This window comes from Nocardioides sp. J54, from assembly GCF_000519005.1.
Taxonomy (GTDB): Bacteria; Actinomycetota; Actinomycetes; order Propionibacteriales; family Nocardioidaceae; genus Nocardioides.
On record NZ_JAER01000024.1, the window covers coordinates 1 to 55,227 of the forward strand.

Below are 55,227 nucleotides of genomic sequence, written 5' to 3' on the forward strand. Positions count from 1 at the left end.
GCGCTCGTCGCACCTCAACCACCGGGGTGCGGCTCCTCGCTGGCGCTCGTCGCACCTCAACCACCGGGGTGCGGCTCCTCGCTGGCGCTCGTCGCGCCTCAACCACCGAAACGGGACGAGCCACCGGGCGGGGACCGACCACGCGGTGCGGACGGGGGAGGGCCGATGAGCTTCCGCGTCACCGCCGACAGCGGCCTGTGCCAGGGGCACCAGCTCTGCCAGGGCGAGGCCCCCACCGTCTTCGGCTTCGACGAGGCCGCCGACGTCGTCGTGCTCCTCGACGACCACCCCGACCCGTCGGTGCGCGACGACGTCGCCACCGCCGTGAAGTACTGCCCTGCGTTCGCGCTCGCCATCGAGGAAGAGGACTGACATGACCGACCTGGACGCCCGGCTGAGCCGGGCCGAGATCGAGGAGTTCTGGGACTCCTGGCTCGACGTCAACCGCCGCGCCGAGGAGAGCGGCGACTGGCGGGTGATGGCCGACTGGTACGCCGAGGACGCCACCTACGGCTGGATGTACAGCCACGACGAGCACTTCATGGCGGTCGGGCGCGACCAGATCCGCGACTGGGCCATCGGCATCGAGATGGACGGCTTCGACGGCTGGCACTACGACTACGTCTGCACGATGATCGACGACACCAAGAACATGGTGCTCGGCTTCTGGAAGCAGCGCTCCGGGATCGTCAACGACGAGACCGGCGAGGAGTACGAGATCCTCGGCATCGGCGGCTCGTGGTTCGGCCTCAAGCGCGTCACCGAGGGCGCCGACGCCGGCCAGGTCAGGATCGACTGGCAGCGCGACTGGTTCGACATGCCGTCGACGACCCACACGTTCATGGAGATCCTCAAGGCCGACAAGGCGTCCGACCGCCTGCTGGAGCGGATGAAGGTCTTCGGCCACGAGGTGCCCGGGCACTACCACCTGAAGGACCTGCCCTCGACCGTGTGGCCGCCGCCGGTCGAGGCCGGGAGGTACGTCACCCAGGCGCCCGCGCCGGGGGTGACCGCGTGAGCGCACTGCCGCCGCCGGCCCAGCAGCTCATCGACGGCAAGCTCGTCGGTGCGAGCGACGGGTCGTCGTACCCGATCCTCGACCCGGCCACCGGTGAGGAGATCGGCCACGCCCCCGACGGCACCGCCGACGACGTCAACGCCGCGATCGCCGCGGCCCGGCGGGCGTTCGACGAGTCGGCGTGGTCGACCGACCGCGAGCTGCGGGTGCGCTGCCTGCGCCAGCTGCACGCCGCGCTGCTGGAGAACGCCGACGCGTTCCGCGCGCTGACCACGGCCGAGGTCGGCATGCCGACCTTCATGATGGGCGCAGCCGGCTTCGACGTCCCCGTCGAGGGTCTGCGGTGGGTGACCGACCTGATCGAGGGCTACGAGTTCGAGACCGACCTCGGCGTCGCCTCCCCGATGGGCATCCCGTCGCGACGCACCGTGCGCCGCGAGCCGGTCGGCGTGGTCGCGGCGATCACGCCGTGGAACGTCCCGACCCAGATCAACCTCGCGAAGGTCGGCCCGGCGCTCGCCGCCGGCTGCACCGTCGTGCTCAAGCCGGCGCCGGACACCCCGTGGGTGGCTGCCGAGCTCGGTCGCCTCGTCGCCGAGCACACCGACATGCCCCCCGGCGTGCTCAACGTCGTCACGCCACGGTCGAACGAGGTCGCCTCGGTGCTGTCGACCGACCCGCGCGTCGACATGGTCTCCTTCACCGGCTCCACCGCCGTCGGCAAGGCGATCATGGCCGCCGCCGCACCCACGCTGAAGAAGGTCTTCCTCGAGCTCGGCGGCAAGTCGGCCGCGATCGCCCTCGACGACGCCGACGTGGCCGCGGTCGCCGGGGCGACGGCGTTCACGACCTGCATCCACGCCGGCCAGGGCTGCGCCCTCACCACCCGCCTGCTCGTCCCGCGCGAGAAGTACGACGAGGCGGTGCAGGTCGCGGCCGCGACGATGGAGTCGATCGGCATCAAGGACCCGGGCGACCCCGGCGCGATCTGCGGCCCGGTCATCTCCGAGCGCCAGCGCGACCGGGTGGCGTCGTACTTCGACGTCGCACGGGAGGAGGGCGGCTACTTCGCCACCGGCGGCGAGGTCGTCGACCAGCCCGGCTTCTGGGTCCGCCCCACCGTCGTCGCCGGCCTCGACAACACCTCCCGCCTCGCGCAGGAGGAGATCTTCGGCCCGGTCCTCGTCGTCATCGCGCACGACGGCGACGACGACGCGGTCCGGATCGCCAACGACTCGGCGTACGGCCTCTCGGGGTCGGTCGACTCCGACGACCTGGACCGGGCGAAGGCGGTCGCCGCCCGGATCCGCACCGGCACGCTCGCGGTCAACGGCGGGGTGTGGTTCAGCCCCGACGCACCCTTCGGCGGCTACAAGCAGTCCGGGCTCGGCCGCGAGATGGGGGTGGCCGGGTTCGAGGAGTACCTGGAGATGAAGACGATCGCGGAGCCGGCGTAGGTGGGGTTTCACCACCTAGGTGGTGAAACCCCGACGAGAGTCCCCTGATTTCGTGAGCCCAGCACGGGTTTCACCACCTAGGCGGTGAATCTTGTGACAGATGAGGAAAAAGTGATCATGCGTTTCGAGAACAAGGTCGCCGTCGTCACCGGCGCAGCCCAGGGGATCGGCGAGGCCTACGCCCGGGCCCTGGCGAAGGAGGGCGCGGCCGTCGTCGTGGCCGACCTGAACGAGGAGGCCGGGGCCAAGGTCGCGGCGTCGATCAACGAGGACGGCGGGCAGGCGGTCTTCATCAGCTGCGACGTCTCCTCGCCGGAGTCCGCGCAGGCGCTGGTCGAGCAGGCCGTCGCCGAGCTCGGCGGGATCGACTTCCTCGTCAACAACGCCGCGATCTACGGGGCGATGGAGTTCAACCTGCTCATCTCCGTCGACTGGGACTACTACAAGAAGTTCATGTCGGTGAACCTCGACGGCGCGCTGGTGATGACCCGCGCCGCCTACCCCGAGATCGCCAGGCGCGGCGGGGGAGCGGTGGTCAACCAGTCGAGCACCGCGGCGTACCTCTACTCCGGCTTCTACGGCCTCGCCAAGGCCGGCATCAACAGCCTCACCCAGCAGCTCGCCCACGAGCTCGGCGGGCAGGGCATCCGGGTCAACGCGATCGCCCCCGGCCCCACCGACACCGAGGCCACCCGCACCCAGGCCGGCGACGCCGCGAAGGACATCGTGCGCAACAGCCTCGCGATCAAGCGGATGGGCTCGGTCGACGACATGGTCGGCGCGCTGCTCTTCCTGCTCTCCGACGACGCGTCGTGGGTGACCGGGCAGGTACTCGCCGTCGACGGCGGCCAGACCTTCCGCCTCTGATCGCGTCGAAGGAGGAGAGATGACCACCACCGTCGGCTTCGTGGGCCTGGGCAACATCGGCAGGCCGATGGCGCTCCGGCTCGCGCAGCAGCAGGAGGCCGCCGACCTCGAGGTCTGGGTGTACGACGTCGCGCCGGACCCGCTGGCCGAGGCGGAGCGGGCCGGGGCGCGGGTCGCGGGGAGCGTCGCCGAGCTCGCCGGTCGTGTCGACGTGCTCGGTGTGATGGTGCGCGACGACGACCAGGTCCGCGACGTGCTCGCCGAGGCGCTGCGCGGGGCGGTCGGCCTCGAGGACGACCGGCTGACCGTCGTCATCCACTCCACCGTCGCACCCACCACCCCCGCCGAGCTCGAGGCGACCGCGGCCCGGCACGGCGTCAGGCTGCTCGACGCCCCGGTCTCGGGCGGCGCGATGGGGGCGACCGACGGCAGCCTCGCGCTGATGGTCGGCGGCTCGGACGCGGCGTTCGCCGCCGCGGAGCCGGTGCTGAGGGTGCTCGGCAGCAAGGTCGTGCACGCCGGGCCGATCGGCTCCGGCACGAAGTTCAAGCTGGCGCGCAACATGATGCACTTCGTGGCGTTCACCGCCGCGACCGAGGCGCAGCGCCTCGCCGAGGCGGCCGGGCTCAGCCTCAAGGACCTCGGCGAGGTGGTCCGGCACACCGACGCGATCACCGGCGGGCCGGGCGCGATCATGCACCGCGAGACCACCGCACCCCTCGACCCCGGCGACTTCTGGCACGGCGTCTTCGCCAACGTCACCTCGCTGGGGGAGAAGGACCTCGGGTTCGCGATCCAGCTCGCGCACGAGCTCGGCGTCGACGTACCCCTCGCCGAGCTGGCCGTCGACCGCCTCGGTCCCGGCCTCGGCCTCCCGACCGCCGCACCGACCACCCCGACCACCACCCCGACTGCCGCAGGAGAACACTGATGGGCAAGTTCGACGACCTTCCCGAGGCCCGCCGCCGCGGGCTGGAGAAGATGGAGGAGGTCTACGGCTTCGACATGACCGACGGCACGGGCGACTTCTTCCGCTACACCGCCGAGCACCTCTTCGGCGACATCTGGCAGCGGCCCGGGCTCACCACCCGCGACCGCCGGCTGTTCCTCATCGGCATGCTCGTCGGCCAGCGCGCCAACGACGTGCTCGGCATACAGGTCCCCGCCGCGCACGCCAACGGCGAGCTCAGCGACGAGGAGCTGCGCGAGCTGGTCATCCTCGCCTGCCACTACGACGGCTGGCCGAACGGGTCGCGGATGAACTCCGTCGTCGAGGACACCATCGCCAAGGCGGCCCGCGCCCGGGCGAAGGCGGAGGGCGAGACCGCCGCCGGGAGCTGACCAAGCCCTTGTTAGCCTCGGAGGTGATGAGTCGCGACGTGTCGGAGGCAGAGCCGGATCCCTCGGCGTACCCCGTCGAACCCTCCACCCTCGACTCCCTGCTCGACGCCCCTGAGCCGCGCGCCGACGCCGGCGTCCACCTGGGGCTGTGGCGCATCGAGGTCGCCCGGTTCGGTGACGACGAGCTGGAGCTCGGCTCCGGCTGGCTCGATGACGCCGAGCGCGGCCAGGCGTCGTCGTACGTGCGCGCCGAGCTGCAGCGCGCCTACGTGCTCGCCCACGCCGCCGCCCGCCTGCTGGTCGGCGCGACGACCGACACCCCGCCCGAGAAGGTGGTCTGGGGCCGCCATCCCTGCCCGGCCTGCGGCGAGCCGCACGGCCGCCCGCGCGCCGAGGGTGCGTCGGTGGAGTTCTCGCTCTCGCACACCCCGGGCCAGGTGCTGGTCGCGGTCGCCGACGTCCCCGTCGGTGTCGACGTCGAGCGGCACCCCGACGACCCGCTGGCCCTGTCCCGGCTCCTGCACCCGCGGGAGACCGAGGAGATCGACGCGGCCGCCCACGGCCGGCTCGACGGCGGCAAGGCCACCGTCCGCTTCACCCGCGCCTGGTCGCGCACCGAGGCCTACCTCAAGGGCATCGGCATCGGCCTGGGCCGCGACCCGCACCTCGACTACCTCGGCACCGACGAGGCCCCGGCACGCACCATCGACGGCTGGTCGGTGCGCGACGTGGTCGTCCCGGAGGGCTACGGCGCCGCAGTCGCCGTCCGCGGTTGAGCCGCCTCGTGGTCGAGGCGATCGGGTACGTCGGCAGTGCCGGCGCCGCCACCATGTGGATCCCGCAGGCCGTGCGTGCCGTGCGGCACCGCGCCGACCCACAGGCCCTCGCGGCGCTGAGCCGCACCACCTACCTGGTCGCCGTGGTCTTCAACGTGCTGCTCGCGTCGTACGGCCTGGCCATGGAGGCCCGCCCGGTCGTGCTCGCCGGGGCCGTCAACCTGTGCTGCGCCTCGGTCATCCTCGGCGCGCTCGCCGCCGGTGCCCGCCGGCGCCGCACGTGATCGCCGCCCTGGGCTGGCTCGTCGGCATCATCGACGTCGCCCAGTTCCTGCCCCAGACCCGCCACACCCTCGCCCGCCGCCGCGACGCGGCCGCGCTGCGCGGGCTCAGCGTCTGGACGTGGTCGATCGCCACCGTCCAGGGCGCGGCGTGGGTCGTCTACGGCTTCGCCAACGGCCTGCTGCCGATCGCGATCCCCAACCTGGTGATCACCCCGGCCTGTGCCCTGGTCCTGCTCGCCCGCCTGCGCGCCGGCCGCGGCTGACCCGCTCCGGCGGTCACCGTCGCGCCAGCGCGACCGCTGCCACCAGCAGCACGAGAGCCCACATCACCAACGCAGCCGTCCACATCATCGTCACACCCGTACTGACGCCGCAGGACGCCGATCGGTTGCGTCGGGATCGCGACGTGTTCGCCGGGGTGCAGGAATCCCCGCCTGAGCGGTGATTCCTGCGCTTGTCGACGTTTGCAACGGCCGACAACCGCAAGAAGACGTCACCCAGTGGCGCGTTCCCGGCGGCGTACGTCGCCTACAGCACCAGGCGGCGTACGTCGGCGGTGAGGTGGGCCAGGTGGGCGGTGAAGCGGGCGGCGAGGGCGCCGTCGATGACGCGGTGGTCGTAGGACAGGCACAGCGGCAGCATCAGCCGCGGCACGAAGGCCTCGCCGTCCCAGACCGGGGACATCTTCGAGCGGACCACGCCGAGGATGGCGACCTCGGGGGCGTTGACGATCGGGGTGAAGCTCGTCCCGCCGATCCCGCCGAGGCTGCTGATGGTGAAGGTCGCGCCCTGCAGGTCGGCCGCGGAGAGCTTGCCGTCGCGGGCCCGGGCCGAGAGCTCGCCGAGCTCCTGGCTGAGCTCGGTCACGCCCTTGCGGTCGACGTCGCGCACCACCGGGACGACGAGGCCGTCGGGGGTGTCGACGGCGACGCCGACGTGCACGTAGTCCTTGAGCACGAGCGAGTCGCCGGCCAGGGAGCTGTTGACCTCGGGGAACTTCCGCAGCGACGCGGCGGCCGCCTTGAGCAGGAAGCTGAGCAGGGTGACCCGGTAGCCCTCAGCCCTCGCGGCCTCGTCGAGCTCGCGGCGGTAGGCGTCGAGGTCGGTGATGTCGGCCTCGTCGGAGTGGGTCACGTGCGGGACGTTGAGCCACGAGCGGTGCAGGTGCGGGCCGGAGATCTTCTTGATCCGCGACAGCGGCACGGTGCGGACCGGGCCGAACTTGCTGAAGTCGACCTCGGACACGGGCGGGATGCCGGCGCCGGTGCTGCCGGCGGACTCCGCGACGCTGCCGTCGTAGTGGGCCAGCAGGTCCTGCTTGGTCACCCGGCCCTTCGCGCCGCTGCCGCTGACGGCCGCCAGGTCGACCTCGAGCTCGCGGGCCAGGCGGCGCACCAGCGGGGTGGCGCGCAGGCCGTCCTCGGCCCCGGCCTCGACGGCCGGGGCAGCTGCGGCGGGAGCCGGCGCCGCGGGTGCAGGGGCCGGCGCGGCCTCGACCGGCACGACCTCGGCCGGCGCCTCGACGGCAACCTCGACCGGGGCGGCCGGCGCCTCGGCGGCGGTGCCGTCGGTGTCGTCGGAGCCACCACCGGCGACCTCGGCGACGGCGATGAGCGATCCCTTGCTCACCTTGTCGCCGACCGAGACGGCAACCGAGGTGATGGTGCCGTCGACGGGGGAGGGGACCTCCATCGTCGCCTTGTCGGTCTCGAGGGTGATCAGCGGGTCCTCGGCCCGCACGACGGTGCCGGGGGTGACGAGGACCTCGATCACCGGTACGTCGGCGAAGTCGCCGATGTCGGGTACGTGAATCTCCACGGTGCTCTCCATCGTGTCGGGCCTCAGGCGAGGGCCGGGTCGGGCCGGTCGGGGTCGATGCCGTACTTCTCGATGGCCTCCGCGACGACGTCGGCGGTGACCGTGCCCTCCTCGGCGAGGCGGCGCAGGGCGGTGACGGCGATGAAGTGCCGGTCGACCTCGAAGTGGCGGCGCAGGTTGCGGCGGTAGTCGGAGCGGCCGAAGCCGTCGGTGCCCAGGGCGGTGTAGCTGCCGGGCACGAAGGCGCCGATCTGGTCGGCGTACGCCTTCATGTAGTCGGTGGCGGCGACGACCGGGCCGGACGTGCCGCCCAGGCACACCTCGACGTACGACGTGCGCCGCTCCTCCAGCGGGTGCAGGGTGTTCCACCGCTCGGTCGCCAGGCCGTCGCGGCGCAGCTCGGTGAAGCTCGGGACGCTCCACACGTCGGCCTTGACCTTGAAGTCCTCGGCGAGCAGGTCGGCGGCCGCGAGCACCTCGCGCAGGATGGTGCCGGAGCCGAGCAGCTGCACCTTCGCCTTGCCGCGGCCCTTGCCGGGGCGCAGCAGGTACATCCCCTTGACGATCCCCTCGGCGGCCCCCTCCGGCATCGGCGGGTGCTCGTAGTTCTCGTTCATCAGGGTCAGGTAGTAGAAGACGTCCTCCTGCTCGGCGTACATCCGGCGCAGGCCGTCGGCCACGATGACCGCCAGCTCGTAGGAGTAGGTCGGGTCGTAGGCCACGCAGTTCGGGATCATCGCCGCCTGCAGGTGGCTGTGCCCGTCCTCGTGCTGGAGGCCCTCGCCGTTGAGTGTCGTGCGGCCGGCGGTGCCACCGAGCAGGAAGCCGCGGGCGCGCATGTCGCCGGCGGCCCAGGCCAGGTCGCCGATCCGCTGGAACCCGAACATCGAGTAGTAGATGTAGAACGGGATCATCGGGGTGTCACTGCTGGAGTACGACGTCGCGGCGGCGATCCACGACGACATCGCGCCGGCCTCGTTGATGCCCTCCTGGAGGATCTGCCCGCCGGCGTCCTCCTTGTAGAACATCAGCTGCTCGGCGTCCTCGGGCGTGTAGAGCTGCCCGGCCTGCGAGTAGATGCCGACCTGGCGGAACAGGCCCTCCATGCCGAAGGTGCGGGCCTCGTCGGGGACGATCGGCACGACCCGCTTGCCGACCTCGGGGTCGCGCAGCAGCTTGGTGAGGATCTGGACGAACGCCATCGTCGTGGAGACCTCGCGGCCGTTGGAGCCGGCGAGCTGGGCGGAGAAGGTGTCCGCGCCCGGCACGGCCAGCGCCGCCGACGTACGGCGCCGGCTCGGCAGGTAGCCGCCGAGCTCCTTGCGCCGCGCGTGCAGGTAGGTGTGCTCGGGCGAGCCCTCCGGGAAGGTCACGTAGGGCAGGTCGGTGAGCTGCTCGTCCGGCACCGGGATGCCGAACCGGTCGCGGAACGCCCTGAGCGCGGGCTCGGCGACCTTCTTGGCCTGGTGGCTGATGTTCTGCGCCTCCCCGGCGCTGCCGAGGCCGTAGCCCTTGACGGTCTTGGCGAGGACGACGGTGGGGGAGCCGGTGTGCGCGGACGCGGCTGCGTAGGCGGCGTACACCTTCTGCGGGTCGTGGCCGCCGCGGGTGAGCCGCCAGATCTCGTCGTCGGTCCAGTCCGCGACCATCTCCTTGAGCACCGGGTCGACGTTGAAGAAGTGCTCGCGGACGTAGGCGCCGTCCTTGGACTTGAAGGTCTGGTACTCGCCGTCGACGCACTCCATCATCCGCCGCTTGAGCGCGCCGGTGGTGTCCTGGGCGAGCAGCTGGTCCCAGCCGGAGCCCCAGACGACCTTGACGACGTTCCAGCCGGCGCCGCGGAAGACGCCCTCGAGCTCCTGGATGATCTTGCCGTTGCCGCGCACCGGGCCGTCGAGGCGCTGCAGGTTGCAGTTGACGACGAAGACGAGGTTGTCGAGGCGCTCGCGGGCGGCCATCGAGATCGCGCCGAGCGACTCCGGCTCGTCGGTCTCGCCGTCGCCGAGGAACGCCCAGACCTTGCGGCCGGCGGTGTCGGCGAGGCCGCGGGCGTGGAGGTACTTGAGGAAGCGGGCCTGGTAGATCGCCATCAGCGGGCCGAGGCCCATGGAGACGGTGGGGAACTGCCAGAAGTCCGGCATCAGCCAGGGGTGGGGGTACGACGACAGGCCGTTGCCGCCGGTCTCCTGGCGGAAGCTGTCGAGCTGCTCCTCGGTGAGCCGGCCCTCGAGGAAGGCGCGGGCGTAGATGCCGGGGGAGCAGTGGCCCTGGACGTAGACGAGGTCGCCGCCGTGCTCCTCGGACGCGGCGTGCCAGAAGTGCTGGAAGCCGACGTCGTAGAGGGTCGCCGCGGACTGGAAGCTGGACAGGTGGCCGCCGAGCTCGGTCGAGGTCTTGTTGGCGCGCAGCACCATGGCCAGCGCGTTCCAGCGGATCGCCGAGCGGATCCGGTGCTCCACGTCGCGGTCGCCGGGGTGGGCCGGCTCGTCCGCGGTGGAGATCGTGTTGACGTAGGGCGTCGTGGCGACGAACGGGACCCGCGAGCCGAGTCGCTGCGCCTCCTCCATCACCTGGTCGAGCAGGTACTTCGTGCGCTCCTCGCCCTCGAACTCCAGGACGGCCGCGAGCGCCTCGCGCCACTCCTGCGTCTCGGCAGGGTCGATGTCGGTCATGCCGTGTCCTCCGGTCGGTGATGGGCGTCACCATCGTGGAGGTCGGACAAGGCATGCGTCCAATGCCTAGTTCTGGATCAAATCATGCGCTGGATGCATGGACGCGGCGACTGCTGCTGAGGGCGTGGTCGCGGAATTCGGCGGAGGCCGGTGGCAGCTCGCGGTCCCTGAGCCAGGCCAGGCCGATCTCGCGGGAGGCGGGCACGTCGGTGACCCGCAGGTGCGGCGCGGCGGGCGTCGCGCCGGCGCGCGGCTCCGGCAGCAGCGCGACGCCGAGCCCGGCCGCGACGAGGCCGCGCAGGGTCTCGACCTCCTCGCCCTCGAAGCCGACGAGCGGCGTGAACCCCGCCTCCGCGCAGAGGTCCTCGGTCACCCGGCGGAGGCTGAAGCCGTCCTTGAGCGCGATGAACTGGTCGTCGGCGACCTCGCCCAGCCGCGCCGTACGACGCCGCGCCAGCCGGTGGTCCGGCGGCACCACGAGCCGCAGTGGCTCGAGGAACAGCCGCTCGCTGGTGAACTGCGGGTGGTGCGGCCGGTCGCCGGTGATGGCCAGGTCGACCACGCCGTGCAGCAGGTCGTCGACGAGCCCGGCGTCGCCGTGCTGGCGCAGGTCGAAGCGGACGTTGGGGCGCTGGGTGCGGAACTCCCGGATCAGCTCGGGGACCAGCCAGGTCCCGAGGGTGTGCAGGAAGGCCAGCGGCACGAACCCGGCGTCCGGGGCGGTGATGTCCTGCACCGACCGGACCCCACGCTCGAAGGCGTCGATCGAGTCGCGTGCGTGCCGGGCCAGCTCCCGGCCGGCGGGGGTGAGCACGAGGGTGCGCCCCACCCGCTGGAAGAGCGGGGTCCCGACGTCGCGCTCGAGCCGCGCCAGCGCCCGGGACACCGCCGGCTGCGTGCGGTGCACCTGCTCGGCCGTGCTGGTGACGGTGTGTCCGTCGGCGACCGCGAGGAATGCGCGGATAGTGTCCAGGTCCATGGGAGCCATGCTCCCAGCGCATGGGTCAGGTGGCCAGCAGCTCCGCGACGACGGCGTCGCGCAGGTCGGCGAGCCGGTCGCCCACGCCGACCGCCCGGTCGGCGAGGTCGGCGGCCGCCTCGCGTCGGTCCTCGTCGGTCATCTGCAGCAGGCCCAGCACGTCGGCCGGTTCCCACCGGTCGTAGGCGATGCACTGGAAGCGCGCCCCGGCGCGGGTCCGCCGCTGCGAGATGCCCACCGCCTTGCGCCCGCCGACCAGCACCTCGCCGGGGCCCAGCGCCGCGAAGCACACCAGCCGTCCCCACGGCGTCTGCTCGAGCCCGCCCTCGTAGAGCTCGGCGTCCACGCCCAGCGCCTGCAGCGCCCGTTGCCAGGCCCCGCCGAGCCAGTACGCCGACGCCCGCACGTCGTCGCTCCACCGCGGGTCGCCCGGCGGCACGACCACGTCGACCCAGACGCACCGCGCCGGGTCGACGTACACCGCACCTCCGCCGCTGCGCCGCCGCACCACCTCGACGCCGGCCAGCGCCGTGGCCGCGGGGTCCGCGGTCGTCTCCTGCTGCGCGCTGCCCAGCACCAGCCCGCGCCTGTTTGGCTCGAAGAGCCACACCTCCGCGCCGGTCAGGTCGTCGGGGACCGCCCGGGCGTGGAAGTCGGCCATCGACCCGGTCAGCTGCAGCACGCGCACGCCGGGATCATCCCCCACCGGGTGCGGCCCGGGGAACGCCGGGCGGGCGGCCGGGCGTGGCACCTGGTGGCTGTTTCCCGGCCCGGCCCCGGACCACCCGAGGCATGGGTTCTGGTGCCCCAGGCAAGAGTCGAACTTGCGACCTTTCGCTTAGGAGGCGGCTGCTCTATCCACTGAGCTACTGGGGCGTCGAGTCCATCTTGTCAGGATCCGGTACGACGAGCCGAGTCGGGGGAGGCGTGGCGGATTCGGCGTGCGGCGGGGTCAGCGGCGAGAATGGTCCATACCACGGATCGGCTTGCCCGGTTCCGTACCTTGGGGGCGGCGCCCAGCCGCCGCGCAGCAGCTGACTCGGCAGCGGCACCCAGACACGACCGACAGCTCCGCCCCGAGCGGCCGCACGACCAGGTGATTGATGACGCAGGTAGCTCCTCCCCGGCCACCGTCGGGAGGTCCTCGCGAGCCCGGTAGCCGGGCTCGGCGCGTGTCGACCTCCCGAGCAGATCGACCCCGGCGGAGCACCCGCGTCCGCGGCAGGCGGAAGCGGCCGCAGCCGGGCAAGGTCGTCCTCAAGGTGATCCTGTCGAGCCTCCTGGGGCTCGGGCTGCTGACCGGCGTCGGCGTCGTGGCGGTCTACAACAACCTCAACGGCAACATCCTCCACGAGGAGGTCGCCGACCAGCTGCGCAACCGCCCCGAGAAGGAGGCGGTCGCCGGCCCGCAGGAGCCGCTCAACGTGCTCGTCATGGGCTCGGACTCGCGCGCCGGCAAGGGCAACGGCATCGACGGCGAGTCCGGCGGCGGACTGTCCGACACCACGATCCTGTTCCACCTCTCCGCGGACCGGACGTTCGCCTACGGCATCTCGATCCCGCGCGACACCGCCGTGATGCGGCCGACCTGCTACGAGGACGACGGCACCGAGATCCCGGGTACCAGCGGCTACGTGAAGTGGAACGAGGCGTTCGCGGCCGGCGGGCCCGCCTGCACCCAGCAGCAGGTCGAGCAGCTCACCGGGGTCCGCATCGACAACTACGTCGTCGTCGACTTCAACCAGTTCAAGGACATGGTCAACGCCCTGGACGGCGTCGAGGTCTGCATCCCGCAGGACATCGACGACCCGGCCCACGACGTGCACCTCGAGGCCGGCACCCGCGAGATCAAGGGCAACGAGGCGCTCACCTACGTGCGCGCCCGCTACCGGATCGGTGACGGCACCGACCCCAACCGCACCCGCCGCCAGCAGGCGTTCATCGGGTCGATGATCAACAAGGCGCTCACCGCCGGCATGCTCGCCCGCCCGGACCGCCTCGTCCGGTTCATGAGCGCGGCGACGTCGTCGCTGCAGACCGACTTCAACGGCATCGCCGAGATGGCCGACATCGCCATCACCGCCAAGGGCATCGGCGCCGGCAACATCAAGTTCGTGACCACGCCGTGGGTCTACTCCGACAAGGTCAGCGCCGGCATCGAGTGGACCTCCGAGGTCGACAAGCTGTGGCGCCTGGTCCGCAAGGACCGCCCGCTGACCGCGGAGTTCCTCAAGGACTCGCTCAGCGCGGGCGACAAGCCCGACGGCACTGCCTCGGCGGGCACCGGTGGTCCCTCGGGCGGCACCGACGGCACCACCGACGGCACCAGCCAGTCGCCGAGCAACGACGGCAGCCCGAGCGGCGGCACGACCGGCACGCCGGGCGACACCGCCGGCGACGGTACGACGAACGGCCGGACCGGCCTCTCCGAAGAGGCCCGCGCCGCCGCCGGACTCTGCTGAGGACGCGGGCGCCATGGCGGACGACAAACAGGACGAGCCGGAGTGGAAGCGCCGCAAGCGCCTCGCCGCGATCTTCGGTGACGTCGAGCCGTCGGTGACCTCCGACGAGAAGGACGACGCGCCCGCCAAGGGTCGCGAGTCCGCCACCGACCGGTGGCTGAAGGAACAGGTGCCGCCCCACCACGGTCAGTGACGGAGCGGCACCTGGGTGTCGCTGGTGCTGCCCGTGGGCAGCGGCCGGCCCACGGGCCGGCGGGTGATCAGGTCAGCGGCTTCTGCTGCTGGGCCTGCAGGGTGTCGCGGATCTGGGTCAGGAGCACGATGTCGGGGGCCTCGGCCTCGGGCTGGTCGGGGAAGAAGCGCGCCTTCGCCTTGGTGTAGGGCGTGACGACCAGGAAGTAGACGATCGCGGCCATGATCACGAACGCGATCAGGGCGTTGATGAAGTTGCCGACGTTGACGTCGAGGATCTCCGCGGCACCGAAGTCCGGCTGCTTGAAGATCTTGCCGATGAAGCCCATGAGGGTCTCGCTGAAGGTCGTGACAACCGCGGCGAACGCCGTGCCGATGATGAAGGCGACGGCCAGGTCGACCAAGTTGCCCTGGAGCAGGAACTTCTTGAACCCGGACATGATTTCTCCTCAATCCCGAGAATTGTGGTGGTGGAGGTGCTCGTTAGCACTGAAACCTAACTAGGTCGCCACGTGTAAGTCACGTAGGACGCGACCGCGGCGGACGTGACCCGGTACACGTCGGTGGCGTCCAGCGCGAGCACCACCAGCCGGCCCGGAAGGGCGCCGTCCGCCGCGTGCGCGGCGTCCGGGACCGCCAGCACCTGCGCGTCGTCGGCCACCGGCTCGGCCGTGCCGGCCCGCGGGTCGGTCGCCACCAGGGAGATCCGGTCGCCCACCGTGAGCAGCGCGGCCTGCCCCGCGTCGGAGAGCCGCACGGGCAGGGCCACCGTGCCGACGGGCTGGCCCGCGGCGAGGTCCGCGCCGACCAGCCGCACGTCGGTGACGACCTCGCCGGCGCGCAACGGGGCAGCGAGCACCCGGCCCGCAGGGTCACCCACCACCCCCGCCGGTACGACGTCCGGTGGCACGCGTGCGTCGACCAGGTCGCCCTCCTCCAGCACGTGGCCCGCCGGCAGGTCGCGGGCAGCGACCCGCACGCCGGTGCTCGCCGGTGGTGGCGGGGCCAGGGTGTGCAGGGACGCGGCGACCGCCCCGGCGACGAGCACCACCGCGACCAGGCGGCGTCGGCGCAGCACCCGTCGTCGTACCGCGGCGAGGGTGTCGGCGACCCGGTGGCGCAGCGGGAGGAGCAGGGGAGGGCGCGGCGAGTCCATGCCGCGACGCTAGGTCGCGCCGGGACCGCTCGTGCGGCTCATCCACAGGCGGTCCGGGAGGCCGCCGGGACAAGCGGGATCAGGCAGGTGCGGCGGCGGCGCCGGAGCTCGACGAGCTGCCGGAGGTGGAGCTGCTCGACGAGCTCGAGGAGCTCGAGGAGCTCGAGGAGTCCGAGCTGCTGGAGTTGCTGCCGGAGCTGCTGGAGTCCGAGCTGCTGGAGGAGGACGCGGTCGACGTCGCGGAGCTCGAGGAGCGGCTGTCGGTCTTGTAGAAGCCCGAGCCCTTGAACACGACGCCGACGGAGTTGAAGACCTTGCGCAGCCGGCCCTCGCACTCGGGGCAGACGGTGAGGGCGTCGTCGCTGAAGCTCTGGAACTGCTCGAAGGCGTGGCCACACTCGGTGCAGAGGTACTGATAGGTGGGCATCGGCGGACTCCGTGGTGAAGCGGGTTGGCACTCTCGACTGTCGAGTGCCAAGAATACGGCACACCCCGCCGGGGGCGGGCATTCACGGTCCCACCATGGCCAGCAGGCACAATGGCGCCCACCATGGTGGACGGAAGCAGCAGCACGGACGACTCACCCGCCGCGACCCCGCAGGACGGCACCCGCCGCGGCTTCCGCAGCTGGTCCGGTGCGCTGCGCTGGATGGCCGGCATCGCGATCCTGCTGGTGCTCGCGCTGGTCGCCGGCCTGGTGACCACGGTGGTCCTGGTCCGCCGGCCGTGGCCGCAGACCAGTGGCGAGCTGGAGGTCCCCGGCCTCGAGTCCGAGGTGCGGGTGCTGCGCGACGACGCCGGCATCCCGCAGATCTACGCCGACACCCTGCACGACCTGATGCTGGCGCAGGGGTTCGTGCACGCCCAGGACCGGTTCTTCGAGATGGACGTGCGCCGCCACGCCACCGCCGGGCGATTGTCCGAGCTCTTCGGCGAGGACGGCCTCGAGAGCGACCTCGTCGTGCGCACCCTCGGCTGGCGCCAGGTCGCCGAGCAGGAGCTGACCATGCTCCGCCCGGCCACCCGCAGCGCGCTCGACGCCTACGCGGAGGGCGTCAACGCCTACATCTCCGACCGCTCGCCGTCGGAGATGGCGCTGGAGTACACCCTGCTCGGGCTGACCGGCCTCGACTACACCCCGGAGAAGTGGAGCGCCGTCGACTCCATCGCCTGGCTCAAGGCGATGGCGTGGGACCTGCGCGGCAACCTCGAGGAGGAGATCGGCCGCGCGCTGGCCTCGGCCGCGGTCGGCCCCGAGGCCGTCGACGAGCTCTACCCGGCCTACCCCTTCGACCGGCACCCGCCGATCGTCCAGCAGGGCGGGCTGCTCGGCGACGTCTTCGACCAGGACGTCGCCAGCGCCGGCACCGAGCTCCTGCAGCGTCCGGCACCGGGCGGTCGTCGTACCGTCGCGGCGCTCGCCGGGATCCGCGACGTGCTCGCCGGCGTGCCGGCCCTGCTCGGCAAGGGCGACGGCCTCGGCAGCAACGCGTGGGTCGTCGACGGTGAGCACACCAGCACGGGGTCCCCGATCCTCGCCAACGACCCGCACCTGGGCATCTCGCTGCCCGGCGTGTGGGCGCAGGTCGGGCTGCACTGCCGCCGCATCACCAGTGACTGCCCGATGGACGTCTCGGGGTTCAGCTTCTCCGGCGTTCCCGGGGTGGTCATCGGCCACAACCGCGACATCGCCTGGGGTTTCACGAACCTCGGCCCCGACGTCACCGACCTGTACGTCGAGCGGGTCGCCGGCGACCTCTGGCAGTCCGGCGGCCGCGCGCTGCCGATGACCACCCGTGAGGAGGTCATCGAGGTGCGCGACGGCGAGGACGTCGAGGTCACCGTCCGCTCCACCGACCACGGACCGCTGCTGACCGACCTCGTCGACGTCGACGAGGAGCTCGACGCCCTCGAGGTCGCCGACGACGGACTCGTCGAGCAGGTCGACGACGTCGCCGGGGCCGCCCTGGACGCCGAGGAAGCCGGCTGGGACGTCGGCGTCTCGCTGGCCTGGACCGCGCTGGAGCCGCACCCGACCGCGGACGCGCTGCTCGCCCTCGACCTCGCGACCGACTGGGACTCCTTCCGCGCCGCGCTCGCCGACTTCGCCGTCCCCGGGCAGAACGTCGTGTACGCCGACACCCGCGGCCACATCGGCTACCAGGCCACCGGGCGCGTGCCGGTGCGCCGGGCCGGCCACGTCGGCCGTGCGCCCGCCGCCGGCTGGGTCCGCAGCACCGCCTGGACGGGCCGCTACGTGCCCTACGACGCCATGCCGAACGTGCTCGACCCGGACTCCGGGATCATCGCGACCGCCAACCAGGCCGTGATCGACCCGCGCCGCTACCCGCTGCGGCTCACCGACGACTGGGACCAGGGCTACCGCTCGACGCGGATCAACGAGCTGCTCGCCGCCGACGACGAGCTCAGCGTCGACGAGATGGCAGCCATCCAGCTCGACGACTGGAGCGCGATCGGGCAGGCGCTGACGCCGTACCTGCTCAAGATCGACCTGCCGGCCGGCTACTACTCCGACGGCCAGCGGCTGCTGCGCACGTGGAACTACCGGCAGAGCGCGGACAGCGGGGCTGCGGCGTACTTCAACGTCGTGTGGCGCGAGCTGCTCCAGCGCACCTTCGCCGACGAGCTGCCCGCCGCGCTCGAGCCCGACGGGGGCGACCGCTGGTTCACCGTGGTGTCGCGGATCCTGCGCCGCTCCTCGAACCACTGGTGGGACGACGTCGAGACCGACGAGGTCGAGCGCCGCGACGACATCCTGCGTGACGCGATGATGGCCGCCCGCGACGAGCTGACCGCCCTCCAGTCGCCCAACGCCGACGAGTGGTCGTGGGGCGAGCTGCACGAGCTCGAGCTGCGCTCGGCCACCCTCGGGGAGTCCGGCATCGGCGTCGTCGAGTGGCTCTTCAACCGCGGCGGCTGGGACGTCGCCGGCGGCAGCTCCCTGGTCAACGCGACCGCCTCCGACGCCAGCGAGGGCTACGAGGTCGTCACCGCCCCGTCGATGCGGATGGTCGTGCCGCTCGACGACCTCGACGCCGCCCGCTGGATCAACCTGACCGGTGTCTCCGGCCACGCCTTCCACCCGAACTACACCGACCAGACCGACCTCTGGGCCCGCGGCGAGACCCTCGCCTGGCCGTTCACCGAGGAGGCCGTCGCCGACGCCGCCGAGGACGAGCTCACCCTCACCCCCGACAGCTGACCCGGGTCCGTCGAGACGTCACTTGTGGCCTGGTGAGACGTCACTTGTTGCGCGTTGAGTGGTCAGATGTGGCTCGTCGAGGCGTCAGTTGTGGCGCCGTCGTACGACGTGACCACTCGACCGGCCGCCAGTGACGTCTCGACCCGCCACAGGTGACCACTCGACCGGCCACAAGTGACGTCTCGACCCGCCACAGGTGACGTCTCAACAGGCCACAGGTGACGTCTCGACGAGCCGGACGTGACGCCTCAGCGGGTGGGGAAGCGGGTGATGCCGGCGGGGGTGGCGGCGGCGGTGACCGGGCGGTCGTGCGGCTCGGAGGGCACGACGGGGAGCAGCTCGTCGTCGTAGAGCAGGACGCACGTGAAGGTGCCCACCGGCACCCGGCCGAGGGCTCGGTCGTAGGAGCCGCCGCCCCGGCCCAGGCGCAGGCCGTCGGCACCCACTGCCAAGCCGGGGACGAGCACGGCGTCGGCGGTGGCGACCGCGTCGACGCCGAGGGTGGGGGAGACCGGCTCCAGCAGCCCGCGGCGGGCGGGGGCGAGCGAGGTCGGGCCGTGGTAGGTCGCCCAGTCGAGGTCGTTGTCCGGCAGCAGCACCGGGAGCACGACCCGCTTGCCGGCCTCGACGAGGCGGTCGAGCAGGTCGGTGGTGCCGGGCTCGGTGCCGACCGAGACGTAGCAGGCGACCGTGGCGGCCCATCGGACCTCCGGTGCGGCGAGCAGGGCGTCGGCGATCGCGCGCGCCGCGGTGCCCACCTCGGCGAGCGGCCGGCGGCGCCGCGCGGTCAGCAGCTGGTCGCGGAGTGCGAGCTTTCCGATCGCACCGTGGCCGGTTTGCCCACTCGTCACGCCGCAAGCCTACGATCGGCAACATGGGTATGAGTGGGCGGAGCTCCGGGCTCGAGCTGGCGCGGGCCAAGATGGTCGACGCCGGCGTCGACCCCGTGGCGATCGAGACGTTCGCGCACTACTACCGGCTCCTCGAGCACGGTGAGACCGGGATGATCCCCGAGGCGAGCATCGAGCCGGTCGACATCGAGAGCATCGCCGACGTCGAGGTCCCCGACGACGTCGCCGCGAAGGCGATCGCGGAGACGGTTGCGATCAAGCTCAACGGCGGCCTCGGCACCTCCATGGGCATGGACCGGGCGAAGTCGCTGCTGTGCGTGCGCCGCGGGCTGTCCTTCCTCGACATCATCGCGCGGCAGACCCTCCACCTCCGCCGGGAGTACGGCGTCCGGCTGCCGCTGGTGCTGATGAACTCGTTCCGCACGTCGGCCGACTCGCTGGCCGCGCTGGCGAGGTACGAGGACCTCAAGCTCCCCGACCTGCCGCTGGAGTTCCGCCAGAACATGGAGCCCAAGCTCCTCCTCGACAGCCTCAAGCCGGTCGAGTGGCCCAAGGACCCCGACCTCGAGTGGTGCCCGCCGGGCCACGGCGACATCTACACCGCGCTGCGCGGCACCGGCCTGCTCGACCAGCTCATCGAGCAGGGCTACCGCTACGCGTTCGTGTCGAACTCCGACAACCTCGGTGCCGTGCCCGCCCCGCGGGTCGCCGGCTGGTTCGCGGCGTCGGGTGCGCCCTTCGCGATCGAGGCGGTCCGTCGTACCCCCTCGGACAAGAAGGGTGGCCACTTCGCGCGCCGCAAGGCCGACGGACGGCTGGTGCTGCGCGAGACCGCGCAGACCCTGCCCGAGGACCGCGAGGCGCTGGCCGACCTCAGCCGGCACCAGTACTGCTCGACCAACAACATCTGGTTCGACCTGCACGCCATGAAGGCGACCCTCGACGCGCGCGAGGGCGTGCTCGGGCTGCCGCTGATCCGCAACGAGAAGACCGTCGACCCGGCCGACCCGACCAGCCCGAAGGTGGTGCAGGTCGAGACCGCGATGGGCGCGGCGATCGAGGTGTTCGAGGGCGCCCGGCTGATCGAGGTCGGCCGCGACCGGTTCATCCCGGTCAAGACGACCAACGACTTGCTCGTGCTGCGCTCCGACGTCTACGAGATGGGCCCGGACTTCTCGCTCGACCAGGTCGCGGCGAACGTGCCCTACGTCGAGCTGGACGACAACCACTTCAAGGTCGTCGGCGAGTTCGACAAGCGCTTCCCCGAGGGGGCGCCGTCGCTGGCGAAGGCGTCCTCGCTGAAGGTGCAGGGCGACTGGACGTTCGGCCCGAACGTCCAGGTCGTCGGTGACGTCGAGCTCGACGGCAAGGGCGTGCAGCGCGTGCCGGCCGGCGAGGTGCTCTCCGGCGACCCCAGCGGGTCGGATGCCTGACCCCTCGGTCGCCGATCACCGCACGCGCGTCCGGCAGGCCCTCACACCCCTGCCCGGACCGGTCGAGGTGCCGCTGGCCGGTGCCCGCGGCCGGGTGCTCGCCGCCGACGTGGTGGCGGCCGTCGCCGTCCCGCCGTTCGACCACGCCGCGATGGACGGCTTCGCCGTGCGGGCGGCCGACATCGGGTCGGTGCCCGTCGAGCTGCCGGTCACCGGCGTCGTCGCCGCCGGTGACCCGGTCCCCGCCCTGCAGGCAGGTACGGCGATCCGGATCATGACCGGTGCGGAGCTCCCGCCCGGTGCGGACCTCGTCGTCCCCTTCGAGTGGACCGCCGGCTCCGACCCGGTGCGGGTCCTCGAGACGGCTGCCGCGGGCCGCCACGTCCGCCGACGTGGCGAGGACGTCGACGCCGGTGAGGTCGCCGTACCGGCCGGAACCACGCTCGGTCCCGCCCACGTCGGCCTGCTCGCCTCCGTCGGGCACCGCACCGTCCCCGTGCGCCCCCGCCCGCGCCTCGGGGTGCTGTCCACCGGCGCCGAGCTGGTCAACGGCGACGTCCCCGACAGCAACTCCGCCACCATCGCGGCAGCCGCCGCCGGCCTGGGCGCCGAGGTCACCTGCTTCGGCCCGGTCGGCGACGACCCCGCCGCCTTCCGCGCCCGTCTCCGCGACGCCGCCGCGGCCTCCGACCTGGTCGTCACCACCGGCGGCATCTCCGCCGGCGACCACGACGTCGTCAAGGCCGTGCTGCGCGACGAGCCCGGCTTCTGGTTCGGCAAGGTCGCCCAGCGGCCCGGCCGGCCGCAGGGCTTCGGCGTCCTCGACGTCGACGGTCGCGCGGTGCCGGTGCTGACGCTGCCGGGCACGCCCGTCGCGGCGTACGGCGCCTTCCTGCTCTACGGCCGCGACGCACTCGCGGTCCTCGCCGGTGACCCGGCCGGGGCGCCCGTGCGGCGGGTCCGGCTCGGCGCGCCCGTCCACGCCGGCGACCGCACTGTTCTCCTTCCGGGCGTCTACGACGACAATGGCCACGTCGTCCCCCTCCCCGGCCACGCGGGGCACTCCCAGCGGCTGCTCGCCCGAGCCGAGGTGCTGCTGGTCGTGCCGCCCCTCGGGCGGACCCTGGAGGCGGAGGCGATCGAGGTGCTGGACCTGTGAACCCGAGGGAGATCTGATGGCCGACCGGCTCACCCACGTCGACGAGTCCGGCGCTGCCCGGATGGTCGACGTCTCGGCGAAGGACGTGACCACCCGGGTCGCCCGCGCATCCGGCCGGGTCCTGGTCTCCCCGGAGGTCGTCGCGCTGCTGCGCGGGGACGGCGTGCCGAAGGGCGACGCGCTCGCGGTCGCCCGGATCGCGGGGATCATGGGCGCCAAGCAGACCCCGGCGCTGATCCCGCTGTGCCACCCGCTCGCCGTCTCCGGGGTGAAGGTCGACCTTTCCGTCGCCGACGACGCGGTCGAGATCGTGGCCACCGTCAAGACCACCGACCGCACCGGGGTGGAGATGGAGGCCCTCACCGCGGTCTCCGTCGCTGCCCTCACGGTCGTCGACATGGTCAAGGCCGTGGACAAGGCGGCCGTGATCACCGACGTGCGGGTCGAGTCGAAGTCCGGGGGCAAGTCGGGGGACTGGTCGCGGTGAGCGAGGGCAGCGGCCTGCCGGCCGTCGTGGTCGTCGCGTCCAACCGCGCCGCGGCCGGTGTGTACGACGACACGACCGGTCCGCTGATCGCCGACGCCCTGCGCTCGTGGGGGTTCACGGTGGGGGACCCCGTCGTCTGCCCGGACGGCGAGCCGGTCGGCCTGGCCATCGCCTCCGCCGTCGACGCCGGCGCGCGGGTCGTGCTCACCACCGGCGGCACCGGCCTCACCCCGACCGACCGGACCCCCGAGGTGACCCAGCCGCTGCTCGACCGCGAGGTCCCCGGCCTGGCCGAGGCGATCCGCGCGGCGGGTGTCGCGAAGGGCGTGCCGACCGCCGTGCTGTCCCGCGGGCTGGCCGGGGTCGCCGGCCGGGCGCTCGTGGTGAACCTGCCCGGCTCGCGCGGGGGAGTGAAGGACGCGCTCGAGGTGCTCGCGCCGGTCGTGCAGCACGCCGTCGAGCAGGTCGTCGGGAGCGACCATTGAGCAGCGGCACGGGGCGTGAGGCGCGGCCGGGGCGCGCGCGGATGGTGACCGGCACGCCCGGGAGGGCGTGGCCCAACGAGCTGATCTCCGGCACCGACCCGGTCGTGCGGCTCCGCCCGATCAGCCGCCGCGACGCGAAGGACTGGCGCTCGGCCCGCCGCCGCAACGCGCTCTGGCTGGCCCGGTGGGACGCGACCGCGCCGCCCGGCTCGGACGCGCGGCCGATGTCGTTCAAGGCGCTGGTGCGGCGGCTGCGCCGCTCGGCCCGCCGCGGCACGACCTTCCCGTTCGTCGTCGAGGTCGACGGCCGGTTCGCCGGCCAGGTCAGCGTCAACAACATCGTCCGCGGGTCGGCGCAGTTCGCCTCCGTCGGCTACTGGATCGACCAGGACTTCGCCGGCCGCGGCATCATCCCGCGTGCCGTCGCGATGGTCATCGACCACTGCTTCTTCACCGCCGGCCTGCACCGCATCGAGATCTGCATCCGCCCGGAGAACACCAACTCGCTGCGGGTGGTCGAGAAGCTCGGCATCCACGAGGTCGGCTACGCGCCGCACTTCCTGCACATCGACGGCGAGTGGCGCGACCACCGGATCTTCGCGGTGACCCGCGAGGAGGCGCCGCGCGGCGTGCTCGTCCGGCTCGACGAGCCGGAGGCCTGAGCCCGCTGCGGCCGCGGGCCGACGGGGATCACACGCGTCACACCAATCAGTTCGTGACACACCGATGCACTTGCGTCCCACTTCGAGCCGGGACTCCTAACCTCTCGGTGTGGACCTGAGCGCACTGATCTTCGTCGCACTGGCGGTGGCCTGGGCGGTCTACCTCGTGCCGAAGGCGCTCAAGTACCACGAGGAGGACTCCGCGAACCGCTCGGTCGACGGGTTCTCCGACCGGCTGCGGGTGCTGGCCCGGCGCGAGCCGGTGTCCGCCTCCGAGGCCGAGCTGGTCACCGCAGGCGGCAAGCCGGCGAAGGCCCAGGAGCCGGCCGACGAGCCGGCGGCGACCATCGACCAGCCGGTCGCCGAGCAGCCCGAGCGAAGCGACGAGGAGCCCGCGGCGCCCACCCCTGCGCCGCGTGCCCCGCGTCCCGACCGCCTGGCCGACCTCACCCCGGAGGAACGGCGCCGCCGCCGTGCCCGGACGGCCGCCGCCCGGCGCGCCGCCGAGCGCCGCCGCCGCGTCTTCTCGACCCTGCTCCTCGCCACCCTGGTCGTCGCCGGCCTCGGCATCGGCAAGGTCATCGCCCTGGCGTGGACCGCGCTCCCCGCCGGACTCCTGGTGCTGTGGCTCGTCGCCTGCCGGGTCATGGTCCGCCGCGAGCGGGCCGTCCGTGCGGCCGCGAGCCGCCGTCGCCGCCGCACCCTCGCCGACGAGGCGATCGCCGCCGAGGACGCCGGCTCCGGAGCAACCGCCGACGAGCCGGCCGCAACCCTCGATGCCGACGACGACACCGACAACACCGACGAGATCCCGGCGATCACCGCCGAGGTGCTCGACGAGGCGCCCGCCGCCGGCGGCTGGACGCCGGTCCCGGTGCCGCTGCCGACGTACGTCGCCAAGGCCCCCGCCGGCCGCACCGTGCGCACCATCGACCTCGACTCCACCGGCGTGTGGAGCTCGGGCCGCAACGAGGCCGACTCCCAGCTCGCCCGCGAGGCCGACGCCCAGCGCGCGCAGGCCGAGGCCGACGCGCAGGTCGACGAGCGCCGCGCCTCCGGCTCCTGACCCGCCCCTGACCGGCCCTTGACCGGCTCCGGGTCGGGTAGGTCCTGCAGGGCGGGGTACCGCCCGGGCATGACGCAGGAGAACGCAGCAGACCGCCAGGAAGCCCAGCAGGCGCGCGAGCAGGAGAAGCGGCAGGCCGACGAGTCGTCGACCGCCGTGTCGCCGGACACCCAGTTCTCCGACCCGGACCAGGTCGGCGACGAGCTGTCGCACGACGACCTCGTCGGCAAGGGGCAGTCGACCGTCTTCGACGACCCGCCCAAGCCGCGGCACAGCTCCGACGTGGATCAGGGACCGAGCGGCTACGACAACCCGCGCCCGCCGGGCACGGCCGACGAGGACCGGAACCCCGAGCAGGCGGAGTACTTCGGCAAGCACCGCGCCGAGAACGCCGACCAGGACGCCGAGCCGCCCACCTCGGGCTACGGCGAGGAGCCGGAGCAGGTCACCAGCCAGGACGACGCGACCGCCCAGACGTCGTACGGCGAGGACCAGGACGCGGCCCCGCCGGACGCGCCCTACCAGCAGCCGTGACCCGCTGACCCGCGCCCCGCCCGGGGCGGGGACCCGGATTCGGCGCCGCCCGAGGGGTGGTGCTACCGTTTCTCCTCGCTTGGGGGTGTGGCGCAGTTGGTAGCGCGTCTCGTTCGCAATGAGAAGGTCAGGGGTTCGAATCCCCTCACCTCCACCCAGCGCCAGGGCTCCGGACCTCATCGAGGGACGGGGCCCTGAGTCATTTCCGCCTCCTCCGGGACTCGGCGACCTCGCCGGCGAGCCGGACCGACGTGGCGCTGGTTGCGCCTCCCGGACCCGGGTACCTCGCCGCACGAGACCGCGACGCAGGAGGCGAGAGCGTGAGCACCAACCAGGAGCAACAGGTCGACCAGGCCACCATCCGGGCCGCCCTCGGCGTGCCCGAGGAGTTCGACGCGGCCGCGGAGACCGAGCGGAGGATCGCGTTCCTGGCCGACTACCTCGAGCGGTCCGGCGCGTCGGGCTACGTGCTCGGCATCAGTGGGGGAGTCGACTCCACCGTCGCCGGGCGGCTGGCCAGCGACGCCTGCGAGCGCACCGGGAAGACGTTCACCGCGATGCGGCTGCCCTACGGCACGCAGGGCGACGAGTCCGACGCCGCCGCGGCCGTCGAGTTCATCGCCCCGACGCAGACGCTGACGGTCGACATCAAGCCCGCGGTCGACGCACTGCACGCCGCGACGACCGCCGACGACACCCCGCCCGAGGTCGCCGACTTCGTCAAGGGCAACATCAAGGCCCGCCAGCGGATGGTGGCACAGTACGCCGTCGCCGGCCGCCTCGGCGCGCTGGTGGTCGGCACCGACCAGGCCGCGGAGGCGGTGATGGGCTTCTTCACCAAGTACGGCGACGGCGCGTTCGACGTCGGGCCGCTGCTCGGCCTCACCAAGTCCCGGGTCCGGGCCATCGGCAGCGAGCTCGGTGCCCCCGCGCACCTCGTCGAGAAGGTGCCGACCGCCGACCTCGAGGACCTGCGCCCGGCGCTGCCCGACGAGGTCGCCTACGGCGTCACCTACGCCGAGATCGACGCCTACCTCGTCGGTGAGGACGTCGGCGAGCGGGCCGCCTCCGTCATCGAGGAGGCCTACCGGCGGACCGCCCACAAGCGGCAGCTGCCCCCGGGGCCGACGTCGTGAGCGCCCCGTCCCAGCCCGCGGAGGCCGTCGCCCGCGCGGTCGACCAGGTCGCGGACCATGCCACCGACCACGACCTCACCGTCGCCTGCGCGGAGTCGCTGACCGCCGGCGCCATCGCCAGCACGCTGGCTCGCGGCAAGGGCGCGTCGTCGTGGTTCGGCGGCGGGGTCGTGTCCTACATGAGCGAGGTGAAGTTCGAGGTCCTCGGCGTGACGCCCGGCCCGGTCATCACCGAGTCCTGCGCCCGGGAGATGGTCGACGGCGTCGCGGACCTGCTCGGCGCCGACCTGGCCGTCGCCGTCACCGGCGTCGGCGGACCGGACGACGAGGAGGGCGAGCCGCCCGGCACGGTCTACATCGGCACCCGCGTCGGCGGTCGGACCGAGGTGGTGCGCCGCGACTTCGACGGCGACCCGGCCGAGGTGCTGGACGAGACCGTCGCCACCGCGATCGAGGTGCTGCTCGAGCGGCTGGGGTGAGGCTGGCGGCGGTGCAGGAATCCCCGCTCAGCCGGGGATTCCCGCGCTTGTCGGCCGTTGCAACGGCCAACAAGCGCAAGAAGAAGTCATCAGGCTCCCGCCGCGAGCGGCTCAGGTGACCGGCTCGTAGCAGTCGTAGGTCTCGATCTCCGCGACCCGTCCGTCGACGACCCGGACGAACTGGGCGATGTGCGCCGTCAGCTGCTGGCCGGCGTGGAAGGGGCCCGCGTCGACCGCGACCGTGCCGGTCCAGGTGAGCCGGGTGACGACGAGGTCGCCGACCTCGAGGACCGACCGGACGTCGTACCGCTGCGAGGCGAGGAGCCGTGCCCCGGCGGTGGACGCCGCGAGCATCGCGTCGCGGTCGCTCACCCGGCCCGACGGTGACACGAGGTTCGGCCGCTCGACCGTACGGGCGTCGTCGGCGAGCAGTCCGGCCAGCTGCTCACCGTGCTGGCCGGACTCCACGGCGGCATAGAAGGAACGGACCAACGTCGACCGCGTTGCTCATCTCAACAACCGTAGTTGTGCAATCATGGTTGTCAACAGGATGGTCCGCGCTGCAGGAGGATGCCCGTGCCTGTCGACCCCAGCGAGCTCGACGTCGCGACGCTGTCCTTCCTCGCGGGCAGCGCGGCCAACGAGATGCTCCTGCAACGGATCCGCGGCCGCGGCCACCCGCACCTCCGGGTCTCGCACGGCTTCGTCTTCCAGCACCTCGTCGAGGGCGACCCGACCGTGGGTGACCTGGCCGAGGCGCTCGGCGTGACCCAGCAAGCCGCGTCCAAGGCGACCCGTGAGCTCGAGGTCCTCGGCTACGTCACCCGCCACGCGGACGCCGCCGACCGCCGCGTCACCCGGCTCGCCCTGACCGACCACGGCCGCGACGCGGTGCGCACCGCGCGCCGCGCCCGACGCGACCTCGAGCGCACGCTCGCCCGCGCTGTCGGCGAGGAAGACCTCGCCACCACCAGACGGGTCCTCGCCACCCTCCTCGACCGGGCCGGCGGCGAGGAGCGGGTGCGGGCACGACGGGTGCGCCCGGTCGCCGACTGAGGTCGCCCAGGCGACCGGGCGGCAACCTCATCGCGCTGCGCGCGACGTTCGTCGCCAGCAAACCTCGCCGCCTGCCTGCAAGCCGCTGAAGCGAGATCGCCGCGGGCGTCTGAGCGTCGGCCGCGGCATCCCGATGCTGTCTCCCTGCCCGAGCTCGCTTCTGCGGGATCAACAGCCCGCAAGGAACAGGGGGAAGTGCGACGCCAAGCGTCCTCATCGCGGCTTCCCCGGAGCGTTGTTGTCGCTGGCTCGCGCAGCCCGCTGAGGGACCGGAGGGCGAGGGCTCTTGCGAGCATGTCGACAACCAGTTAAATTGGACAAGCCACTTAGCCAAAGGAGACAGCATGGTGCTACGCCTCGGAGTCGGGATCCCGACGACCATCGGACCGCCGACCGCGGCCGAGGTGACGCGCTGGTGCGCTGAAGCGGAGGCGCGAGGTGCCAGCACCCTGTCCTGTGTGGACCGCCTGAACTACCCGAGTATCGATCCCCTCCTTGCCTTGGCTGCGGCATCTGCTGCGACCAGCCGGGTTCGCCTCCTCGCGAGCGTCGTCGTCGCTCCGCTGCGAGGCAATGGTGACCTCCTGCGCAAACAGCTCGGCAACCTCGACCGGTTGTCGGAGGGAAGGTTCGAGGTGGGTCTGGGAGTCGGCCGTCGCGACGATGACTACACCACCTCTGGTGTCGACTTCGGCAGCAGAGGAAAGCTGTTCGACGCCCAGCTTGACCGTCTCTTCACGCCACCGGCCTCCGGGGTGTCAGACCTCCCGGAGGTCCTGTTCGGGGGGCAGGGCGCGGCAACGCTGCGACGGATCACGCAGTGGGGCGGAGGGTGGATCTCGGCTGCCGGGCTGGGCGGGCTGGGTCCGGCCATCGAGTTCGCCCGAGAGGTAGAGGACTGCTGGCTCGCCGCCGGTCGGCCGGGCCGGCCGCGCATGATCGCACTTGCCTACGCGGCCATCGGCGACAAGGCCGAGACCCATGCGCGCACGCACATGCAGGAGTACTACGGGTTCCTCGGCCCTGAGGGCGTCGATCGCCTGACGGGTCAGGTCATCAAGGGGCCGGCTCAGCTCGCAGACGCCCGGGGACGACTGGCAGAAGCTGGATTCGACGAGCTGATCCTGCTGCCCACGGCGAGCTCGCTCGATCAGCTCGACCTCCTCGACACCCCGCACGAATGACAGACGAACCAAGTGGCCCAACGAAGGGAACGCGCATGACCTACAACGGCCCAGCTGCGATGTATATCGATGGGACCTGGCACCCCAGCGGCCAGCACGGCACCACCCCTTTGACTGCTCCGTTCGACGGATCGGCCATCGCCGAGGTGCCGGCCGGTGGTCGTGACGACGTCGAGCGGGCGGTCGCAGCCGCCGGGAGGGCCCGGGTGACGGACTTCCCGCTGCACCAGCGCCTGGCCGTCCTGGAAGAGATGGCTGCCGCCATCACGGCGCGCAGTGAGGACTTCGCCCGCGCGATCGCTATTGAGTCCGCGAAGCCGATCAGGACCGCGCGCGGGGAGGTGGCCCGGGCGGTCGACACCATCAAGTTCTCGATCGCGGCGGCTCGAACCGTCGGAGTCGAGAGCGTGCCTCTCGCGGCCACGGCGTCGGGGGCGGGTAAGACCACCTTCTCGCTGCGCGTGCCCGTGGGTGTCGTCGGCGCCATCGCGCCCTTCAATTTCCCCCTCAACCTCGTCGTCCACAAGGTGGCGCCCGCGTTGGCCGTCGGGTGCCCCGTCGTGCTCAAGCCGGCTACCCAGACGCCACTGTCATCGATGCTGCTGGCCGAGGTCCTGCACAAGGTGGGGCTGCCGGCGGGCTGGCTCAACGTGGTAACCGGTTCGGGAGCCGAGGTGGGCGAGGCGATCGCTCGCCACGAGGACATCGCCTACATCACCTTCACCGGGTCGCCGCAGGTCGGCTGGGGCATCGCTGCCGCGGCGCCGAAGAAGAAGGTCCGTCTCGAGCTCGGGTCGAATGCACCCCTCATCGTCGACCGCGACTCAGACTGGAGTGCCGCCGCCAACCAGGCTGTGTTCGGAGCTTTCGTGCAGGCTGGTCAGTCGTGTGTGTCGACGCAGCGCATCTTCGTCCATGAGGACGTCGTCGACGCGTTCACCGAGCGGATGGCGGCGGCCACCCGCGAACTCGTCGTCGGCGACCCCCTCGACGAGCGGGTGGACGTGTCTGCGGTGATCAGCGAGCCCGAGGCGAAGCGGGTCGAGAGCTGGATCGAGGAGGCGGAGTCTCGTGGCGCCAAGGTCGTCGTCGGAGGTGACCGACAGGGTGCGGTGGTGAGCCCGACGATCATTCGCGGTGTCGACGCCGACGCCAGGGTCCAGTGCCAGGAGGTCTTCGGCCCCGTCGTGACCATCAACTCGTTCGCGGACTTCGCCGACGCGCTGGCCAGCGCCAACGACTCGGTCTTCGGCTTGAACGCGGGGGTGTTCACCAATGACCTGCAGCACGCGCTGCGCGCCGTCGAGGAGCTGGAGTTCGGCAGCGTCTACATCAACGACGTGCCGACTGTGCGTGCTGACCAACAGCCGTACGGGGGTGTCAAGGAGTCGGGCAACACCAGGGAAGGTCCTCGCTACGCGATGGAGGAAATGACCGAGCTCAAGTTCGTCACCATGCGCTGAAAGCCCCGCCTGAGCGGGCCCTACTTGCGCCACTAGCATGGCCAATCAAGGTCTTCATGATCGTAAGGAGTACTCATGCCGCGCGGCGAGCCGTCGAGGTCCCGGAGCACTGCGGGCGACCGCGCAGCGCGGGAAGAGCATTATCGCGAGAGTTTCCAGGTTGAGCCGGTCACTCGCATGGCCGACCGCGTCGCCGCTCAGGTGCGCGACTATATCGTTGACAACGAACTGGAGATCGGTGCGCGGTTGCCGTCCGAGCGTCGCCTCGCAGAGCTGGTCGGGAGCTCCCGGCCCACGGTCAGTCAAGCGGTGCGAAGTCTCGCCGTGACCGGACTGATCGAGATCCGGCCGGGTGCGGGTGCCTTCGTGCTGCGCAAGCCCACCACGGCGATGGGCACGGGCGTGCAGATGATGATCGAGCTCGAGCCCGACAGCATCAGCGAGGCCGTTGACATGCGGCACCTGCTGGAGCTCGCCGTGGTCGACGTGATCGGCACACGGGGAGAGGCCGACATCGCCCCTCTCGAGGCTGCGCTGGAGCGGCTCAGAGCGGCGCACGGCAGTGCCTCGGAGTGGATCGCTGCCGACACCAACTTCCACGTCACCTTCATCAGTCTCGCCGACAACCGCTATCTGACGAGCGTGTTCGAAAGCGTTCACGACGCGGTGGTGACGAAGGCGTACGAGAGCTGGATCCTCGCCAACGAAACCCCTCCCTGGCTCAGTGGCAAGGAGTTCGGCGCGCAGATCGCCCTTCATGAACCGATCGTCACGGCGACCCGTGAGGGCGATCCGGAGCAGCTGATGGCGGCCCTCAAGAAGCACCAGCTGGCGCTCGAGAATCACATGAAGGTCCGCGGGAACCTCGTGGCGAGGACTTCCCGGACGACGCGGTAGCCCGTCGGCGGCCCTGGCTTCCGTGTCGGCCACGGGCGCCACGACGATGTGTCGCCAGCTCGGCGAGTCTCGCGCTCGAGACTCGCCGAGGGCAGGACCTGGCTTTGTGCGGGTGCTACTCCCGACCGTGCTGGGTCGGGCGTATCTGGTCGACCCACGGGTCCACAAGTGTCTTGGTCGGTCGTTGGGCGTTGTCGAAGAACAACTCGGTGGCCAGGGCCATCGGAATCGCCCGGGGCGCGATCGCCGACCACCGCTCCGGCTCCACGGCCAGCAGCTGGAGCGCCGCGGAGATGTCGGTGACCGGAGTCTGGGCCGACGAGCCCATGAGGGTCACCTGTCGCAGCGTGACGTCCAGCAGGTCGATCTCGCGAGGCGTCGGGTGGAGCCCGACCAGCATGACGGTGCCGCCTCGCCGCACCCGATGCAGCGACTGGTGCAGAGCAGAGTCGGAGCCAGTGCATTCGTAGACGACGTCGAAGTCCACATCGGAAGTCGCTAGCTCGATCGTCGTGGTGGCGTTCGGGCAGATCGCGGCGGCGGTCAGGGTCTGGTCGGTGGATCGGTCGTGTACGACCACCTGGCTGCCGCGCGCCTCCAGCGCCGCCGCGACAAAAAGGCCCACTCCTCCCGCCCCGATCACCAGTGCCCGCTCGTCGGCGAAGACCGGGCTGAGGCTCACGGCGTGCAGTGCGATGCCGGCAGGTTGGGCCAAGGCAGCGGTGTCGAGGCTGATGCCTGCTTCTGAGATGTCGACGCAGACGTGTTCTGGTATGACGCAGTACTCGGCGAGCGTGCCGTCGTGCTGCAGTCCGATCGAGGAGTAGTTGTTGCACAGGTTCGTCTCGCCGCGCTGGCAGTAGCTGCAGTCGCGACAGGGAATGCCTGCTCCCGACACGACCGGAGTGCCGGGCGCCATGCGGGTACCCGGTCCGCCGGCCGCCACGGTTCCGCTGAACTCGTGCCCCAGCACGTGCCCGTGCCGTCGTACCCGCCCCGGATCGGCCAACCGAGGACCGTGGCGATACTCCGTCGCATCGGTGCCGCAGAGTCCGGCGGCATGGATCCGGACCAGCAGCTCGCCGGCGCCTGGAGTCGGGCGTGTTCGGAGCTCGAGGCCGATCTGCTCCTTGCCGCGCAGCACCAGGGCGTGCATCTGGTGGTCGATATCGCTGATTTCTTGGGCCATCTCGCGGCTGATCTCCATTCAAGGTCTTGACAGCAGTGTGGTTGCGGCCACAGCATATCGGCTAAGTGGCTTAGCCAAAATGGAGGTCAAAGTGTTCGTGGAAAGCGTCCAGGTCGCATCGGAGGAGGCTGGCGATCGCCAGTTGGCCGATCACGACGTCCGACGAGCTGCGTGGCGGATCCGTCGCCGCGCGCTCGACATGATCGCGAGGGAGGGGTTCGGCTACCTGGGCCAGGCGCTGTCTGCGGCAGAGATCTTCGCTGCCCTGTACGTCGACGTGCTCAAGGCGACCGACGACCTGGTCGTCTCGCCGGGTCACTATGCGATCGTCCACTACGGCGCCGGCGTCGAGGTGAACCGAATTTCGGCCGACGAGCTAGAGACCTACGGTGTCGACGGGTCCAGCTTGGAGTCCATCGGCACGGAGCACACACCGGGATTGTCGGCAACCTGTGGATCCCTGGGGCAGGGATTGTCCGTGGCTGCGGGGCTGGCGCTCGGTGCGCGACTCAAGCAGGAAGACAAGTTCGTGTACGCGTTGATCAGCGATGGCGAGATGGAAGAGGGGCAGACGTGGGAGGCCGCGCTCTTCTCCGCCCACCACGAGCTGAACAACCTGGTCGTGCTGCTTGACCGCAACGACAGCCAGGTCGACGGACCGACGCACCAGGTCACCACGCTCGAGCCGGTGCCCGACAAGTGGGCCGCCTTCGGCTGGGACGTCCAGGCCGTTGACGGGCACGACGTCGCGGAGCTGCGTCGTGCGCTGCGCGCAGCCGCAGAGGCCGATCGACCGTCGGTCATCATCGCCGAGACCTGGACCCTCTCGGGCCTCGACCACTTGCTGCCGGACGAGGCTGACGGCCACTTCCTCAAGGTCTCGCCGGAGCAGGTCGAGGCTGCGCGAGCGCATCTGGACCAGGCGGAACGAGATGCGCTCCGGGTGGCGTCGGCGCCGTGGAGCAAGCGAGTGGGAGGCGTGGCATGACCGAGAAGACGAGCACGCTTCGGGCGCCGTACGCGACGGTGCTCAAGCCGTACGGCCAGGCTCTGGTGGAGTTGGCCAAGCGGAAGAGCAACGTCATCTGTCTCGGCGCGGACCTGACCCGGCAGACCGAGACCGACCTGTTCCGTGACGAGCTCGGTGACCGCTTCTTCAACGGAGCGATGAGCGAGCAGAACCTGATGGGTGTCGCCGCCGGCCTGGCACGTAGCGGGCATCAGGTGTTCGTCAACACCTTCGGGGTCTTCGCCACCCGCCGGCCTTACGAGCAGGTGGCTATGCAGATCGCCTACGCCAACCTCGACGTGAAGATCATCGGTCTGATGCCGGGGCTCTCCACCCCGGGTGGTCCGAGCCACCAGGCGACCGATGACATCGCGCTGATGCGCGCGCTGCCGAATATGACGGTGGTCGATGTGGCCGACGCTCGGGAGATTCCCCAGGCTGTCGAGGCGATCTCCGCCATCAGCGGCCCGGTCTATCTTCGCCTGAAGCGAGGCGAGATCCCGGTCCTGTTCGACGAGTCGCACCAGCTCGACCTCGACAACGTGGTGGTCGTTGACGGTGTGGGAGACAGCTCGGCCGAGGTGGACCTCACCATCTTCGCCACCGGAATGATGGTGGCTGCGTCCGTGGCCGCTGCAGATGCTCTTCGTGGTGTCGGGCTCGAGGTCAACGTCGTCAACGTCACCTCGCTCAAGCCCCTCGACGCGGCGGGTGTGCTTCGTGAGGCCGGGCGGTCGAAGGCCGTCCTGACGGCGGAGAACCACAGCATCATCGGCGGTCTCGGGAGTGCGGTTGCCGAGGTCCTGGCCGAGGCGGGTACCGGCGTCCCGTTGCGAAGGGTCGGCATCAGGGACACCTTCGCTCGCGCGTTCAGCGCGCGCTACCTGTTCGAGCACTACGGCCTGAGCAGCCAGCACCTGGTGGACACCGCTGCTGCTCTGTGTGGTCGCAGCGCGCCCTTCCCCGAGGTGATCGACGTCCCCCAGGAGGTCGGGGCCTACTCGCCTGTCTGAGCCACCGATCCATCCACGAACCAGAGGAGATAGAAGTGAGCATTCAGAACCTGCCGACGGGCTGGCGGCCGAGCGAGGTCGGCAACCTCGCCGTCCCGGTCGGCTCTCCCGGGACCACCATGGCTGTCGACTGGGAACGTCGGATCGACTTCGACCGGCTCCGGAGCCAGCGGCTCAACAAGGCTCTCGACGCCTTGGAGAACAGTGACCTCGGTGCGCTGCTGCTGTTCGACATGAACAACATCCGCTACACGACGGCGACCCACATCGGAAACTGGGCACGCGACAAGCTCTTCCGGATGGCGCTACTCATCCGGGGGCAGGCGCCCATCCTGTGGGACATCGGCTCGGCGGCGCGGCTGCACCAGACCCAGGCGCCCTGGCTCCCGCAGGAGAGCTGGCGGGCCGGACTCTCCACCTGGCGTGGTGCGATCGACCCCGAGGTGGGCGTGCAGACCGGGAACGCCAAGAAGGTTGCCGAGCTGCTCCGCGAGCACGGGCTCGCCAACGAACCCGTCGGGGTTGACGTCATTGAGCTGCCCATGCTCAAGGCACTCGAGGCAGAGGGTCTGCGGATCGTGGACAGCCAGAACCTGATGCTGGATGCACGGTCGGTCAAGACGGTGGATGAGATCGCTCTTCTCGACCACGCTGCAGCGTGCGTGGATGCTGCGTACGAGGAGCTCTACAGGTTCCTTCGGGTCGGCACCAAGGAGAACGAGGCCGTCGCGCTGGTCAACAAGGTCCTTTACGAGCTGGGCAGCGAGGAGGTCGAGGCGGTCAACGCGATCAGCGGCGAACGCTGCAGCCCCCACCCGCACGTGTTCAGCGACCGGATGATCCGCCCGATGGACACTGCCTACTTCGACATCGTCCACTCGTACATGGGTTACCGAACCTGCTACTACCGCACTCTCAACGTGGGTGGGGCGACCCGGGCCCAGCGCGATGCCTATAAGCGTGCGCGCGAGTACATCGACCTCGCCATCAGCGAGGTGCGTCCCGGCGTGCTGACCTCCGACATCGTGAAGCATTTCCCGGCGGCACAGGACTTCGGGTTCGCCAACGAGGAGGAGGCCTTTGGGCTGCAGTACTGCCACGGGGTCGGGCTCTCGGTCTGGGAGAAGCCCCTGATGAGCAGGTACCACTCCTTCGACCACCCGGTCGAGATCAAGGAGGGGATGGTCTTCGCGCTGGAGACCTACTGGCCGACAGCCGACGGTTCGTCCGCTGCGCGAATCGAGGAAGAGGTGGAGGTCACCGCGACCGGCGCTCGGGTGATCACCCGTTTCCCGGCCGAGGAGCTCCTCGTCACCGGGACCCGTTACTGGAACGGCATCGACTTCCCAGAGATCAAGGCACCGATCGGGCGGGGCAACGCATCCGGAGCACTCAGCTCCACCGGGGACAGCGACAGCTGATCCTCTCTTTCGAAAGTTCAGGAGAACACCATGCGTACAACCCGATTCCGCGCCCTCGCGGCGGCCTGCGCGCTCAGCCTGGGTGCCGCGCTGTCCCTGGGGGCCTGTAGCAGTGGCGACGCCGACAGCGGCAAGGACCATGAGCGGCCGTTCATCATCATGGCTCAGGCGTCCGGTGAGATCACCTTCTCCCAGGCGGTGGCCGACGGTGTGGAGGCTGCTGCGAAGAGTGCCGGCTTCGACATCGAGGTGCTCGACAACGAGGCGGACGCTGCGAAGGCTGTGGAGAACGCGCGCACTGCCGCGCTGAAGAAGCCGGACCTGTTCATCGAGTACAACCTCAACCCGGAGAGCAACAAACAGGTCGGTCAGATCTTGGACAAGGCGGGCGTCCCGGTGCTCGCGGTGCAGTACGGCCTGGACGGCGCGCCCCTCTACGGCTTGGACAACAAGTCCGTCGGTTTCGATGGCGGAGTCGGGGTAGCGCAGGCTGCCGTCGAGAAGTGGGGGGCTGACGCCATTGCGCAGGCGATGGTCCTCAATTTTCCTGAAGGTGGCCAGGTCAACCTGGACCGTGGGGCGGGCGCCGAGGAGGGCATCAAGTCAGTCCTGCCGGACGTCGAGATCGTTCAGGGATCGAGCAAGAATGACACCTCGGTCGTTGCCCAGGTGGTCAACTCGTTCCTGGTCCAGAACCCGGGCAAGAAGTTGATCCTGTGGTCGCACGTGGACCAGATGTCGACGGCGGCGGCCAGCGCCGCGCGCGCGGCCGGGCGGTCGGACGACCTCTTGATTGGCAGCACCGGAGGGGAAGAGTCGATCCTTCCGGAGATCCGGAAGCCCAATGGTCCGATCGCGGGTACTACGAGTCTCTTCCCGGGCGCATGGGGCGAAGAGATCATCGCCATTGCCCAGGACTTGCTGAGCGGCAAGGACGTCGAGAAGTTCACCGAACCGTCGAACATCGTGTTCGTAACTGGTGCCAACATCGACCAGTACTTCGACTGACGGGATGAGCATCGAGATGCAGTCGAAAAGTCTAGAAACCGCGAGACGTGCAGAGCCGCCCGCATCTCCAGGTGACGGCGAAGGAGCGACCGGTCAGTTGCCCGTGCTCGAGGCACGCGGAGTCCAGGTGCGGTTTGGTGGGGTCCATGCACTCAAAGGGGTCGATCTGAGCTTGCGGCCGGGCAAGGTCCACGCGTTGTTGGGCGAGAACGGGGCCGGCAAGAGCACCCTTATCAACTGCATCGCGGGTGCACTAACGCCGAGCGAAGGGGGACTCTACATCGACGGGCGCCCGGTCTCCCTCCGAAACCCTGGCGACGCGGCACATCACGGGATCAGCGTGATCCACCAGGAGCTTGAGCTGGCTCCAGCCCTGTCGGTGGCTGAGAACGTGATGATCGGTCGTCTGCCGCTGCGGACGGCGGGCATCGTCGATCGCAGAGCCTTGGGACGGCTCGCTCGTAAGGCACTGCAGGACATCGGGCCACACATCGATGTGACTTCCCGAGCGGGTGACTTGCAGGTGGCCGACCAGCAGTTGGTTGAGATCGCAAAGGCGCTCGGTCATGGCGGCACTCGAGTGCTCGTCATGGACGAACCGACGGCGGCGCTACCGCCGGCACAGATCGACCGGCTGCTGGACCTGGTCCGGCTGGTCGCGTCCCGCGGCGTGGCGATTCTTTACGTCAGTCATCGGCTAGATGAGGTGCTCGCTATTGCTGACGAGATATCGGTGCTGCGTGACGGAGAATTGGTGCGCCACTGTGCCCGCTCAGATACGAGCCGCGAGGCGATCGTGATCGACATTGTGGGGCACCTGCCCGAGTCGATCGACCGGCCGCCTCTGGCTGATGCCGGGCGCCCGTTGCTGGAACTGAACGACTTCTGTACAGGCCCGGTAGACGGCCTGTGCGCCCGAGTGCCAGCGGGCGAGATCGTTGGGTTCTTCGGGCTGCTCGGGGCTGGGCAGCAGGTCCTGGCCGAGTCGCTATTCGGGCTGCACCCGGCGTCGGTTGGCCGCATCCAGTTGCTCGACGCGACCTCGCTGCCCAGCTCGCCGCGCCGCGCGATTGCAGCCGGCGTCGGTTTCGTCCCGGCCGATCGTAAGGACGGCGGATTGGCGCTCGGCCGATCGCTCACGGAGAACTATTTTCTCGGCGTGCCCGGCCGAGGCCGGTACGGGCTAATCAGGCCTCGTCGGGAGGACGTCCGGGCGTCCGCCGCTCTTCGTGACTCCCAGGTCGTGATGAGCAGGGTCTCGCAGGAGGCCCGTGAGCTGTCCGGCGGGAACCAGCAGAAAATCGTCCTGGCCCGCTGGATGCGCCGACCCGACACCCGGTTCCTTCTCTTGACCGAGCCGACCCGCGGCGTCGACGTGGGTGCCAAGGCCGAGATCCACCGGAGTCTACGGTCCTGGGTGCGGGGGCCGGGAGCGGAACGAGCGGCGGCGCTCTTCAGCGCCGATCCGGAGGAGACGGCCAGCGTCTGCGATCGCGTGTACGTGCTGGCCCGCGGCCGGGTGGTGGCCGAGCTCGTCGGTCCGCAGGTCACCGAGGCAGCGCTCACTGCCGCCGCTCTGGAAGAGCCGACTGCAACCAGTCACAGCGACTGAACTTCACGAAAAGGGAAACTGACCGATGACCAAGCTTGACGATCCGCCAACCGCGGCGGGAACCAAAGACGTAGCCGGGCGCCGAGAGGGAAGGAACTGGCGAAACCTGTCGCGTCTTCTCACCCCGGAGCGCATTGAAGACCTTGCGCTCCTCTGCGTCCTGGTCGCGCTGGGCGCCTACTTCAGCGCACGCTCGCCATACTTCCTCTACGCCGACAATCTCAGCAACCTGCTGCTTGCCGTCAGCGTCATCGGGACCATGGCAGCCATCAGCACGTTGGTCCTCGTGGCTGGCTACCTTGACCTGTCGGTGGGATCGGCGGCTGCCTTCTCTGCCATCGCGTGCGTGTGGCTGATCGAAGACCACGGCTGGGGGACGGCTGCAGCCATCCTCACGGCTCTGCTGCTGGGAACGGTCGTCGGATCGCTGAACGGCGTCTTCAGTGTGGCCCTTGGCGTGAACCCGATCATCACCACCATCGGCATGCTGTCGGTTCTTCGGGGCCTGGCATACGTCATGACCGAAGGCAGCGAGATCCTGGTCAATGACGAGTTCCTGTTGGATCTCGGTAGCGGGCGCTTCCTGTCGCTTCCTTACGGCGTATGGGTCATGTTCGTAACCTTCGTGCTGGTGGCACTGTTCGCCCGGTACACCGTTGCAGGGCGGAACCTTTACGCGATCGGGGCCAATCCCCGTGCCAGCCGGCTGGCGGGCATCGCCATCGGCCGCTACCAGGTCGTAGTGCTGGCTGCGAGCGGACTGTCCGCTGCCGTGGGCGGTCTTCTGCTGATAAGCCAGGCCGGGTCGGCGGCGTCCCATGCCGCCACCGGTTACGAACTGCAGGTCGTGACAGCTGTGCTCCTTGGAGGTACTGCGCTCACCGGCGGCAGCGGCCGTATTCGCGGCACGTTTCTGGCCGTGCTGATCATCGGGACCTTGAACAATGGGATGACTCTGCTCGCTGTGCCCAGTTATTACCAGACCGTCGCCAGCGGCGTGCTTCTGCTGGCCGCCGTCGGTGTCGCCCAGGCTCGCCAGCGCTTGCGCCGGTCAGGAGCCACGAAGTGACTCAGGTGGGAACGATGGCGAAGGGTTCGGCCCCGGTCGAGGTGGGGTTCGTCGGCTTGGGGAACATGGGGCGTCCCATGGCCAGACGGCTCGAGGTTCCGGAGTTACATCTCAGCGTATACAACCGCACCACGGCTAAGTGTGGGGAGTTCGCCGACCGAGGCTGCACGGTTGCGTCCGTTCTGGCCGATCTGCGGCACTGCACGATCATCTTCACGATGCTCGGCACGGATGACGATGTCGAGCACGTGTACCTCGCCAAGGACGGTCTGGTGGCCACCACTAGCCCCGGCACGACCTTGGTCGACTGCTCGACGATCTCCGCAGAGATGTCGGCGCAGGTGCGGGCGCGGTGCGAGAATGCTGGCCTGTCGTTCCTGGCCGCGCCAGTCGCGGGAGGTCCGCCCATCATCGAAGGGGGCGGGCTCGCGATGGCCGTCAGCGGCGATCGAGGGACGTTCGAGGCCGCTGGCGAGGTGCTGCGGAAGGTCGCCCCCCGGGCCGTCTACGTCGGTCCTGGAGAGACCAGTCGGCTGGTCAAGATCTGCCACAACCTCCTTGTCGCTGCGACGCTGGAGGTCTTGGGTGAACTGTGCGTCCTGGCCGAGGCCAAGGAGGTGGAGCGGAGCGCTCTACTGTCGTTCCTGCAGAGCACCGCAATCAGCAGTCGGTTCATCGAGTACAAGGCGCCGTTACTGGAGTCCCTCGACTTCACTGCCGCCTTCACCAGCCGGCTGATGCAGAAGGACCTTGACCTCGGGCTGAGCCTAGCCAAGGACGTGGGGGTTGCAATGCCTGTGGCCACGCAGGTACGGGACACCTTCAAGGACGCGAACGACGGCGGTCTGGCCGACCTGGATGCCTCCTCGATCTACCTTCACCTTGCGGCCGTAGCCCGGGGAGGTCGGGATGGGTCCGAGCAGGGAGCGGCGGGGTGAGAGCGGCGGTCCTCGTCGAATATGGCCAGCCTCTGGAGCTTCGAGACCTCCCTGTCCCGACTGGACCGGGTGTGCTCGTCAAGGTCACTGCTGCAGGGATTTGTGCGACGGACCTCAAATGTATCGCCGGAGCGAACCCTGACCTGCAGTTGCCGTCGGTACTCGGCCACGAGGTTGCCGGGAAGGTCGTCGCGGACTCAACGGTGTTGCGGCGAGGGACCGAAGTAGCAGTGCAGATCTCAGCTGGTTGCGGAACCTGCCGTCACTGCGCCGGTGGTCGCGAAACTGTGTGTCATCAGGCCCGCCGTCTGGGCTTCGACATCGGCGGCGGTTTTGCCGAGTACGTCCGCGTCGCCGAGCAGCAGCTCGTTCCACTTCCGTCGGGCATGGACCCCGCCGTCGCCGCGGTGAGCATGGACAGCGTGTTGACACCGTGGCGGGCCCTGACGGCTCACCGGCAGCTGAGCGCAGGCTCGACCGTCCTGGTCGTCGGCGCTGGAGGACTGGGCCTGAACGCACTGCAGATCGCCATGTCCCTCGGCGCCTGGACCGTAGCGGCCGATCCGCACCCCGACAGCCGTCAGGCCGCCAGAAGCGCGGGTGCCGAGGTCGTAGTCGACCCGAACGACAAGTCCCTAGCGGGTGGGTACGACGCAGACCTCGCCGTAGAGTGTTCAGGCACTGTTGCCGGTCTGGCGTTTGCCGTCGAGCAAGTCCGTCCGGGTGGCGCGGTGGTGTGCTGCGGATACACCGCCGAGGGCACGGCTCCGGTCGACATCGCCTCGATCGTCAGGCGAGAGATCCAGATCCTCGGATCCCGTGGTGGAACCCGAGAGGAAGCCGAAATGGCGCTGTCGGCTGTCGCGGAGGGTGTGGTCCGACCAGTGATCCAACGGCGTGGGGGACTCGCGGACCTCAACAGGTTCCTGACGGAACTTCGCGACGGTCGTGTCAGCGGCCGGCAGGTGATCCATCCATGAGTAGCGAAGATCGGAGCCCCGGACCGAGGTTGCTGGCTACGAACTGGCGACACGAGTTGACCGAGCTCGTTGATAGGCCGGACATGGTTGGGGCGCAGCCAACGGTGCACCTCACCGGGGACGGTCTTCCGATCCAGGCCGCGATGGTAACGGACTTCGTCCGCTTCGCCCCCGGCTTCGTACACCGGATGCACTACCACCCTCATGCCGACCAGATCTTGGTTTGTCTCGGCGGACGCTTCGTCGTACGCGGCGCCGACCAACGCCTGGTGCTCGAGGACGGTGGTGTTCTGATCGCGCCCGCGGGCGCGCCTCACGAGATCAGGAACGAGAGCGGGGACGAAGCCACGGCACTTGTGATGTTCCCCGGAATCCACTCGGTGTCGGCCGCCGGGTACGTCGAGTGTCCTGCGCTGTACCTCGATAGGCCGACCCCTGACCGGCCGCACGCGCAGCAGCAATAGGCGCGAACTCAGAGACTCGCGACCGGGGTCGCTCCCGACGCCGGGAAACGGGTAACCCGCCACCATTCACTCAAAGGAGAGATCTTGACGACGACACCGCCACCCCTGGACACGGGCACAACCTCACGAGACGAGACCCCGTTCATGATGGGCAACCTGCCGTCGGTGTTCCGTGCCCGCGCACGATGGACAGGTGGCGCCTACACGATGATGGAGCAGGTCATCGCTCCGCGCTTGCTGGTGGCCCCGCACACCCACGCCCACGACGACCACGTCAGCTACATCGTCTCCGGACGGCTCGGCTTCCGGGTAGGGGATCAGGAGTATGAGCTGGGAGCCGGTGAGTCAATCTTCCGGCCGCGCGGTATCCCGCACACGTTGTGGAACGCCGCAGACGAGCCTGCGGTGATGCTGGAGCTCACCAGCCCAGGCCGTCTGGAGGACTACATCGAGACCTTGCGCGACTTGGCCGAGTCCGGGGCTTCGAGCCTAGCGGCCGTCATCCCCGTGGCAGCACGGTACGGCGTGACCTTTGACGACGCGTGGGTTGACGAGCTTTGCGAGAGGTACAACGTCTCGGCGGGACCTTCCTTTTGGGGAGCGTCCCAGTAGCGCCAGCACGGGGGCGGTGAGCCCAACGTCACCGTGCTTCCGAAGGGAGTCCCGGGTCAGGCGGACCCGAGGTCCGGCAGCATCACGGCCGAGGCCCACTGTCCGTCGGCCACGGCCCGGCGGACGACGAGCAGGAGCTCGGTGGCGACCGCCTCGACCACCGGTGGGGTGCGACCGGTCCGGGGGAGGCCCAGGCCGACGGTCCGGACGATCTCCGGCGAGCTCAGCGGGGCCGCCTCGAGGGCCCCGGCCGCGACCCGGTCCGTGACACCGGCAGCCGGGAGCACGGTCCATCCGTGGCCCTGCTCGACCAGAAGGGTCTGGAGGGCTATCGAATTCACCTCGGCCACGACGTCCGGCTCGATCTCACACTGCAGCCGGGCCTCGTCCAGCAGCAGGCGGATGCCGTGCTGGCCGCGCGCCGGCATCACGAAGGAGTGGGTGAGGACCTCGGACAGCTCGACGTCGCGGTCCGGCCGTAGCCCCGCGCCGGCAGGGGCGACGGCCCAGAGCCGGTCGGTGAGCAGCGGCAGCACCCGCACCGACTGTGTCGAGGAGAGGTTGTAGAGCAGGGCCATGTCCAGGTCGCCGTCGTCCAGCCATTGCTGAAGCAGCCCGGAATAGCCGGTCGCGAGGTGCAGCTCGACCCCGGGGTGCTTCGCCGCGACCGCGGCGACCAGCGCCGGGGCGAGAAGCTTCTCGACCGAGCCGAGCAGGCCCACGCGCGCGGTGCCCCGGACCTCGCCGGGCACCGGGCGCGCCTCAGCCCGTGCCCGCTCGAGCTCGGTCAGCACCCGGCGGGCGCGGGCCACGAACGCCTGGCCGGCGGCGGTGGGCCTCATGCCCTGCCGGGTCCGCTCGAAGAGCGCGACGCCGAGTTCTTCCTCCAGGCTCGCGACGTGCCGCGACACCGCCGGCTGGACGACGTGCAGGAGCTGTGCGGCGCGGGTGACGCTCCCCGCCTCGGCGACCGTGACCACGGCGCGCAGCTGCTTGAGGTCCACGGATGCGATGCCTCCTGTCGGCCATGCTTCCTGACGATCGGTTGATGCCGAAACAGTATTCGACGGGCGTTCTTATTGTCGAACATGATGGAGCGGTCAATAGGGGTACGACGGATCGACAGAACGGAGCCAGGCAGTGACCGCATCGAGGGGAGGACCGGCCGGCGGGCAGGAGCTTGCTGCAGAGTTGCGCAGCTGGGTCGGCCGGAGCCGCGAGGTCACGCTGGCGTTGGACGCCGGTCAGGCCGACAAGATGTGCGCGACGCTGGACCGTGCGCCCGGGCTCGCGGACGGCGACGTCCTGCCGCCGGGCTGGCACTGGCTCTACGCCCACGACGTCGTGGAGGCCTCCCGGCTCGGTGTGGACGGGCACCCCGCGCGCGGCGTGACGATGCCGCCCGTGCCACTGGAGCGGCGGATGTGGGCGGCGGGTGAGCTCGCCTTCCACCAGCCGCTGCGAATCGGTGACCTGGTCACCCGGCGCAGCACGGTTGCCGACGTGGTACCGAAGCGGGGGCGAAGCGGACTGCTGTACTTCGTGGTCCTCACCCACGAGCACCTCCGCGACGGCGAGCTGGTCCTCGAGGAGCGCCAGACGGTCGTCTACAAGGACGCCTCCGCACCCGCGGCGAGCCCGCGCAGCGAGGGTGACGAGCTGCCGGCAGCCGACGGCACCCGCACTTGGCTGCTCGACAGCACTGCCCTGTTCCGCTATTCCGCGCTGACCTTCAACAGCCACCGCATCCACTACGACGCCGACTACGCCCGCGAGATCGAGGGCTACCCGGCGCTCGTGGTCCACGGACCGCTGCTCGCGACCCTGCTCATGGAGTCGGTCGCACAGCCCGGGCCGGGCCCGCTCGCAACTTTCACCTACCAGGCCCGCTCGCCGCTATTCGTGTCCGAGCCCTTCGACGTCGCACACCGCCGCACGCCCGATGGCGCAGAGGCCTGGGCGTCGGCCGCGGACGGCCGCCTCGCCATGACGGCGTTCGCCACCTACCAGGAGGAGAACCGATGAACCTGAACGACGACGAGCGCGAGGTGGTCGACCTCGTCAGGACCTGGGTCGATCGAGAGGTCCGTCCCGTGGTCCGCGAGCTCGAGCACGCCAATACTTACCCTGAGGACCTCATCGAGCAGATGAAGGGCATGGGTATCTACGGGCTCGCGATCCCCGCCCCGTGGGGCGAGGCGTCGGTCAGCACGCCCTGCTACGCCGCGGTCACCGCCGAGCTCGCCCGCGGCTGGATGAGCCTCGCCGGTGCAATGGGCGGGCACACCGTGGTAGCGAAGCTGCTCCTCGCCTTCGGCACCGAGGCGCAGAAGGACCGCTACCTACCGCGGATGGCGACCGGTGAGCTGCGGGCCACGATGGCCCTCACCGAGCCGGGTGGTGGCTCCGACCTCCAGGCCATGCGCACCGTGGCCCGACGCGACGGCGACGAGTACGTCGTCAACGGGTCCAAGACGTGGATCTCCAACGCCCGCCGCTCCGGCCTCGTTGCCTTGCTGTGCCGCACCGACCCGGACGCCGAGCCTGCACACCGCGGGGTCAGCATCCTGCTGGTCGAGAGGGGGCCTGGGTTCGAGGTCTCCCGCGACCTCCCCAAGCTCGGCTACAAGGGCGTCGAGGCGTGTGAGCTGTCGTTCACCGACTTCCGGGTCCCGGGGGACGCTCTGCTGGGCAAGGAGGAGGGCCGCGGGTTCGCCCAGATGATGCGCGGCCTCGAGGTCGGACGTATCCAGGTGGCCTCTCGCGCCCTCGGTGTCGCCCAGGCCGCCCTCGACGACTCTGTGCGCTATGCGCGCGAGCGCCAGTCCTTCGGCAAGCCAATCTGGCAGCACCAGTCGATCGGGAACTACCTCGCCGACATGGCAACCGAGCTCGAGGCGGCACGGCAGCTCGTGCAGCACGCCGCCCGGTGCTATGACTCCGGCGAGCGTGCCGACAAGGAAGCCAGCATGGCCAAGCTCTTCGCATCGGAGGCGGCGATGAAGATCGCGCTCAACGCCGTCCGCATCCACGGCGGCTACGGCTACTCGCAGGAGTACGACGTCGAGCGCTACTTCCGTGACGCACCCCTCATGATCGTCGGCGAGGGCACCAACGAGGTGCTCCGCGGCGTTATCGCCCGCCAGGTCGTCGATGGGGCGCGCCGATGACCGACCAGACCACCGACCAGACCGCCGAACAGCAGGCCGCCGCGGCCGGCACGGTGGGCCCCCTCGACGGCATCACCGTCGTCTCCCTCGAGCACGCCGTCGCGGCGCCCTTCGCTACGCGTCAGCTGGCTGACCTCGGCGCTCGCGTGATCAAGATCGAGCGACCCGGTGTCGGCGACTTCGCCCGGCGCTACGACCGCTCGGTCCACGGCGAGGCGAGTTACTTCGTCTGGCTCAACCGTGGCAAGGAGAGCCTCGAGCTCGACATCAAGGACCCCGAGGACCGGCGGCTCCTGGACGAGATCATCGCCCGCGCCGACGTCCTCGTCCAGAACCTTGCCCCCGGCGCCGCGGAGCGGGCCGGGCTCGACGCCGCAACCCTGCGGGCGCAGCGTCCCGAGCTGGTTCACTGCTCCGTCTCCGGCTACGGCTCGACCGGCCCCTACCGCGACAAGAAGGCCTACGACCTGCTGGTCCAGTGCGAAGCAGGACTGCTCGCGGTGACCGGCACCGGTGACGGGCCCGCCAAGGTCGGGGTCTCGGTCGCGGACATCGCAACCGGTATGTACGCCTACACCGGTATTCTCACCGCCCTCTACGAGCGTCGCACGACCGGCGTCGGGAGCACGCTCGAGGTGGCCATGCTGGACGCGCTGGGGGAGTGGATGGTCCAGCCCGCCTACTACAGCGTGTACGGCGAACGCCCGGCCCGACGCACCGGCGCCCGGCACGCGTCCATCGCCCCGTACGGCCCCTACGCGACGGGGGACGGCCGCACGATCTTCCTCGGTGTCCAGAATGAGCGGGAGTGGTCCGCGCTGTGCCGTGACGTGCTGCGCGACGACACCTTGACGAGCGACCCTCGCTTCGCGGACAACACCGCACGGGTGGCCAACGACGCCGAGCTCACACCGCTGCTCGAGGAGGCGCTGAAGGGGCTCACCGCCGAGCAGGCGCTGGCCGCGCTCGAGGGTGCCGGCATCGCGTGCGCCCAGTTGCGAACGCCAGCAGAATGGTTCGACCACCCCCAGATGGCAGCGCGCGACCGGTGGCGTCCGGTCGACACCCCCGCAGGGCCGGTGCGCGCGCCCCTGCCGCCGGTGACGGTGGCGGGACGGGAGGCGCCGATGCGGCCGGTCCCCGCCCTCGGCGCCGACAACGCCCGGCTGCGCACGGAGTTCGCCCCGGCCGACAGCCCGACCCCCACGCCGGCCTCCTCGGCTGATACTGGCGGTGCGCAGTGACCGTCAACGGCACGACCGGCGACGACGTGGACCGCGCGAGCATCGTCGAGCGCGCGGTGACCTTCCTCTTCGTCCCTGGAACCCGCGACGACCGCTTCGACAAGGCGGTGGCGAGCGGCGCCGACGCCGTGATCATCGACCTCGAAGACACTGTCGGTGCCGAGGACAAGGATGTGGCCCGGTCCCGCGCGGGTGCGTGGCTCGCGACTGGTGGTCGGGCTGCCGTCCGGGTCAATCCCGTCGGCAGCCCGTGGTTCGCTAACGATGTCCGCGTCGCGGCCGACGCCCTGGCCGTGGTCTTGCCCAAGGCCGAGTGCGCCCGCGACGTCGAACGGGTGGTCGAGGCCGCCGGCGGGCGGGTCCCGATCATCCCCCTCATAGAAAGCCCGCGCGGCCTCCTCGCCGCGGCGGAGATCTGCGCCGTCCCGGGAGTCGTGCGCCTCGGGTTCGGCAACGTCGACTTCGCGGCCGAGATCGGCGTCGAGCCCGGGTGTCATGAGGCCCTCCTGACTGCCCGGTCCGGCATCGTGCACGCCTCCAGCGCGACCGGTCGCGCCGCCCCCGTCGACGGCGTCACCACCGACCTCGGCGACGCCGGACGCGTCGAGCACGACGCCGCGCACGCCCGGCGGCTGGGCTTCACTGGCAAGCTGCTCGTCCATCCGGGCCAAGTGGAGCCAGCTGTCTCGGTGCTCGTCCCGACGGAGGCCGAGGTCGCGTGGGCGCGTGCCGTGCTTGCGTCTGCCTCGTCGGCGGTCGGGGTATTCGAGGGCCAGCTCGTCGACGAGCCGGTCCTCGCGAGGGCCCGGCGGCTTCTGGCCCGCGTGAATGCTGAACCGGGCAGGTGGTGAGGCCCGGACCCCTCGTTCCCTCCGCCTCCGCCGGTGGCCTCCGCCGGGGGCGCATCGGCGATCGAGTCGAGCCGGGAGCGCTGGCAGCCTCACCGCCCGGGCCCGCCGAGCGAGCACAAATGTCCGAGTCTGACGGCGACGCGGGCGAGGCGGTTCGGAGGCGAGCCCGGGGCCGGGGTGTCACCTCATCGCGGCGCGGGCGGCGTCGCGGGCCCGGTCGACCAGGGAGGCGAGCGGGCCGACGGCGGCGTTGACGACCGCGGACTCCCCGGCGGAGGGGTGGGGGCGAGTGGGCGCGATCTTCTCCACGGCCAGCACGGCGGCGGCCATCTTCTCCAGCTCCGCCTCGCTGGCCTCGGCCAGCAGGGTGGGGAACTCGAGCTCCTCCTCGTTGCGGGCGTGCTCGAGCACCATGGTGCGCAGGCGCTCGATGCCGGAGGCGAACTCGGCAGAGTTCACGTCGAGCCCGTCGAGCGAGGCGAGCAGCTCCTTCGCCTCGTGCTCCTCCGCGTGCCGCGCCTCGACGACGTCGCCGATGCCGTGGCGGGTGGCGTTGGGGTGGGTGACGATCTCCTCGGCTGCCTCGTGGACGGACAGCATTCGCCGGAGCTCGTCGAACGCACGGGCGCACCGGTCGACGTCGGTGGTCGTCTGTACCTCGTCGAAGAGCCGCTCGACCTGGCGGTGCTGCGCGGTGAGCAGCTCGACGACGTTCTGGGTCGATGAGGTCATCGGGGGGTCCTCCTGGGGGATCGGGTCCATTCGCGGTACCCGCCACGAGGGCCCCGATGCGGGGTCAGCCGGTCACGCCGACGCAGCGCCGCTCGAACGCCGCGACCGTGGCGAGCAGGTCCTCGTCCTCCGGGGTGGTGCCGCCGAACCCGCCGTGCGGCATCGCCTCGAACACGTGCAGCTCGGCCGGGACCCCGGCGGCGAGCAGCTTGCGGTGCATCCGCACCGTGGTGGACAGGAACAGGTCGCGGGTGCCGGCCAGCAGCAGCGTCGGCGGGAAACCGGTGACGTCGCCGAGGAGGGGGGAGAGGTACGGCTCGGCGGGGTCGCGGCCGTCGGCGTACAGGCGGACCACCGGCGGCACGGGCCGCATCAGGTCGACCCCGTCGAGGACGGTGAACGAGTCGCCGGACTCGGTGAGGTCGAGCTGCGGCGTGTGCAGCACCAGCCCGGCGGGCAGCGGCAGGCCCTCGTCGCGGGCGCGCAGCATGAGCGCTGCCGCGAGGTTCCCGCCCGCCGAGGTGCCGGTGACGACGACCCGGCCCGGTGGGTGCTTCTCGAGCGCGGCCCGGTAGACCGCGAGGACGTCGTCGAGGGCTGCCGGGAAGGGGTGGTCCGGCGGCATCCGGTAGTCGGGCGCCCACGTCGGCGCGGCCCGCCGCACCGCCTGGGCGCCCGCGCCGAGCCGGGCCAGCTCGCCGCCGCCCATCAGCAGTGCGCCGCCGTGGAGCTGGAGGACGAGCGGTTCGTCCGGGGTCGGCTGCAGGCCCCGTGGCCGGAGCTCGTACGTCGGCACACCTCCCGGCTCGAGCTCGCGGTGCTCGAGCCGCTCGCCCGGGTAGAGCGCCTCGAAGAGCGGGCGCAGGTCGCGGTCGGTGGTGGCGACGAGCTCCCGCCAGGCGGCGCGGTCCTCGAGCGGTGGCCACGGCGGCGGGTCGGGGAAGTCCCGGTTCTTCTCCAGGTAGGCCCGTGCCTCCGGGCTGAGTCCCGGCGGCGCGGGCGGACGCCGCCCGCTGCGGGCGGGCGCCCCGGGCCTGGGCTGCTCGGACTCCGACATCGACGACCTCACGATCTGCTGACTACCACGTCGTCCCGGTGCCCGGCAGGACGTCGGGCACCCGGATCGACCTCTGCCGACGGAATTCACCCGGCGGGGGTATGCGCACCCGGCGCGCGGGTAGCGAGGTCCTGTCGTCGAGCAGCTGGCGACGCCCGCTTGGGCACTGTTACTCGGGCTAGGACATCCATGAGCGACCTCACCCGCGACCCCCGGTCCCCCTTCGGCGGCCCGGTCCGGTCGTCCCGGCGTCCCCGCGGACGCCACCTGCGCGAGCGCCGCGACCAGCGGCCGAACCTCCAGTGGGAGCTGAGCCGGCTCCGCTGCCGCCTGGCCCGCCTGGTGTGCGGGCCGCCGACCTCCGGCGCCGTCTGACGGCTGGCGGTCGACGGCCGGCGGCGCCCACCTTCGAGGGTGCCGCGCCGGTGTGACCCGGGTGACAGTGTCCACATGAGCACGACCACCCTGCCCGCCGCCACGTCCGACGTCCCGACGTCAGCCCCCACCCAGGCCCTGCGCGAGGCGCGGGACCTGCTGCGGGCGCTCCGGACCGACCACGCCGGTGCCGTCGACGCCTTCCGCTGGCCCGACGTGGGGCCGACGTTCAACTTCGTCCACGACTGGTTCGACGGGTTCGCGCGGGGCAACGACCAGCCGGGCCTGGTCATCGTCGAGGAGGACGGCTCCCGCGCGTCGTACAGCTTCGACGAGCTGGTCACCCGCTCCGAGCAGGTGGCGCACCACCTCGCCGCGCACGGCGTGCGCGCCGGCGACAGCGTGGTCGTCATGCTCGGCAACCAGGTCGAGCTCTGGGAGTCGATGCTGGCGCTGGTCCGCCTGGGGGCCGTGATCATGCCGACGACGACCGCCGTCGGCCCGGCCGAGCTGGTCGACCGCCTCGACCGCGGCGACGCCCGGGCAGTCGTGTGCAACGCCGCCGACGCCGCCAAGTTCGACGAGGTGCCCGGCGACTACCTCCGCGTCGCCGTCGGCGAGGCGGTCGAGGGGTGGGTGTCCTACGCGGCCGCCCACGAGACCCCGGCCGCCCCCGTCGAGCACCCGCGCAACGGCAGTGGCGACCGGCTGCTGCTCTACTTCACCTCCGGTACGACGAGCCGCCCCAAGCTGGTCGAGCACACCCACGTGTCGTACCCGGTCGGCCACCTCTCGACGATGTACTGGCTGGGCCTGCAGCCCGGCGACGTGCACCTCAACATCTCCAGCCCCGGCTGGGCGAAGCACGCGTGGTCGAACTTCTTCGCGCCGTGGCTGGCCGAGGCCACGGTCTTCGTCTACAACTACGGCCGCTTCGACGCGGCCGCCCTGCTGCAGCAGATCCGTAGCGAGGGCGTCACCACCTTCTGCGCGCCCCCGACGGTGTGGCGGATGCTCATCAACGCCGACCTGTCCGGCGGCCGGGGCTCGCTGCGCGAGGCGATCGCGGCGGGTGAGCCGCTCAACCCCGAGGTGATCAGCCAGGTCGAGAAGCACTGGGGCCTGACCATCCGCGACGGCTTCGGGCAGACCGAGATGACCGCCGCGATCGCGAACCCGCCCGGCCAGCCGGTGCGCTCCGGGTCGATGGGCCGGCCGCTGCCGGGTGTCCCGGTCGTGCTGGTCGACCCGCTCGAGGGCACCGTCGTCGACGGCGTCGGGGAGGGCGAGATCTGCCTCGACCTCCGAGCCGACGAGGGCGGTCGGCCGCTCTCGCTGATGACGGGCTACCAGGGTGACCCGGAGCGGAACGCGGACGCGATGGCGGGCGGTTTCTACCACACCGGCGACGTGGCGGCACGCGACGAGGACGGCTACATCACCTACGTCGGGCGCACCGACGACGTGTTCAAGGCGTCGGACTACAAGGTGAGCCCGTTCGAGCTCGAGTCGGTGCTGATCGAGCACCCGGCGGTGGCAGAGGCCGCGGTGGTGCCGGCGCCGGACCCGGTGCGGCTGGCGGTGCCGAAGGCGTACGTCGCGCTGGTGGACGGGCACGAGCCGGGTCCGGAGACGGCGGAGTCGATCCTGCGGTACGCGCGGGAGCACCTGGCGCCGTACCTGCGGGTGCGTCGGCTGGAGTTCTTCGAGCTGCCGAAGACGATCTCGGGGAAGATCCGGCGGGTCGAGCTGCGCCACCGTGAGGTCGAGGTGGAGGGGCAGCGGCCGGCGGGGGAGTACCGCGACGACGACTTCCCGGGCCTGAAGGGCTGACCCCTCAGGAGCTCTCGGGCGCCCGCGTCACGCGCTGACGGCGTCGGGGACCGGCGCGCTGGCGAGCAGTGGCCGCAGGGCGTCCACCGTCATCCGGGCAACGCCGTCCGGAAGCCCGGCGCGCGCACACACGTGCAGCCGGATCGGTGCCGGGCTGGGCAGGTCGTCGCGGCGGACCAGACCGGCAGGGGTCTGGCCGAGCGTCGCCATCAGGGCCACGCCGAGCCCGGCTCCGACGGCGGCCTGCACGCCGGCGAGCTGGATCGCCTCGGCCCCGATGGTCGCCGGGACACCGTGCGCCGCCAGCGTCTCGAGGGCGCGGCTGCGCAGCGTGCACGGGCTGTCGAAGGCGACGACGGGCAGTGGTGCGGGCGCGGCCGGCGGCGACCACGTCGGCGACGAGTACCAGGCAAGGGCGAGGTCGCCGACCTCCAGCGCGTCCGGGGCGTCGGAGTTGAGCATCAGGGCGAGGTCGATCGCGCCGGAGGACAGGCCCTCGCGCAGGCGGGTGCCGCGGTCGATGCGGAACCGGAAGTCGTAGCCCGTGCCCGCGCCCTCCAGCGCGGCGGCGAGCGCGGGGAGCAGCTGCGCCGCCGCGTGCTCGGTGGAGCCGATGGTGATCGGGGCCGCCTGCTCGGCGCCGAAGCTGCGCAGCGCCTCGTCGTGCGCCGCCAGGACCTGCCGGGCGTGCGCGAGGAGGCGCTCGCCGGCCACGGTGAACCGCGAGCCCCGCCCGTGCTTCTCGACGAGCCGGGTGCCGACCACGCCCTCGAGGCGCCGCACGTGCTGGCTCACCGCGCCCTGGCTCAGGTGGAGGTGGTCGGCCGCGCGCTGGAAACCGCCACAGTCCGCGATCGCCACGAGGCTGCGGAGCGGAGCAATGTCCAGAATCTTGGTCATGAAACAAGGGTAAACCCTCACCCATCACGGCGCGTGATGGGTGGGCATCACGAAGCCTCGTTGGACGCCGCCTTCAAATACGAGTAACTTCCTAGACAAACATCGGAAGTGAGTCGGGAGAGAGCGAGCGAGATGACGTCGAAGCGGCAGATCCACCTGGGCGCAGTGCCCTACGCCACCGGTGGACCGGGGAGCTCGACGCTGTGGCTGGACCCCGAGATCCCGGTCGACGCCAGCGTGGACATCGACTGGTACACCGAGATCGCACAGCTGGCCGAGCGCGGCCGCTTCGACCTGCTGTTCATCGTGGACAGCCAGTTCATCACCCCCTACTCGCCGCCGCACTACCTCAACCGCCTCGAGCCGCTCACCCTGCTCAGCGCCCTCGCCGCCCGCACGAGCCACATCGGCCTGGTCGGCACCGCCTCGTCGAGCTTCAACAGCCCGTTCAACCTCGTGCGCCGACTGGGCTCGCTCGACCTGATCAGCGGCGGGCGCGCCGGCTGGAACGTCGTCACGACCGGCGACGCCGGCACCGCCGCCAATTACGGCCTCGACGAGCACTACGACTACGACACCCGCTACGAGCGCGCCCACGAGTTCGTCGAGCTCGCCCGTGCGCTGTGGGACTCCTACGAGGACGACGCCTTCGTGCGTGACCGCGAGACCGGGGTCTTCCTCGACCGCAGCAAGCAGCACGTGCTCAACCACGAGGGCACGCACTTCAAGGTGCGCGGGCCGCTCAACCTGGTCCGCTCCGCGCAGGGCCACCCCGTCGTCTTCCAGGCCGGCAGCTCCGACCAGGGCCGCGACCTCGGAGCCAGCGTCGGCGAGGGGATCTTCATCCACGCCCCGGACATCCCGGCCGGCCAGGCCTTCTACGACGACGTGAAGACGCGCGCACGCGACCGGTTCGGCCGCAACCCCGACGAGATCGTCGTCATGCCGGGCATCGAGGTCGTCGTCGCCGACACCGACGAGGAGGCACGGGAGCTCGAGGCCCACTGGCACGAGAGCGACCACAACTTCCAGGCCGCCCTCGAGGAGTTCGGCCGGCCCTTCGGCTGGCACGACTTCACCCAGTACGACCTCGACGCACCCTTCCCGGCCGATGCGCTGGTCCACGGCGAGCGGTCGTTCTACACGCAGGCGAAGGCGGTCACCGAGCGCGCCGTCAGCAACGGCTGGACCCTCCGCCAGGCCGTCGAGGCGACCCGCCTGTGGCCGAAGGGCGACTTCGTGGGCACCGCCGCCACCGTCGCCGACCGGCTCGTGGAGTGGTGGGAGGCCCGCGCCTGCGACGGGTTCAACATCTCGGTGGCCCACCCCTCGAACTTCAAGCGGTTCGTCGACGAGGTCGTCCCGCTGCTCCAGGAGCGCGGAGTCTTCCGCGCCGACTACGAGTCCACCACGCTGCGGGGGCACCTCGGGCTCCCCGTCCCCGCCAACCGGTACACCGCGGCCCGCACCGCTGCCGGCGAACCGGCCTGAGCTCCGGGCGTCCGGCCGCACCCGTCGGGCGCCCGGTCGTCACCTCCATCAGCACGCCCCCGTCACCCGAGACCCTGCACGAAAGAGACCTCGATGTCCCTGCGTTCCCGCAAGCCCGCCGCCACGTCCCTCAACCGCCGCACGTTCCTGGGCGCCAGCCTCGGCGCCGGCCTGATCATGGCGTTGGAGGCGTGCGGCGGCACCTCGTCCGGCAGCGGTTCCAGCGGCGGTGGCGGCACGCTCAAGTGGGCGTGGCAGCTGCCGACCACCTGGGACCCGGTGACGTCCTCGGCCGGCTCCGACGTGCAGATGCTCGCGCTGGCCTACGACCCGCTCACCGCTCTCGACGAGCAGGGCAACGCGATCCCGTGGCTCGCCGAGTCCTGGACCTACGGCAAGTCGGGCACCAAGGTCACCTTCACGCTGCGCGCCGGCCTCAAGTTCAGCGACGGCAGCCCGCTCGACGCCACCGCCGTCGCCAAGTCGATCGAGCGCGGCCGCACCGCCGACGGCTCGCTCATCGCTCCGCAGATGAAGACGATCAAGAGGTCACCGCCTCCGGCGACCGCGACGTCGTCGTCGAGCTCAGCGAGGTCGACTACCAGTACCCCCTGCTGTTCGCCGGCAAGACCGGCATGGTCGTCAACCCGGCCGTGTTCGAGAAGGACGCCGACTCCCTCGCCACCCAGCCCGCCGGCTCCGGTCCGTTCGAGGTCACCAAGTACGTCCAGAACGACCACGCGTCCGCGCGCAAGAACCCGCACTTCTTCCTGGCCGGCGACATCGAGGTCGACACCTTCGAGCTCTACCCGCAGGCCGACCCCGCGACCGTCGTCGCCGCGGTGCAGTCCGGCCAGTACAACCTCGCCCGGCTCAGCGGCGCCCAGGTGCAGCAGGCGAAGGACGCCGGCCTCGAGGTCCAGGTCATCGACTCGATGGCCGTGCACTGCCTCGACGTGCACGCGGGCAAGGCGCCGTGGAACGACCCCGTCGTGGTCGAGGCGCTCAAGTACGCCATCGACCGGGAGAAGATCAAGGAGGTCGCGGCCTTCGGCATCGGCGAGGTCAGCTACCAGCCCTTCCCCAAGGGCTACGTCGGCTACAGCGCCGAGCTCGAGGACG

Annotated in this window: 57 protein-coding genes, 2 tRNA genes and 1 pseudogene (1 of these 60 only partly in view); 45 read left to right on the plus strand and 15 right to left on the minus strand. The window is 70.9% G+C overall.

All coding sequences use genetic code 11. From position 1 onward, the window contains the following. Window positions 1–165 precede the first annotated feature (165 nt). The 9 genes from NOCJ54_RS0115030 (at window position 166) to NOCJ54_RS0115070 (ending at window position 6,006) form a co-directional block, all read left to right on the plus strand. On the plus strand, window positions 166–372 hold the full coding sequence (locus tag NOCJ54_RS0115030) for a ferredoxin (RefSeq protein WP_028656151.1): 207 nt from the start codon (window positions 166–168) through the stop codon (window positions 370–372). 1 nt (window position 373) lies between these two features. Beyond that, window positions 374–1,018 (plus strand): hypothetical protein, encoded by a 645-nt coding sequence (locus NOCJ54_RS26060; protein ID WP_051485890.1) that lies wholly within the window; start codon window positions 374–376, stop codon window positions 1,016–1,018. After that, entirely contained in the window at window positions 1,015–2,475 is a 1,461-nt protein-coding gene (locus NOCJ54_RS0115040; protein ID WP_028656152.1) for an aldehyde dehydrogenase, read from the plus strand. Before NOCJ54_RS26060 ends, NOCJ54_RS0115040 begins: the two co-directional genes overlap by 4 nt. A 117-nt stretch (window positions 2,476–2,592) precedes the next feature. Then, window positions 2,593–3,342 (plus strand): SDR family oxidoreductase, encoded by a 750-nt coding sequence (locus NOCJ54_RS0115045; RefSeq protein WP_036518225.1) that lies wholly within the window; start codon window positions 2,593–2,595, stop codon window positions 3,340–3,342. A 19-nt stretch (window positions 3,343–3,361) separates the two neighbouring features. Next, window positions 3,362–4,273 carry an NAD(P)-dependent oxidoreductase gene (locus NOCJ54_RS26065; protein WP_051485891.1) on the plus strand — a complete coding sequence of 304 codons (912 nt, stop codon included), beginning with the start codon at window positions 3,362–3,364 and terminating at the stop codon, window positions 4,271–4,273. Then, window positions 4,273–4,683: a carboxymuconolactone decarboxylase family protein gene (locus NOCJ54_RS0115055; RefSeq protein WP_028656154.1), complete on the plus strand. Its 411-nt coding sequence runs from the start codon at window positions 4,273–4,275 to the stop codon at window positions 4,681–4,683. The genes NOCJ54_RS26065 and NOCJ54_RS0115055 overlap by 1 nt, the downstream gene beginning before the upstream one ends. A 26-nt stretch (window positions 4,684–4,709) precedes the next feature. Continuing rightward, window positions 4,710–5,459 carry a 4'-phosphopantetheinyl transferase family protein gene (locus NOCJ54_RS26070; protein ID WP_084255251.1) on the plus strand — a complete coding sequence of 250 codons (750 nt, stop codon included), beginning with the start codon at window positions 4,710–4,712 and terminating at the stop codon, window positions 5,457–5,459. Then, entirely contained in the window at window positions 5,456–5,743 is a 288-nt protein-coding gene (locus NOCJ54_RS0115065; protein WP_145724886.1) for a hypothetical protein, read from the plus strand. The genes NOCJ54_RS26070 and NOCJ54_RS0115065 overlap by 4 nt, the downstream gene beginning before the upstream one ends. Next, window positions 5,740–6,006: a hypothetical protein gene (locus tag NOCJ54_RS0115070; protein ID WP_028656156.1), complete on the plus strand. Its 267-nt coding sequence runs from the start codon at window positions 5,740–5,742 to the stop codon at window positions 6,004–6,006. The genes NOCJ54_RS0115065 and NOCJ54_RS0115070 overlap by 4 nt, the downstream gene beginning before the upstream one ends. Before the next feature lie 265 nt (window positions 6,007–6,271). Here the strand turns inward: NOCJ54_RS0115070 and NOCJ54_RS0115075 are convergent, their stop codons facing one another. The 5 genes from NOCJ54_RS0115075 to NOCJ54_RS0115095 form a co-directional block, all read right to left on the minus strand. Further along, window positions 6,272–7,561 (minus strand): 2-oxo acid dehydrogenase subunit E2, encoded by a 1,290-nt coding sequence (locus NOCJ54_RS0115075; protein ID WP_198020234.1) that lies wholly within the window; start codon window positions 7,559–7,561, stop codon window positions 6,272–6,274. 23 nt (window positions 7,562–7,584) lie between these two features. Then, the gene (gene aceE / locus NOCJ54_RS0115080; RefSeq protein WP_028656158.1) at window positions 7,585–10,233 is read right to left on the minus strand and encodes a pyruvate dehydrogenase (acetyl-transferring), homodimeric type; all 2,649 of its coding nucleotides are present in this window, start codon (window positions 10,231–10,233) and stop codon (window positions 7,585–7,587) included. Between the two features lie 82 nt (window positions 10,234–10,315). Next, window positions 10,316–11,212, minus strand: coding sequence for a LysR substrate-binding domain-containing protein (locus NOCJ54_RS0115085; RefSeq protein WP_028656159.1), 897 nt, complete (start codon window positions 11,210–11,212; stop codon window positions 10,316–10,318). 25 nt (window positions 11,213–11,237) lie between these two features. Further along, entirely contained in the window at window positions 11,238–11,900 is a 663-nt protein-coding gene (locus tag NOCJ54_RS28400) for a lipoyl protein ligase domain-containing protein (protein ID WP_051485892.1), read from the minus strand. Between the two features lie 112 nt (window positions 11,901–12,012). Continuing rightward, window positions 12,013–12,088, minus strand: a tRNA-Arg gene (locus tag NOCJ54_RS0115095). Between the two features lie 296 nt (window positions 12,089–12,384). On the opposite strand from NOCJ54_RS0115095, the gene NOCJ54_RS26080 reads away from it, so the two are divergent. Beyond that, on the plus strand, window positions 12,385–13,674 hold the full coding sequence (locus NOCJ54_RS26080; protein WP_198020235.1) for an LCP family protein: 1,290 nt from the start codon (window positions 12,385–12,387) through the stop codon (window positions 13,672–13,674). 13 nt (window positions 13,675–13,687) lie between these two features. After that, window positions 13,688–13,867 (plus strand): hypothetical protein, encoded by a 180-nt coding sequence (locus tag NOCJ54_RS0115105; protein ID WP_028656160.1) that lies wholly within the window; start codon window positions 13,688–13,690, stop codon window positions 13,865–13,867. A gap of 67 nt (window positions 13,868–13,934) precedes the next feature. On the opposite strand, the gene NOCJ54_RS0115110 is transcribed toward NOCJ54_RS0115105, so the two are convergent. The 3 genes from NOCJ54_RS0115110 to NOCJ54_RS29045 form a co-directional block, all read right to left on the minus strand. Then, window positions 13,935–14,306, minus strand: coding sequence for an MscL family protein (locus tag NOCJ54_RS0115110; RefSeq protein WP_036518204.1), 372 nt, complete (start codon window positions 14,304–14,306; stop codon window positions 13,935–13,937). A 56-nt stretch (window positions 14,307–14,362) separates the two neighbouring features. After that, entirely contained in the window at window positions 14,363–15,022 is a 660-nt protein-coding gene (locus tag NOCJ54_RS0115115) for an SAF domain-containing protein (protein ID WP_084255255.1), read from the minus strand. A gap of 79 nt (window positions 15,023–15,101) precedes the next feature. After that, a complete protein-coding gene (locus NOCJ54_RS29045) occupies window positions 15,102–15,449 on the minus strand; it encodes an FmdB family zinc ribbon protein (protein WP_028656163.1) in 348 nt (115 codons plus the stop codon). A gap of 123 nt (window positions 15,450–15,572) precedes the next feature. On the opposite strand from NOCJ54_RS29045, the gene NOCJ54_RS0115125 reads away from it, so the two are divergent. Beyond that, complete coding sequence (locus NOCJ54_RS0115125; protein WP_157514920.1) at window positions 15,573–18,245, plus strand: penicillin acylase family protein; 2,673 nt, start codon at window positions 15,573–15,575, stop codon at window positions 18,243–18,245. A gap of 248 nt (window positions 18,246–18,493) precedes the next feature. On the opposite strand, the gene NOCJ54_RS0115130 is transcribed toward NOCJ54_RS0115125, so the two are convergent. Further along, complete coding sequence (locus tag NOCJ54_RS0115130) at window positions 18,494–19,096, minus strand: 5-formyltetrahydrofolate cyclo-ligase (protein WP_232221801.1); 603 nt, start codon at window positions 19,094–19,096, stop codon at window positions 18,494–18,496. Window positions 19,097–19,125: 29 nt separating this feature from the next. Between NOCJ54_RS0115130 and NOCJ54_RS0115135 the strand changes: the two genes are divergently transcribed. The 10 genes from NOCJ54_RS0115135 to NOCJ54_RS0115180 all read left to right on the plus strand — a co-directional run bounded on the left by NOCJ54_RS0115135 (window position 19,126) and on the right by NOCJ54_RS0115180 (window position 26,537). Beyond that, window positions 19,126–20,529, plus strand: a complete 1,404-nt coding sequence (locus NOCJ54_RS0115135) for a UTP--glucose-1-phosphate uridylyltransferase (protein WP_036518207.1) — start codon at window positions 19,126–19,128, stop codon at window positions 20,527–20,529. Beyond that, complete coding sequence (locus NOCJ54_RS0115140) at window positions 20,522–21,688, plus strand: molybdopterin molybdotransferase MoeA (protein WP_036518210.1); 1,167 nt, start codon at window positions 20,522–20,524, stop codon at window positions 21,686–21,688. The genes NOCJ54_RS0115135 and NOCJ54_RS0115140 overlap by 8 nt, the downstream gene beginning before the upstream one ends. A 16-nt stretch (window positions 21,689–21,704) precedes the next feature. Next, entirely contained in the window at window positions 21,705–22,175 is a 471-nt protein-coding gene (moaC, locus tag NOCJ54_RS0115145) for a cyclic pyranopterin monophosphate synthase MoaC (protein WP_028656168.1), read from the plus strand. Then, window positions 22,172–22,660: a MogA/MoaB family molybdenum cofactor biosynthesis protein gene (locus tag NOCJ54_RS0115150; RefSeq protein WP_232221802.1), complete on the plus strand. Its 489-nt coding sequence runs from the start codon at window positions 22,172–22,174 to the stop codon at window positions 22,658–22,660. Before moaC ends, NOCJ54_RS0115150 begins: the two co-directional genes overlap by 4 nt. Continuing rightward, the gene (locus tag NOCJ54_RS0115155) at window positions 22,657–23,322 is read left to right on the plus strand and encodes a GNAT family N-acetyltransferase (protein WP_232221803.1); all 666 of its coding nucleotides are present in this window, start codon (window positions 22,657–22,659) and stop codon (window positions 23,320–23,322) included. Before NOCJ54_RS0115150 ends, NOCJ54_RS0115155 begins: the two co-directional genes overlap by 4 nt. Before the next feature lie 109 nt (window positions 23,323–23,431). After that, complete coding sequence (gene sepX, locus NOCJ54_RS0115160; protein WP_028656171.1) at window positions 23,432–24,388, plus strand: divisome protein SepX/GlpR; 957 nt, start codon at window positions 23,432–23,434, stop codon at window positions 24,386–24,388. Between the two features lie 69 nt (window positions 24,389–24,457). Beyond that, window positions 24,458–24,922: a hypothetical protein gene (locus NOCJ54_RS0115165; RefSeq protein ID WP_028656172.1), complete on the plus strand. Its 465-nt coding sequence runs from the start codon at window positions 24,458–24,460 to the stop codon at window positions 24,920–24,922. Between the two features lie 81 nt (window positions 24,923–25,003). Continuing rightward, window positions 25,004–25,076 (plus strand) — tRNA-Ala (locus NOCJ54_RS0115170). Window positions 25,077–25,242: 166 nt separating this feature from the next. Beyond that, window positions 25,243–26,058 carry an ammonia-dependent NAD(+) synthetase gene (gene nadE, locus NOCJ54_RS0115175; protein WP_028656173.1) on the plus strand — a complete coding sequence of 272 codons (816 nt, stop codon included), beginning with the start codon at window positions 25,243–25,245 and terminating at the stop codon, window positions 26,056–26,058. Further along, a complete protein-coding gene (locus NOCJ54_RS0115180; RefSeq protein WP_028656174.1) occupies window positions 26,055–26,537 on the plus strand; it encodes a CinA family protein in 483 nt (160 codons plus the stop codon). Before nadE ends, NOCJ54_RS0115180 begins: the two co-directional genes overlap by 4 nt. Window positions 26,538–26,648: 111 nt before the next feature. Here the strand turns inward: NOCJ54_RS0115180 and NOCJ54_RS0115185 are convergent, their stop codons facing one another. Further along, window positions 26,649–27,029 (minus strand): nuclear transport factor 2 family protein, encoded by a 381-nt coding sequence (locus tag NOCJ54_RS0115185; RefSeq protein WP_028656175.1) that lies wholly within the window; start codon window positions 27,027–27,029, stop codon window positions 26,649–26,651. Window positions 27,030–27,113: 84 nt separating this feature from the next. On the opposite strand from NOCJ54_RS0115185, the gene NOCJ54_RS0115190 reads away from it, so the two are divergent. From NOCJ54_RS0115190 to NOCJ54_RS26085, 4 genes are all read left to right on the plus strand, one after another. Further along, window positions 27,114–27,593 (plus strand): MarR family winged helix-turn-helix transcriptional regulator, encoded by a 480-nt coding sequence (locus tag NOCJ54_RS0115190; protein WP_028656176.1) that lies wholly within the window; start codon window positions 27,114–27,116, stop codon window positions 27,591–27,593. A gap of 344 nt (window positions 27,594–27,937) precedes the next feature. Continuing rightward, window positions 27,938–28,777: an LLM class flavin-dependent oxidoreductase gene (locus NOCJ54_RS0115195; protein ID WP_028656177.1), complete on the plus strand. Its 840-nt coding sequence runs from the start codon at window positions 27,938–27,940 to the stop codon at window positions 28,775–28,777. Between the two features lie 35 nt (window positions 28,778–28,812). Next, a complete protein-coding gene (locus NOCJ54_RS0115200) occupies window positions 28,813–30,240 on the plus strand; it encodes an aldehyde dehydrogenase family protein (RefSeq protein ID WP_028656178.1) in 1,428 nt (475 codons plus the stop codon). Window positions 30,241–30,315: 75 nt separating this feature from the next. Further along, window positions 30,316–31,137 (plus strand): FadR/GntR family transcriptional regulator, encoded by an 822-nt coding sequence (locus tag NOCJ54_RS26085; RefSeq protein WP_051485897.1) that lies wholly within the window; start codon window positions 30,316–30,318, stop codon window positions 31,135–31,137. A 115-nt stretch (window positions 31,138–31,252) separates the two neighbouring features. Here NOCJ54_RS26085 and NOCJ54_RS0115210 read toward each other — a convergent pair whose 3' ends face one another. Next, entirely contained in the window at window positions 31,253–32,344 is a 1,092-nt protein-coding gene (locus NOCJ54_RS0115210; RefSeq protein ID WP_028656179.1) for a zinc-dependent alcohol dehydrogenase, read from the minus strand. A gap of 61 nt (window positions 32,345–32,405) precedes the next feature. Here NOCJ54_RS0115210 and NOCJ54_RS0115215 point away from each other — a divergent pair, with 61 nt between their 5' ends. From NOCJ54_RS0115215 to NOCJ54_RS26105, 10 genes are all read left to right on the plus strand, one after another. Next, entirely contained in the window at window positions 32,406–33,314 is a 909-nt protein-coding gene (locus tag NOCJ54_RS0115215; protein ID WP_051485898.1) for a 1-deoxy-D-xylulose-5-phosphate synthase N-terminal domain-containing protein, read from the plus strand. After that, entirely contained in the window at window positions 33,311–34,348 is a 1,038-nt protein-coding gene (locus NOCJ54_RS0115220; RefSeq protein WP_028656181.1) for a transketolase family protein, read from the plus strand. The genes NOCJ54_RS0115215 and NOCJ54_RS0115220 overlap by 4 nt, the downstream gene beginning before the upstream one ends. A gap of 35 nt (window positions 34,349–34,383) precedes the next feature. After that, complete coding sequence (locus NOCJ54_RS0115225; RefSeq protein ID WP_232221804.1) at window positions 34,384–35,769, plus strand: M24 family metallopeptidase; 1,386 nt, start codon at window positions 34,384–34,386, stop codon at window positions 35,767–35,769. 30 nt (window positions 35,770–35,799) lie between these two features. Beyond that, window positions 35,800–36,777, plus strand: coding sequence for a sugar ABC transporter substrate-binding protein (locus NOCJ54_RS0115230; protein WP_028656183.1), 978 nt, complete (start codon window positions 35,800–35,802; stop codon window positions 36,775–36,777). Between the two features lie 4 nt (window positions 36,778–36,781). Then, window positions 36,782–38,389: a sugar ABC transporter ATP-binding protein gene (locus NOCJ54_RS26090; RefSeq protein WP_084255259.1), complete on the plus strand. Its 1,608-nt coding sequence runs from the start codon at window positions 36,782–36,784 to the stop codon at window positions 38,387–38,389. 25 nt (window positions 38,390–38,414) lie between these two features. Beyond that, window positions 38,415–39,458, plus strand: coding sequence for an ABC transporter permease (locus NOCJ54_RS0115240; protein ID WP_028656184.1), 1,044 nt, complete (start codon window positions 38,415–38,417; stop codon window positions 39,456–39,458). A gap of 14 nt (window positions 39,459–39,472) precedes the next feature. Then, on the plus strand, window positions 39,473–40,396 hold the full coding sequence (locus NOCJ54_RS26095; protein WP_157514921.1) for an NAD(P)-dependent oxidoreductase: 924 nt from the start codon (window positions 39,473–39,475) through the stop codon (window positions 40,394–40,396). A 71-nt stretch (window positions 40,397–40,467) separates the two neighbouring features. After that, the gene (locus NOCJ54_RS0115250) at window positions 40,468–41,376 is read left to right on the plus strand and encodes an alcohol dehydrogenase catalytic domain-containing protein (RefSeq protein ID WP_198020236.1); all 909 of its coding nucleotides are present in this window, start codon (window positions 40,468–40,470) and stop codon (window positions 41,374–41,376) included. 56 nt (window positions 41,377–41,432) lie between these two features. Further along, the gene (locus NOCJ54_RS26100; protein ID WP_036518218.1) at window positions 41,433–41,840 is read left to right on the plus strand and encodes a cupin domain-containing protein; all 408 of its coding nucleotides are present in this window, start codon (window positions 41,433–41,435) and stop codon (window positions 41,838–41,840) included. An 84-nt stretch (window positions 41,841–41,924) separates the two neighbouring features. After that, window positions 41,925–42,452, plus strand: a complete 528-nt coding sequence (locus NOCJ54_RS26105; RefSeq protein WP_157514922.1) for a cupin domain-containing protein — start codon at window positions 41,925–41,927, stop codon at window positions 42,450–42,452. A 56-nt stretch (window positions 42,453–42,508) separates the two neighbouring features. Here NOCJ54_RS26105 and NOCJ54_RS0115265 read toward each other — a convergent pair whose 3' ends face one another. Beyond that, on the minus strand, window positions 42,509–43,456 hold the full coding sequence (locus NOCJ54_RS0115265) for a LysR family transcriptional regulator (RefSeq protein ID WP_028656186.1): 948 nt from the start codon (window positions 43,454–43,456) through the stop codon (window positions 42,509–42,511). Window positions 43,457–43,643: 187 nt separating this feature from the next. Here NOCJ54_RS0115265 and NOCJ54_RS0115270 point away from each other — a divergent pair, with 187 nt between their 5' ends. From NOCJ54_RS0115270 to NOCJ54_RS0115285, 4 genes are read left to right on the plus strand one after another with little or no spacing between them, the layout of a single operon-like run. Then, a complete protein-coding gene (locus NOCJ54_RS0115270) occupies window positions 43,644–44,477 on the plus strand; it encodes an FAS1-like dehydratase domain-containing protein (RefSeq protein ID WP_028656187.1) in 834 nt (277 codons plus the stop codon). Beyond that, window positions 44,474–45,622: an acyl-CoA dehydrogenase family protein gene (locus tag NOCJ54_RS0115275; protein ID WP_198020237.1), complete on the plus strand. Its 1,149-nt coding sequence runs from the start codon at window positions 44,474–44,476 to the stop codon at window positions 45,620–45,622. Before NOCJ54_RS0115270 ends, NOCJ54_RS0115275 begins: the two co-directional genes overlap by 4 nt. Further along, window positions 45,619–46,866, plus strand: coding sequence for a CaiB/BaiF CoA transferase family protein (locus NOCJ54_RS26110; RefSeq protein WP_084255267.1), 1,248 nt, complete (start codon window positions 45,619–45,621; stop codon window positions 46,864–46,866). The genes NOCJ54_RS0115275 and NOCJ54_RS26110 overlap by 4 nt, the downstream gene beginning before the upstream one ends. Further along, on the plus strand, window positions 46,863–47,717 hold the full coding sequence (locus NOCJ54_RS0115285; protein ID WP_198020238.1) for an HpcH/HpaI aldolase/citrate lyase family protein: 855 nt from the start codon (window positions 46,863–46,865) through the stop codon (window positions 47,715–47,717). Before NOCJ54_RS26110 ends, NOCJ54_RS0115285 begins: the two co-directional genes overlap by 4 nt. A 180-nt stretch (window positions 47,718–47,897) precedes the next feature. Here the strand turns inward: NOCJ54_RS0115285 and NOCJ54_RS0115290 are convergent, their stop codons facing one another. Together NOCJ54_RS0115290 and NOCJ54_RS26115 are read right to left on the minus strand one after the other, a co-directional pair. Continuing rightward, entirely contained in the window at window positions 47,898–48,449 is a 552-nt protein-coding gene (locus NOCJ54_RS0115290) for a hemerythrin domain-containing protein (RefSeq protein WP_028656190.1), read from the minus strand. 64 nt (window positions 48,450–48,513) lie between these two features. Beyond that, window positions 48,514–49,518: an alpha/beta hydrolase gene (locus NOCJ54_RS26115; protein ID WP_198020239.1), complete on the minus strand. Its 1,005-nt coding sequence runs from the start codon at window positions 49,516–49,518 to the stop codon at window positions 48,514–48,516. 177 nt (window positions 49,519–49,695) lie between these two features. Between NOCJ54_RS26115 and NOCJ54_RS0115300 the strand changes: the two genes are divergently transcribed. Together NOCJ54_RS0115300 and NOCJ54_RS0115305 are read left to right on the plus strand one after the other, a co-directional pair. Then, entirely contained in the window at window positions 49,696–49,881 is a 186-nt protein-coding gene (locus NOCJ54_RS0115300; RefSeq protein ID WP_028656191.1) for a hypothetical protein, read from the plus strand. 75 nt (window positions 49,882–49,956) lie between these two features. Next, a complete protein-coding gene (locus NOCJ54_RS0115305) occupies window positions 49,957–51,714 on the plus strand; it encodes an AMP-binding protein (RefSeq protein ID WP_084255269.1) in 1,758 nt (585 codons plus the stop codon). Between the two features lie 27 nt (window positions 51,715–51,741). Here NOCJ54_RS0115305 and NOCJ54_RS0115310 read toward each other — a convergent pair whose 3' ends face one another. Beyond that, complete coding sequence (locus tag NOCJ54_RS0115310) at window positions 51,742–52,614, minus strand: LysR family transcriptional regulator (RefSeq protein ID WP_028656193.1); 873 nt, start codon at window positions 52,612–52,614, stop codon at window positions 51,742–51,744. A 132-nt stretch (window positions 52,615–52,746) separates the two neighbouring features. On the opposite strand from NOCJ54_RS0115310, the gene NOCJ54_RS0115315 reads away from it, so the two are divergent. The 3 genes and pseudogenes from NOCJ54_RS0115315 to NOCJ54_RS26120 all read left to right on the plus strand — a co-directional run. Further along, complete coding sequence (locus NOCJ54_RS0115315; RefSeq protein WP_028656194.1) at window positions 52,747–54,105, plus strand: LLM class flavin-dependent oxidoreductase; 1,359 nt, start codon at window positions 52,747–52,749, stop codon at window positions 54,103–54,105. A gap of 177 nt (window positions 54,106–54,282) precedes the next feature. Continuing rightward, window positions 54,283–54,558 (plus strand): annotated as a pseudogene (locus NOCJ54_RS30605) (hypothetical protein); the annotation flags it as partial. Next, window positions 54,474–55,227, plus strand: partial view of an ABC transporter substrate-binding protein gene (locus tag NOCJ54_RS26120; protein WP_198020240.1) — the 5' portion only. Its footprint extends 524 nt past the window's final position; 754 of the gene's 1,278 nt are visible here — the first part of the coding sequence; its start codon is at window positions 54,474–54,476; its stop codon lies off the right edge, out of view. The pseudogene NOCJ54_RS30605 and the gene NOCJ54_RS26120, both read left to right, overlap by 85 nt.

Excerpts from the sequence above, each read along its gene's own strand:
- NOCJ54_RS0115030 (WP_028656151.1), top strand. The coding sequence starts at position 166 with ATGAGCTTCCGCGTCACCGCCGACAGCGGCCTGTGCCAGGGGCACCAG.
- NOCJ54_RS26060 (WP_051485890.1), top strand. The coding sequence starts at position 374 with ATGACCGACCTGGACGCCCGGCTGAGCCGGGCCGAGATCGAGGAGTTC.
- NOCJ54_RS0115045 (WP_036518225.1), top strand. The coding sequence starts at position 2,593 with ATGCGTTTCGAGAACAAGGTCGCCGTCGTCACCGGCGCAGCCCAGGGG.
- NOCJ54_RS26065 (WP_051485891.1), top strand. The coding sequence starts at position 3,362 with ATGACCACCACCGTCGGCTTCGTGGGCCTGGGCAACATCGGCAGGCCG.
- NOCJ54_RS0115055 (WP_028656154.1), top strand. The coding sequence starts at position 4,273 with ATGGGCAAGTTCGACGACCTTCCCGAGGCCCGCCGCCGCGGGCTGGAG.
- NOCJ54_RS26070 (WP_084255251.1), top strand. The coding sequence starts at position 4,710 with ATGAGTCGCGACGTGTCGGAGGCAGAGCCGGATCCCTCGGCGTACCCC.
- aceE (WP_028656158.1), bottom strand. The coding sequence starts at position 10,233 with ATGACCGACATCGACCCTGCCGAGACGCAGGAGTGGCGCGAGGCGCTC.
- NOCJ54_RS0115085 (WP_028656159.1), bottom strand. The coding sequence starts at position 11,212 with ATGGACCTGGACACTATCCGCGCATTCCTCGCGGTCGCCGACGGACAC.
- NOCJ54_RS0115105 (WP_028656160.1), top strand. The coding sequence starts at position 13,688 with ATGGCGGACGACAAACAGGACGAGCCGGAGTGGAAGCGCCGCAAGCGC.
- NOCJ54_RS0115110 (WP_036518204.1), bottom strand. The coding sequence starts at position 14,306 with ATGTCCGGGTTCAAGAAGTTCCTGCTCCAGGGCAACTTGGTCGACCTG.
- NOCJ54_RS0115115 (WP_084255255.1), bottom strand. The coding sequence starts at position 15,022 with ATGGACTCGCCGCGCCCTCCCCTGCTCCTCCCGCTGCGCCACCGGGTC.
- NOCJ54_RS29045 (WP_028656163.1), bottom strand. The coding sequence starts at position 15,449 with ATGCCCACCTATCAGTACCTCTGCACCGAGTGTGGCCACGCCTTCGAG.
- NOCJ54_RS0115125 (WP_157514920.1), top strand. The coding sequence starts at position 15,573 with ATGGTGGACGGAAGCAGCAGCACGGACGACTCACCCGCCGCGACCCCG.
- NOCJ54_RS0115135 (WP_036518207.1), top strand. The coding sequence starts at position 19,126 with ATGAGTGGGCGGAGCTCCGGGCTCGAGCTGGCGCGGGCCAAGATGGTC.
- NOCJ54_RS0115140 (WP_036518210.1), top strand. The coding sequence starts at position 20,522 with ATGCCTGACCCCTCGGTCGCCGATCACCGCACGCGCGTCCGGCAGGCC.
- moaC (WP_028656168.1), top strand. The coding sequence starts at position 21,705 with ATGGCCGACCGGCTCACCCACGTCGACGAGTCCGGCGCTGCCCGGATG.
- NOCJ54_RS0115165 (WP_028656172.1), top strand. The coding sequence starts at position 24,458 with ATGACGCAGGAGAACGCAGCAGACCGCCAGGAAGCCCAGCAGGCGCGC.
- NOCJ54_RS0115195 (WP_028656177.1), top strand. The coding sequence starts at position 27,938 with ATGGTGCTACGCCTCGGAGTCGGGATCCCGACGACCATCGGACCGCCG.
- NOCJ54_RS0115200 (WP_028656178.1), top strand. The coding sequence starts at position 28,813 with ATGACCTACAACGGCCCAGCTGCGATGTATATCGATGGGACCTGGCAC.
- NOCJ54_RS26085 (WP_051485897.1), top strand. The coding sequence starts at position 30,316 with ATGCCGCGCGGCGAGCCGTCGAGGTCCCGGAGCACTGCGGGCGACCGC.
- NOCJ54_RS0115210 (WP_028656179.1), bottom strand. The coding sequence starts at position 32,344 with ATGGAGATCAGCCGCGAGATGGCCCAAGAAATCAGCGATATCGACCAC.
- NOCJ54_RS0115215 (WP_051485898.1), top strand. The coding sequence starts at position 32,406 with ATGGAGGTCAAAGTGTTCGTGGAAAGCGTCCAGGTCGCATCGGAGGAG.
- NOCJ54_RS0115220 (WP_028656181.1), top strand. The coding sequence starts at position 33,311 with ATGACCGAGAAGACGAGCACGCTTCGGGCGCCGTACGCGACGGTGCTC.
- NOCJ54_RS0115230 (WP_028656183.1), top strand. The coding sequence starts at position 35,800 with ATGCGTACAACCCGATTCCGCGCCCTCGCGGCGGCCTGCGCGCTCAGC.
- NOCJ54_RS26090 (WP_084255259.1), top strand. The coding sequence starts at position 36,782 with ATGAGCATCGAGATGCAGTCGAAAAGTCTAGAAACCGCGAGACGTGCA.
- NOCJ54_RS0115240 (WP_028656184.1), top strand. The coding sequence starts at position 38,415 with ATGACCAAGCTTGACGATCCGCCAACCGCGGCGGGAACCAAAGACGTA.
- NOCJ54_RS26095 (WP_157514921.1), top strand. The coding sequence starts at position 39,473 with ATGGCGAAGGGTTCGGCCCCGGTCGAGGTGGGGTTCGTCGGCTTGGGG.
- NOCJ54_RS0115275 (WP_198020237.1), top strand. The coding sequence starts at position 44,474 with ATGAACCTGAACGACGACGAGCGCGAGGTGGTCGACCTCGTCAGGACC.
- NOCJ54_RS26110 (WP_084255267.1), top strand. The coding sequence starts at position 45,619 with ATGACCGACCAGACCACCGACCAGACCGCCGAACAGCAGGCCGCCGCG.
- NOCJ54_RS0115290 (WP_028656190.1), bottom strand. The coding sequence starts at position 48,449 with ATGACCTCATCGACCCAGAACGTCGTCGAGCTGCTCACCGCGCAGCAC.
- NOCJ54_RS0115300 (WP_028656191.1), top strand. The coding sequence starts at position 49,696 with ATGAGCGACCTCACCCGCGACCCCCGGTCCCCCTTCGGCGGCCCGGTC.
- NOCJ54_RS0115305 (WP_084255269.1), top strand. The coding sequence starts at position 49,957 with ATGAGCACGACCACCCTGCCCGCCGCCACGTCCGACGTCCCGACGTCA.
- NOCJ54_RS0115310 (WP_028656193.1), bottom strand. The coding sequence starts at position 52,614 with ATGACCAAGATTCTGGACATTGCTCCGCTCCGCAGCCTCGTGGCGATC.
- NOCJ54_RS0115315 (WP_028656194.1), top strand. The coding sequence starts at position 52,747 with ATGACGTCGAAGCGGCAGATCCACCTGGGCGCAGTGCCCTACGCCACC.